Annotated in this window: 51 protein-coding genes (1 of these 51 cut by a window edge); 28 read left to right on the plus strand and 23 right to left on the minus strand. The window is 67.3% G+C overall.

Features of this window, described 5'->3' with window-relative positions; all coding sequences use genetic code 11:
* The first annotated feature begins 68 nt into the window (after window positions 1-68).
* The 8 genes from M3I56_RS30885 to M3I56_RS30920 all read left to right on the plus strand — a co-directional run bounded on the left by M3I56_RS30885 (window position 69) and on the right by M3I56_RS30920 (window position 9911).
* Entirely contained in the window at window positions 69-737 is a 669-nt protein-coding gene (locus M3I56_RS30885; RefSeq protein WP_254357180.1) for a TetR/AcrR family transcriptional regulator, read from the plus strand.
* A gap of 327 nt (window positions 738-1064) precedes the next feature.
* Entirely contained in the window at window positions 1065-2738 is a 1674-nt protein-coding gene (locus M3I56_RS30890) for a methyl-accepting chemotaxis protein (RefSeq protein ID WP_254357181.1), read from the plus strand.
* A gap of 13 nt (window positions 2739-2751) precedes the next feature.
* Window positions 2752-3246, plus strand: a complete 495-nt coding sequence (locus tag M3I56_RS30895) for a chemotaxis protein CheW (RefSeq protein ID WP_254357182.1) — start codon at window positions 2752-2754, stop codon at window positions 3244-3246.
* Window positions 3243-4721, plus strand: coding sequence for a protein-glutamate O-methyltransferase CheR (locus M3I56_RS30900; protein ID WP_254357183.1), 1479 nt, complete (start codon window positions 3243-3245; stop codon window positions 4719-4721). The genes M3I56_RS30895 and M3I56_RS30900 overlap by 4 nt, the downstream gene beginning before the upstream one ends.
* Entirely contained in the window at window positions 4714-5418 is a 705-nt protein-coding gene (locus tag M3I56_RS30905; protein ID WP_254357184.1) for a chemotaxis protein CheW, read from the plus strand. The genes M3I56_RS30900 and M3I56_RS30905 overlap by 8 nt, the downstream gene beginning before the upstream one ends.
* Window positions 5415-7718, plus strand: a complete 2304-nt coding sequence (locus M3I56_RS30910) for a hybrid sensor histidine kinase/response regulator (RefSeq protein ID WP_254357185.1) — start codon at window positions 5415-5417, stop codon at window positions 7716-7718. The genes M3I56_RS30905 and M3I56_RS30910 overlap by 4 nt, the downstream gene beginning before the upstream one ends.
* Window positions 7715-8740 (plus strand): chemotaxis response regulator protein-glutamate methylesterase, encoded by a 1026-nt coding sequence (locus M3I56_RS30915; protein ID WP_254357186.1) that lies wholly within the window; start codon window positions 7715-7717, stop codon window positions 8738-8740. The genes M3I56_RS30910 and M3I56_RS30915 overlap by 4 nt, the downstream gene beginning before the upstream one ends.
* Before the next feature lie 187 nt (window positions 8741-8927).
* Entirely contained in the window at window positions 8928-9911 is a 984-nt protein-coding gene (locus tag M3I56_RS30920; RefSeq protein WP_254357225.1) for a diguanylate cyclase, read from the plus strand.
* Between the two features lie 12 nt (window positions 9912-9923).
* On the opposite strand, the gene M3I56_RS30925 is transcribed toward M3I56_RS30920, so the two are convergent.
* The gene (locus M3I56_RS30925) at window positions 9924-12128 is read right to left on the minus strand and encodes a hypothetical protein (RefSeq protein ID WP_375541819.1); all 2205 of its coding nucleotides are present in this window, start codon (window positions 12126-12128) and stop codon (window positions 9924-9926) included.
* A 254-nt stretch (window positions 12129-12382) separates the two neighbouring features.
* Here M3I56_RS30925 and M3I56_RS30930 point away from each other — a divergent pair, with 254 nt between their 5' ends.
* Genes M3I56_RS30930 through M3I56_RS30940 form a run of 3 tightly spaced genes read left to right on the plus strand, consistent with a single transcriptional unit; the run spans window position 12383 to window position 14530 of the window.
* Window positions 12383-13114, plus strand: a complete 732-nt coding sequence (locus M3I56_RS30930; protein WP_254357187.1) for a transcriptional regulator — start codon at window positions 12383-12385, stop codon at window positions 13112-13114.
* A gap of 55 nt (window positions 13115-13169) precedes the next feature.
* The gene (locus M3I56_RS30935; protein WP_028205375.1) at window positions 13170-13688 is read left to right on the plus strand and encodes a sigma-70 family RNA polymerase sigma factor; all 519 of its coding nucleotides are present in this window, start codon (window positions 13170-13172) and stop codon (window positions 13686-13688) included.
* Entirely contained in the window at window positions 13685-14530 is an 846-nt protein-coding gene (locus M3I56_RS30940) for an anti-sigma factor (RefSeq protein ID WP_254357188.1), read from the plus strand. Before M3I56_RS30935 ends, M3I56_RS30940 begins: the two co-directional genes overlap by 4 nt.
* 109 nt (window positions 14531-14639) lie before the next feature.
* Here the strand turns inward: M3I56_RS30940 and M3I56_RS30945 are convergent, their stop codons facing one another.
* From M3I56_RS30945 to M3I56_RS30960, 4 genes are all read right to left on the minus strand, one after another.
* Complete coding sequence (locus M3I56_RS30945; protein ID WP_254357189.1) at window positions 14640-16469, minus strand: trypsin-like peptidase domain-containing protein; 1830 nt, start codon at window positions 16467-16469, stop codon at window positions 14640-14642.
* A gap of 313 nt (window positions 16470-16782) precedes the next feature.
* Window positions 16783-17112: a DUF4148 domain-containing protein gene (locus M3I56_RS30950; protein ID WP_254357190.1), complete on the minus strand. Its 330-nt coding sequence runs from the start codon at window positions 17110-17112 to the stop codon at window positions 16783-16785.
* Window positions 17113-17242: 130 nt separating this feature from the next.
* Window positions 17243-17812 carry a chromate transporter gene (locus tag M3I56_RS30955; protein ID WP_254357191.1) on the minus strand — a complete coding sequence of 190 codons (570 nt, stop codon included), beginning with the start codon at window positions 17810-17812 and terminating at the stop codon, window positions 17243-17245.
* Window positions 17809-18381, minus strand: a complete 573-nt coding sequence (locus M3I56_RS30960) for a chromate transporter (protein ID WP_254357192.1) — start codon at window positions 18379-18381, stop codon at window positions 17809-17811. Before M3I56_RS30960 ends, M3I56_RS30955 begins: the two co-directional genes overlap by 4 nt.
* A 311-nt stretch (window positions 18382-18692) precedes the next feature.
* On the opposite strand from M3I56_RS30960, the gene M3I56_RS30965 reads away from it, so the two are divergent.
* A complete protein-coding gene (locus tag M3I56_RS30965) occupies window positions 18693-19796 on the plus strand; it encodes a PHB depolymerase family esterase (RefSeq protein WP_254357193.1) in 1104 nt (367 codons plus the stop codon).
* A gap of 8 nt (window positions 19797-19804) precedes the next feature.
* Here the strand turns inward: M3I56_RS30965 and M3I56_RS30970 are convergent, their stop codons facing one another.
* Both M3I56_RS30970 and M3I56_RS30975 read right to left on the minus strand, forming a co-directional pair.
* Complete coding sequence (locus M3I56_RS30970; RefSeq protein WP_254357194.1) at window positions 19805-21208, minus strand: DHA2 family efflux MFS transporter permease subunit; 1404 nt, start codon at window positions 21206-21208, stop codon at window positions 19805-19807.
* Window positions 21205-21633 (minus strand): MarR family winged helix-turn-helix transcriptional regulator, encoded by a 429-nt coding sequence (locus tag M3I56_RS30975; protein ID WP_254357195.1) that lies wholly within the window; start codon window positions 21631-21633, stop codon window positions 21205-21207. The genes M3I56_RS30970 and M3I56_RS30975 overlap by 4 nt, the downstream gene beginning before the upstream one ends.
* Before the next feature lie 188 nt (window positions 21634-21821).
* On the opposite strand from M3I56_RS30975, the gene M3I56_RS30980 reads away from it, so the two are divergent.
* From M3I56_RS30980 to M3I56_RS31000, 5 genes are all read left to right on the plus strand, one after another.
* Complete coding sequence (locus M3I56_RS30980; RefSeq protein WP_254357196.1) at window positions 21822-23075, plus strand: DUF1479 domain-containing protein; 1254 nt, start codon at window positions 21822-21824, stop codon at window positions 23073-23075.
* A 102-nt stretch (window positions 23076-23177) separates the two neighbouring features.
* Window positions 23178-24221, plus strand: a complete 1044-nt coding sequence (locus tag M3I56_RS30985; RefSeq protein WP_254357227.1) for a transporter — start codon at window positions 23178-23180, stop codon at window positions 24219-24221.
* A gap of 438 nt (window positions 24222-24659) precedes the next feature.
* Window positions 24660-25190 carry a GGDEF domain-containing protein gene (locus tag M3I56_RS30990; protein WP_254357197.1) on the plus strand — a complete coding sequence of 177 codons (531 nt, stop codon included), beginning with the start codon at window positions 24660-24662 and terminating at the stop codon, window positions 25188-25190.
* A 125-nt stretch (window positions 25191-25315) separates the two neighbouring features.
* Window positions 25316-26926, plus strand: coding sequence for an EAL domain-containing protein (locus tag M3I56_RS30995; RefSeq protein WP_254357198.1), 1611 nt, complete (start codon window positions 25316-25318; stop codon window positions 26924-26926).
* 152 nt (window positions 26927-27078) lie between these two features.
* Window positions 27079-28050 (plus strand): sulfonate ABC transporter substrate-binding protein, encoded by a 972-nt coding sequence (locus tag M3I56_RS31000; protein ID WP_254357199.1) that lies wholly within the window; start codon window positions 27079-27081, stop codon window positions 28048-28050.
* Window positions 28051-28093: 43 nt separating this feature from the next.
* On the opposite strand, the gene M3I56_RS31005 is transcribed toward M3I56_RS31000, so the two are convergent.
* From M3I56_RS31005 to M3I56_RS31025, 5 genes are all read right to left on the minus strand, one after another.
* A complete protein-coding gene (locus M3I56_RS31005) occupies window positions 28094-29038 on the minus strand; it encodes an ABC transporter substrate-binding protein (protein WP_254357200.1) in 945 nt (314 codons plus the stop codon).
* Between the two features lie 103 nt (window positions 29039-29141).
* The gene (locus M3I56_RS31010) at window positions 29142-30185 is read right to left on the minus strand and encodes a ribose ABC transporter permease (RefSeq protein ID WP_254357201.1); all 1044 of its coding nucleotides are present in this window, start codon (window positions 30183-30185) and stop codon (window positions 29142-29144) included.
* A gap of 41 nt (window positions 30186-30226) precedes the next feature.
* Window positions 30227-31780, minus strand: coding sequence for a sugar ABC transporter ATP-binding protein (locus M3I56_RS31015; protein WP_254357202.1), 1554 nt, complete (start codon window positions 31778-31780; stop codon window positions 30227-30229).
* On the minus strand, window positions 31767-33026 hold the full coding sequence (locus tag M3I56_RS31020; RefSeq protein ID WP_133187242.1) for an ROK family transcriptional regulator: 1260 nt from the start codon (window positions 33024-33026) through the stop codon (window positions 31767-31769). Before M3I56_RS31020 ends, M3I56_RS31015 begins: the two co-directional genes overlap by 14 nt.
* A 298-nt stretch (window positions 33027-33324) precedes the next feature.
* The gene (locus tag M3I56_RS31025; RefSeq protein ID WP_254357203.1) at window positions 33325-34461 is read right to left on the minus strand and encodes an MBL fold metallo-hydrolase; all 1137 of its coding nucleotides are present in this window, start codon (window positions 34459-34461) and stop codon (window positions 33325-33327) included.
* A gap of 88 nt (window positions 34462-34549) precedes the next feature.
* Between M3I56_RS31025 and M3I56_RS31030 the strand changes: the two genes are divergently transcribed.
* From M3I56_RS31030 to M3I56_RS31055, 6 genes are all read left to right on the plus strand, one after another.
* Window positions 34550-35167, plus strand: coding sequence for a TetR/AcrR family transcriptional regulator (locus tag M3I56_RS31030; RefSeq protein WP_028205358.1), 618 nt, complete (start codon window positions 34550-34552; stop codon window positions 35165-35167).
* 94 nt (window positions 35168-35261) lie between these two features.
* The gene (locus M3I56_RS31035; protein WP_028205357.1) at window positions 35262-35615 is read left to right on the plus strand and encodes a YciI family protein; all 354 of its coding nucleotides are present in this window, start codon (window positions 35262-35264) and stop codon (window positions 35613-35615) included.
* Window positions 35616-35765: 150 nt separating this feature from the next.
* Window positions 35766-36188 (plus strand): YciI family protein, encoded by a 423-nt coding sequence (locus M3I56_RS31040; RefSeq protein WP_028205356.1) that lies wholly within the window; start codon window positions 35766-35768, stop codon window positions 36186-36188.
* Between the two features lie 31 nt (window positions 36189-36219).
* Window positions 36220-36642, plus strand: a complete 423-nt coding sequence (locus M3I56_RS31045) for a VOC family protein (protein WP_254357204.1) — start codon at window positions 36220-36222, stop codon at window positions 36640-36642.
* Window positions 36639-37943, plus strand: a complete 1305-nt coding sequence (locus tag M3I56_RS31050; RefSeq protein ID WP_254357205.1) for a sigma-70 family RNA polymerase sigma factor — start codon at window positions 36639-36641, stop codon at window positions 37941-37943. The genes M3I56_RS31045 and M3I56_RS31050 overlap by 4 nt, the downstream gene beginning before the upstream one ends.
* A 113-nt stretch (window positions 37944-38056) precedes the next feature.
* Window positions 38057-39127 carry a hypothetical protein gene (locus tag M3I56_RS31055; protein ID WP_254357206.1) on the plus strand — a complete coding sequence of 357 codons (1071 nt, stop codon included), beginning with the start codon at window positions 38057-38059 and terminating at the stop codon, window positions 39125-39127.
* A 15-nt stretch (window positions 39128-39142) separates the two neighbouring features.
* On the opposite strand, the gene solA is transcribed toward M3I56_RS31055, so the two are convergent.
* Both solA and M3I56_RS31065 read right to left on the minus strand, forming a co-directional pair.
* On the minus strand, window positions 39143-40300 hold the full coding sequence (solA, locus tag M3I56_RS31060) for an N-methyl-L-tryptophan oxidase (RefSeq protein WP_254357207.1): 1158 nt from the start codon (window positions 40298-40300) through the stop codon (window positions 39143-39145).
* A 135-nt stretch (window positions 40301-40435) separates the two neighbouring features.
* Window positions 40436-41461, minus strand: a complete 1026-nt coding sequence (locus M3I56_RS31065) for a LacI family DNA-binding transcriptional regulator (RefSeq protein ID WP_254357208.1) — start codon at window positions 41459-41461, stop codon at window positions 40436-40438.
* A 206-nt stretch (window positions 41462-41667) separates the two neighbouring features.
* Here M3I56_RS31065 and M3I56_RS31070 point away from each other — a divergent pair, with 206 nt between their 5' ends.
* The 5 genes from M3I56_RS31070 (at window position 41668) to M3I56_RS31090 (ending at window position 48084) form a co-directional block, all read left to right on the plus strand.
* Window positions 41668-42804 (plus strand): ABC transporter ATP-binding protein, encoded by a 1137-nt coding sequence (locus M3I56_RS31070; protein ID WP_254357209.1) that lies wholly within the window; start codon window positions 41668-41670, stop codon window positions 42802-42804.
* Between the two features lie 87 nt (window positions 42805-42891).
* Window positions 42892-44157, plus strand: coding sequence for an ABC transporter substrate-binding protein (locus tag M3I56_RS31075; RefSeq protein ID WP_254357210.1), 1266 nt, complete (start codon window positions 42892-42894; stop codon window positions 44155-44157).
* A 69-nt stretch (window positions 44158-44226) separates the two neighbouring features.
* Window positions 44227-45132 carry a carbohydrate ABC transporter permease gene (locus M3I56_RS31080; protein ID WP_254357211.1) on the plus strand — a complete coding sequence of 302 codons (906 nt, stop codon included), beginning with the start codon at window positions 44227-44229 and terminating at the stop codon, window positions 45130-45132.
* Window positions 45133-45175: 43 nt separating this feature from the next.
* Window positions 45176-46027 carry a carbohydrate ABC transporter permease gene (locus tag M3I56_RS31085; protein ID WP_254357212.1) on the plus strand — a complete coding sequence of 284 codons (852 nt, stop codon included), beginning with the start codon at window positions 45176-45178 and terminating at the stop codon, window positions 46025-46027.
* A 77-nt stretch (window positions 46028-46104) separates the two neighbouring features.
* On the plus strand, window positions 46105-48084 hold the full coding sequence (locus M3I56_RS31090) for a beta-galactosidase (protein ID WP_254357213.1): 1980 nt from the start codon (window positions 46105-46107) through the stop codon (window positions 48082-48084).
* Between the two features lie 55 nt (window positions 48085-48139).
* Here M3I56_RS31090 and M3I56_RS31095 read toward each other — a convergent pair whose 3' ends face one another.
* The 9 genes from M3I56_RS31095 to M3I56_RS31135 all read right to left on the minus strand — a co-directional run.
* Window positions 48140-49237 carry a porin gene (locus M3I56_RS31095; RefSeq protein ID WP_254357214.1) on the minus strand — a complete coding sequence of 366 codons (1098 nt, stop codon included), beginning with the start codon at window positions 49235-49237 and terminating at the stop codon, window positions 48140-48142.
* Window positions 49238-49708: 471 nt separating this feature from the next.
* On the minus strand, window positions 49709-51271 hold the full coding sequence (locus tag M3I56_RS31100; protein ID WP_254357215.1) for an SH3 domain-containing C40 family peptidase: 1563 nt from the start codon (window positions 51269-51271) through the stop codon (window positions 49709-49711).
* A gap of 113 nt (window positions 51272-51384) precedes the next feature.
* Complete coding sequence (locus M3I56_RS31105) at window positions 51385-52431, minus strand: ABC transporter substrate-binding protein (RefSeq protein ID WP_254357216.1); 1047 nt, start codon at window positions 52429-52431, stop codon at window positions 51385-51387.
* Between the two features lie 12 nt (window positions 52432-52443).
* Complete coding sequence (locus M3I56_RS31110; protein WP_254357217.1) at window positions 52444-53580, minus strand: FAD-binding oxidoreductase; 1137 nt, start codon at window positions 53578-53580, stop codon at window positions 52444-52446.
* A complete protein-coding gene (locus M3I56_RS31115) occupies window positions 53573-55009 on the minus strand; it encodes an NAD(P)/FAD-dependent oxidoreductase (RefSeq protein ID WP_254357218.1) in 1437 nt (478 codons plus the stop codon). The genes M3I56_RS31110 and M3I56_RS31115 overlap by 8 nt, the downstream gene beginning before the upstream one ends.
* On the minus strand, window positions 55006-55344 hold the full coding sequence (locus M3I56_RS31120; RefSeq protein ID WP_254357219.1) for a (2Fe-2S)-binding protein: 339 nt from the start codon (window positions 55342-55344) through the stop codon (window positions 55006-55008). Before M3I56_RS31120 ends, M3I56_RS31115 begins: the two co-directional genes overlap by 4 nt.
* Window positions 55345-55391: 47 nt before the next feature.
* Window positions 55392-56186, minus strand: coding sequence for an ABC transporter permease (locus M3I56_RS31125; protein WP_254357220.1), 795 nt, complete (start codon window positions 56184-56186; stop codon window positions 55392-55394).
* A gap of 19 nt (window positions 56187-56205) precedes the next feature.
* The gene (locus M3I56_RS31130) at window positions 56206-57111 is read right to left on the minus strand and encodes an ABC transporter permease (RefSeq protein WP_254357221.1); all 906 of its coding nucleotides are present in this window, start codon (window positions 57109-57111) and stop codon (window positions 56206-56208) included.
* Window positions 57104-57325, minus strand: the final stretch of a protein-coding gene (locus tag M3I56_RS31135) for an ABC transporter ATP-binding protein (protein WP_254357222.1). 870 nt of this gene lie beyond the right edge of the window; 222 of the gene's 1092 nt are visible here — the last part of the coding sequence; the start codon falls outside the window, past its right edge; it ends in the stop codon at window positions 57104-57106. Before M3I56_RS31135 ends, M3I56_RS31130 begins: the two co-directional genes overlap by 8 nt.

Consider the following 57325-nt stretch of genomic DNA (forward strand, 5'->3'; position numbering starts at 1 on the left):
GCGCTTTAGCGCCCCATCCCCCATGCTAAAATCACCCGCATTCCTTCCCTGCTGCGGGCCAAAAAAACATGGCAAGACCGGCGGCTTCGGCCGAACGCAACGAAGCTCAATCCGAAAGCCGGCGCAAGTACGATCCCGAGCAGACCAGGCGCAATATCCTCGAAGTGGCGACGGCCGAATTCTCGGCCATGGGTCTCGCAGGCGCGCGTGTAGACGCGATCGCCGAGCGCACGAACACCACCAAGCGCATGCTGTATTACTACTTCGGCAGCAAGGAAGGGCTGTACGAAGCGGTGCTCGACAAGGTCTACGGCGACATCCGCGCGCTCGAACTGGACCTGCACATCGACGAACTGGATCCCACCGAAGGCCTGCGGCGGCTCGTCGAATTCACCTTCGACTATCACGACCGCCACCGCGACTTCGTGCGCCTCGTGACGATCGAGAACATTCACGGCGCGAAGTACATCGAGCGCCTGAAAACCTTCCGCAGCCGCAACGCCAGCGCGATCCGCACGATCGAAGACCTGCTCGCGCGCGGCGTGGCAAGCGGCGCGTTCCGCGACGACATCGATCCCATCGATCTGCACCTGCTCATCAGCTCGATGTGCTTTCACCGCGTGGGCAACCGGCACACCTTCGGCGCCGCGTTCGGGCGCGACCCCTCGCATCCGCGCCTGCGCGCGCGCCATCGCGAGATGGTCGTCGACGCCACGCTGCGCTTCGTCAAGAAGTAAGGCGGCCCCGGCACCGCGGCCGCCCCGGGTTTTTCCAGGGCGCCCGCCGATGCGGGACGCATTGGCCGCGGCGGGCTCGTCTCCCCGCACGGCGCCGCGCAGGGCTGCCAAAAGGCCCCGGCGAACTCCGCAGATTTATCTCCAAAAGTCCGGTGAGCCCCGCCCTGCGTGGCTGTCAGCTAGCATCGCTTGTCCCATAAAAGTGCGCAAACGCATTACACTACGGCGGTCAAGGCCGCCGCGCGCGGCCTCGCCCTGCGCAGCCGCGCCCCGCCTCGCCGGCAGGGCGGGCGCGCCGGTCCACGCCACCGGAGAGTCTTTAGCGCAATGAGCACCGCCATGCCCCGTTCCGGCCAAGCCGGCCTGCCTCGACAGACTCAGGGTCGCTATACCCTCGGCACACGCATCGTCCTCAGCTTTGGCTTGCTTTTCGTACTGATGCTCGCGATGGCTGCGGTCTCGTGGGACCGCCTGCGCGCGATCGACAGCGAGGCGATGAGCCTCACGCGCGATTCGGTGCCGGGCCTGTTCTACGCGACGTCGCTGCGCGCGGCGGCCAACCAGACCTATAGCCTCGTCGAGCGCGCGGCCTTCGTCGATGCCGATGCGGACAGCGCGGCCCGCGACCTGTCGGGCCTGCCCGCGGCCGTGGCGCAGGTCGAGGAGACCACACGGCAGTACGAACGCACGCTTTTCCGCAGCGACGACCGCGAGCGCTTCCAGCGCTTTCGCGACGCCTACGCGCGCTATCTGCCGCTGGCCAAGGCGGTAGCGAGCCAGTTGCCCGCCTCGCGCCCAGCCGCGCAGGCCGCGTTCGCGCAGATCGGCCCGGCCTGGCAGGAGGTGCTCGCCACGGCCAACGCGCTCGTCGCCGAAAACCGTCAGCAGGCCGACGAGTCCGCGCAGACCATCCGCAACTCGGTCACGGGCACGGAGATCACGCTCGCCACGGCGCTGGGCGTCGTGCTGCTCGCCGCGCTCGCCACGGGTTACGCGCTCTATCGCGCGATCACGGTGCCGATGGCGCGCCTCGTGGAGGTGCACGACTCCATGCGCACCGGCAACCTGTCGCAGCGCCTCGCGCTGAATCGCAGCGACGAATTCGGCGTGCTCGAAGACGGCTTCAACCGCATGAGCGACGAACTGGCGAGCCTCGTCGCCCAGGCGCAGAAGTCGTCCCTGCAGGTCACGACCTCGGTGGCCGAAGTGGCCGCGACGTCGAAGGAGCAGCAGGCCACCGCGAGCGAGACGGCGGCCACCACGACCGAGATCGGCGCGACCTCGCGCGAGATTTTCGCCACGGCGCGCGACCTCGTGCGCACCATGAGCGAGGTGGCGACGGTGGCCGAGCAGTCGGCCGGGCTCGCCAGTACGAGCCAAAGCGGCCTCACGCACATGGAAGACACGATGCGCAGCGTGATGGAAGCGGCGGGTTCGGTGAACGCCAAGCTCGCCATCCTCAACGAGAAGGCCGTGAGCATCAATCAGGTCGTGGCGACGATCACGAAGGTGGCCGACCAGACCAATCTGCTTTCGCTGAACGCGGCGATCGAAGCGGAGAAGGCGGGCGAGTACGGGCGCGGCTTCTCCGTGGTCGCGACCGAAATCCGCCGCCTCGCCGACCAGACGGCCGTGGCGACCTACGACATCGAGCAGACCGTGAAAGAGATCCAGTCGGCGGTGTCGGCAGGCGTGATGGGCATGGACAAGTTCGCGGAAGAAGTGCGGCGCGGCATGCACGACGTGCAGGCCGTGGGCGCGCAGCTTTCGCAGATCATCGGCGCGGTGCAGACGCTCGCGCCGCGCTTCCAGGTCGTGAACGACGGCATGCAGGCGCAGGCCACCAGCGCCGAGCAGATCACCCAGGCGCTCACGCAGCTTTCCGAGGCCGCCCAGCAGACGGCGGAGTCGCTGCGCCAGTCGTCGCAGGCCATCGACAATCTCACGCTCGTCGCCAACGAACTGCGCACCGGCGTGTCGCGGTTCAGGATCGAGGCGTGACGCGGGAACGGCGATGCTCTTCCTGGTCTTCGAACTGGACGGCGAGCGTTACGCGCTCGATGCCCGCGAGATCGCGCACGTGCTGCCGCTCGCGCCCGTGCGCGCGTTTCCGGGCACGCCCGCGTATATCGCCGGCGTGATCGACTACGAGGGCGCGCCCGTGCCCGTGGTCGATCTGCCGATGCTCGCGCTCGGGCGGCCCGCACGCACACTCATGTCCACGCGGCTCGTGCTCGTGTATGACCATGACGCCGCGGCCGGCCCGACGGCCGCTCATGCGCCGTCGCGCCGCCTCGCGCTGCTGCTCGAAAGCGCGACGCGCACGCAGTCGATTGCCCCCGAGCGCTTTGCCGAAGGCGGCATCGCCACGCCCGAGGCACGCTGGCTCGGCCCCGTCGCGCGCGACGAGCGCGGTTTCGTGCAGTGGGTGAAAGTCGCCCAACTGCTCGACGCGCGCGTGCGCGCGCGGCTCTTTCCCGATCCGCCTTCGTGGCAAGGCGCGCCATGAGACAGGCCGACCCGCGCTTCGCCGCCTGGCTGCTCGACGAAACCGGCATCGACGCTGAATCGCTGGGCGCCAACGCGCTCGCTCGCGCGGTCGGCACACGGGCGGCGGTGACGCTCGAGGTCCACGCCGATCTGCATCCGGCTGTTACGCGCAAGGCGTGGATGAGCGGCGCCGCGCTGCCCGAATGGGCGCGCGAAGCCTACTGGCAACGTCTCACGACCACGCCTGCCGAGCGCCAGGCGCTGATCGACGCGCTCGTGGTGCCCGAGACCTGGTTTTTTCGCGAGCGCGAGGCCTTCGCCGCGCTGGCGCGCCTCGGCACGCAGCGGCTGGCCGCGCAGCCCGGCGACGTGCTGCGCGTGCTGAGCGCGCCGTGCTCGAGCGGCGAGGAGCCGTACTCGGCGGCCATGGCGTTGCTCGACGCGGGCCTCGCGCACGAGCAGTTCGCCATCGACGCGATCGACATCAGCGGCCAGTCGATTGCGGCGGCCGCGCGCGGCGTGTACGGCCGCAATGCGTTTCGCGGCGACGGCCTCGCGTTTCGCGAGCGCTATTTCGAGCCGGCGCCGGACGGATGGCGTATCGCCGCGACGGTGCGCCGCGCCGTGACCTTCGAGCGCGCGAACCTGTTCGAATGGCTCGCACCGCACCCGGTGCGCTACGACTTCATTTTCTGCCGCAACGTGCTGATCTATTTCGACCGCGCCTCGCAGGACCGCGCCATCGACTTGCTGCGTGCGCGCCTCACGGCGGGCGGCATGATCTTCGTCGGACCGGCGGAAACCGGGCTGATGATGCGCCATGAGATGGCGTCCGCCTATATTCCGCTCGCGTTCGGTTTTCGCGCGCCGGAACCGGGGGCGACGGCGGATCATCAACATCCGGCGAGCCCGGCGGCCGCCGTGCCGCCTGCGCTCACGCCGCTGCCGGTCATTGCCGCCACGGCGGCGGCGCCCGCATTCGGCAGCGCGCCGGTGTTCGCGCCGCTGGACGCGCCCGTGGCCGCGGCGGCACGCGGGCCCGCGCCGCCGCGGCTCTCGCTGCGGCCCTTGCACGGCGCGCCGGCTCCGCGCGCGGCCGCCGTGGTGAGCGTCCATGCGGCGGTCGGGCAGCCCACCGGTGCCACGCCCGAAGCCGCGCTCGCCGACGCGCGTCGTCTCGCCGACGCCGGCGCGCTCGACGAGGCCGAGCGCCTCGCCACGCAAGCGGCGCAGGCGCTGACCCAGAACGCGGGCACCTGGTACCTGCTAGGCCTGATCGCCGATGCGCAGGGCCGCGCCGCCCAGGCGCTCGCGCACTATCGCAAGGCCATCTATCTGGAGCCTTCGCACTACGAAGCGCTCACGCATCTGGCGGCGCTGCTCGAAGTGCAGGGCGATGCCGAAGGCGCGCGCCGGCTGATGCGCCGTGCGCAGCGCGCCGCGCAGCAAGTCGCTCAGCGCGGCGAACCGGACGCAGGAGGCCCGCATGTCTGAGCGCGAGCTGGAGCAAGACCGCGCGCAGGACCTCGCGCCGGCGGCGCAACTGCCCGAGCACTGCTGGAAAGTCATCGGCACGCTGGGCGACAACTCGTGCCCGCGCCTGGAAACATGCGTGCGCTGCCTGAATTGCCCGGTTTTCGAAGAAGCGGCGGCGCGCATGCTCGACCGTCCCGCGCCGCTTGCGCCAGCTGCGCTTGCGCTCGAACGCGCGCCTGAGTCCGTCGGCACGCAGACGCGCCACGAAGGCTCGCTCGTGTTTCGCGTGGGCGGCGAGTGGCTCGCGCTGCCCGCCACCGCGCTGCGCCAGGTGCACGAGGCGCGCGCCATCCACACGCTGCCGCACCGGCGCAGCGCCGCTGTGCTGGGCGTCGTGAACGTGCGCGGCGTGCTCACGCTCGCGGTATCGCTGGCCGCGCTGCTGCGTATCGATGCGGCAGCGCACGCCGCACCGTCGCGCGCCGCCACGCCGCGCCTGCTCGTGACCGAATGGGCGGGCGCGATGACGGCGTTTCCCGTCGATGCCGTGGAGGGCGTGGCGAGCTTCGGCGCCGCCGCGCTCCTGCCTGCGCCCGCCACGCTCGCGCAGTCGGCCGGGCGGCACGTGCGCGGCGTGACGCATTGGCGCGGGCGTTCGGTGGGCGTGCTCGACGCCGAGGTGCTATTCGATGCGCTTGCAAGGAGTTTGCGATGAGCGACGACGAACTGAGCCGCCGCTCGCTGCTCGACCTCTTCCATGAGGAGGCGGCGGCGCAGACGCGGACGCTTTCCGCGGGCCTGCTCGCGCTGGAGTCTGCGCCCGCGGATGCCGCCACGCTCGAAGCCTGCATGCGTGCGACGCACTCGCTCAAGGGCGCTGCGCGCATCGTCGGACTGCCGGAGGCGGTCGAGGTGGCGAGCGCGATGGAGGACTGCTTCGTGGCCGCGCAGCGCGGCGAGCTGCGCATCGACGCGGCGCGCATCGATGCACTGCTCGTCGGCATCGACTTGCTGAGCGCGGCAGGCGATGCCGCGGCGGCGCCGCTTGCGCACGAGGCGGTGGAGGCGTTCGTGGCGCGCCTGCAGGGCGGAGCGCAGCCCGGCGCGGCCAACACCGCCGCGAGCGCACCCGGGACCACACCCGAAACCGACAACCTCGCCGCGCTGGCGGCGTCATTGCGTCTGCCCGAGCCGGAGCGTGAGGCGGCGGCGTCCGGCGACGTCGAACCCGCGCCGCTGGCGCAACCCTCGCCATCCCGTTCAGCCGACGCCGGGCGCATGCTGCGCGTGCGCGCCGGCACGCTCGACCGCCTGCTCGGCTTCGCGGGCGAATCGCTGGTGGAGTCGCGCCGCATGCGGCCGTTCGCGGAGGGGCTCTTGCGCACGCGCCGTGCGCAGGGCGACGTGCTTGCGGCGCTGGGACAGTTCCAGGAACGCCACGGGGATGCGCTCGACGTCGACGCTCGCGCCGCGCTCGCAGCTATCCGCAATGCGATTGTGTCGCTGGATCGTCAGCTATCCGAACGATTCGACGACGTCGATCGCATCGATCGACGCGGCACGCAACTCGCGCAGCGCCTCTACGATGAGGCCCTGCAATGCCGCATGCGGCCGTTCGGCGATACGGCGCACACCTATCCGCGCGTGGTGCGCGACCTTGCGCGCTCGCTCGGCAAGCGCGTGCGCTTCGCGATTACCGGCGAGTCGACGCAAGTGGACCGCGACATCCTCGAAATGCTCGACGCGCCGCTCGGCCACCTGCTGCGCAATGCGCTAGACCACGGTATCGAGGACCCCGAAACAAGACGGCGGGCGGGCAAGCCCGAAGAGGCAAGCCTCACACTCGAAGCGCGCCATAGCGCCGGCAAACTGCTGATCGCCGTGGCCGATGACGGCGCGGGCATCGATCTGGACGCACTGCGCGGGAGTATCGTCGCCCGCTCGTTCGCGCAGCCCCAGGCCGTTGCCGCGATGTCCGACGCCGAGCTGTTCGACTTCCTGCTGCTGCCGGGCTTCTCGCTGCGCGATACCGTCACCGATGTGTCGGGCCGCGGCATTGGCCTCGACGCCGTGCAGAACTTCGCGAAGGCCGTGCGCGGCACGGTGCGCATCGAGAGCGCGGCGGGGCAGGGCACGCGCTTCGTGCTGCAGTTGCCGCTCACGCTCTCGGTGGTGCGCAGCCTGATCGTCGAGGTCGCGGGCGAAGCCTATGCGTTCCCGCTCGCGCACGTGCGCCGCGCGCTCAGCGTGCCGCGCAGCACGATCGAGATGCTCGAAGGCCAGCAGCACATTGCCTTCGAAGGGCGACCCGTGGGGCTCGTGACCGCGCGCCAGTTGCTCGGCGCGGGTGCCGAAGCCACGACCGCGGAAGACCTGAATGTCGTGCTGGTGGGCAGCGAGGCGGGCCTCTATGGCGTGGCCGTGGACCGCTTCGCGGGCGAGCGCACGCTCGCCGTACAGCCGCTCGACGCGCGTCTGGGCAAGGTGCGCAACGTCTCCGCGGCGGCGCTGCTCGACGACGGCGAGGTCGCGCTGATCGTCGACGTGGAGGACATCGTGGCGTCGGTTGCGCGTCTCGTGCGCGACGGGCAGCTCGCGGGCGTGGCGCGCGGCGGCGCGCACGATGGAGCGCGCGCACGCAAGCGCATTCTCGTTGTCGAGGACTCCTTGACGGTGCGGGAGCTGGAGCGCAAGCTGCTCGAAAAACGCGGCTACGATGTCACGGTGGCGGTGGACGGCATGGACGGCTGGAGCACCTTGCGCAACGCGCACTTCGACCTCGTCATCACCGACGTCGACATGCCGCGCATGGACGGCATCGAACTCGTCACGATGATCAAGGGCGACGCGATGCATCGCAACGTGCCGGTGATGATCGTCTCGTACAAGGATCGTGAAGACGACCGGCGGCGCGGCCTCGACGCGGGCGCCGACTACTATCTGACCAAGGGCAGCTTCCACGACGAAGCGCTGCTCGACGCGGTGAACGACCTGATCGGAGAGGCGGCGGGATGAAAATCGGTATCGCCAACGACATGCCGCTAGCGGTCGAGGCGCTGCGTCAGGCCATTGCGACACGGCCCGGCCATCGCGTGGTGTGGGTCGCCGAGAACGGCGAGGATGCGGTGCAGTTCTGCGCGGCGCAGGTGCCCGACGTGATCCTCATGGATCTCGTGATGCCGAAGCTCGACGGCGTGGAGGCCACGCGGCAGATCATGGCGCGCTCGCCGTGCCCGATCCTGATCGTCACGAGCAGCGTGGGCGCGAACGCCTGGCGCGTGTACGAGGCGATGGGCGCGGGCGCGCTCGATGCCGTCGATACGCCCACGCTCGCCGGGCCCGATACGCGCCGCACCATGGACCTGTTGCTCGCGAAGATCGAGCAGATCGGGCGCGTTTCGGGCGCGCTCGATCTCGCCGCGCGCGCGCCGGCGTTCATCGCTTCCGGCATGGCGAAAGCGCCGCTCATTGCGATCGGCGCCTCGGCGGGCGGACCCAGCGCGCTCGCTACCGTGCTCGGTGCGCTGCCCGCCGGTTTCGGCGCGAGCATCGTGATCGTGCAGCACGTGGACCAGTCGTTCGCCGCGGGCATGGCCGCCTGGCTCGACGGCCAGACGCCGCTCACGGTGCGCATCGCGCTCGAAGGCGAGCAGCCCGAGCCGGGCTGCGTGCTGCTCGCCGCGACCAACGATCATCTGCGCATGACAGCGGGCAGCAAGCTGGCTTACACTCGCGAGCCGGCCGACACACCCTACCGACCCTCCGTCGATACGTTCTTTCACAGCCTCGTCGAGCGCTGGACGGGCGAGGCGATCGGCGTGCTGCTCACGGGCATGGGGCGCGACGGCGCCATCGGCCTGAAGGCGATGCGCGCCAAGGGCTGGCACACCGTCGCCCAGGACGAGGCGACGAGCGCCGTATACGGCATGCCCAAGGCGGCGGCGGCGCTCTTCGCCGCGCGCGCGATCCTGCCGCTTGACGCCATCGCCCCCGAGCTTGCGAGCCGGGTGAAGCCACCGCATCAACCTGCCGGCTAGACGCCAGCCATCACGAGACGCGACCGACATCATGACCGAGAAGTCCACTCTTCCAACCAGCGTAAATGTTGCCGACAGCACCGGGCTCCCCGAGGGTCGCGACCTCAGCGGTGCCGACGACGCTTCGCTCGCCGTCGCGCTGGAGGCCGCGCGCAGCGCGCTAGAGCAACCGCTGCCCGCCGCCGACATGCCGATGATGGTGCTGCTGGTGGACGACCAGGCGATCGTGGCGGAGGCCGTGCGCCGGGCGCTCGCAAGCGAACGCGAAATCGACTTCCATTATTGCGCGCATCCCGACCAGGCCGTGCGCACCGCCGAGGAAGTGCGCCCGACCGTGATCCTGCAGGACCTCGTGATGCCGGGCACCGATGGCCTCACGCTCGTGCGCGCCTACCGCGCGAACGAAGCGACGCGCGACGTGCCGATCATCGTGCTCTCCACCAAGGAAGAACCCGCCATCAAGAGTGCGGCGTTCGCGTCGGGGGCCAACGATTACCTCGTCAAGCTGCCGGACAGCGAAGAGCTTATCGCGCGCGTGAAATATCATTCGCGATCCTACGTAAGCATGCTTCAGCGTGACGAGGCATATCGCGCGCTGCGCCGCTCGCAGCAGGAACTGCTCCGCGCGAACCTCGAACTGCGCCGCCTCACGCATTCGGATGGCCTGACCGGCCTCTCGAACCGGCGCTATCTGGACGAATTCCTGAGCGCCGAGTGGAAACGGGCGGAGCGCGAGCGCACGGAAGTGTCGCTGCTGATGATCGACGTGGACTACTTCAAGCCCTATAACGACACCTACGGCCACGTGGCAGGCGACAACGTGTTGCGCTCGGTGGCGACGACGATTCGCCGCGAGATACGCCAGCCGCGCGACCTGGTGGCGCGCTTCGGCGGCGAAGAGTTCGCCGTCGTGCTGCCGGGCACGGGCAGCGCGGGCGCGCGGCTGCTCGCCGAGAAAATGCGCCGCGACGTGGCGGGGCTCGCGTTGCCGCACATGGGCTCCGCCGTGAGCGAGCACCTCACGATCAGCATTGGCGTGGCGACGCTCACGCCCGCGCCGGGGCTCGCGGAAACGGCGCTGATCGAGGAAGCCGACGCCGCGCTTTACCGCGCGAAGCGCGACGGGCGTAATCGCGTGGCGTTTTCCACGCAGGTGTCGGGGCGGGCATAAAGGCGCAGCGCCTCAACCCGGCGTCCAGTCGTACATCAGGATTTTGGCGCGCGCGTCGTCCTCCACGAGCACCACGTAATCGCCGTTGTCGCGCTGCGCGGCGCTCATGCCCATATAGATGTCCACCCATCCGCTGGTGTTGCCCACATCCGCACCGGGCATCATCGAGCCGACGATCTGGCCGCTGCGCGCGTCGTACACGTCGATCTTCTGCGTGTATAGCTCCGCGATGAACACATAGTTGCCGGCCACGGCGATCCCCACCGTCGTCACCTGCGGGCTGCTGCTCGTGTTCCAGGGCAACGACGCCTGCCACGTGAGCGTGGGCGAAGCGCTCGACCAGTTGTCATAACGCGCGAGCACGGGCCCGGCTTCCTTCCAGTGCGACGCATCCCACGGAATGTTCGCGGTGAAGCCGGTGATGTACATCGTGTCGGTCTCGGCCACGTAGACGATCCGCGCGATGCGGTTGAACGGCGCCGGCATCGGGAACATCGTCGACGATGCATAGGTGTACTGGGGATTGCCCTGCGCGTCGAGCCCTTGCATCGGCATCTCGCGAATACCCGAAAGAGGCGTGGCGAGCCACACGTTGCCGGGCGTGTCCACCCACCAGTAGCCGTTGCCGACGGTCGCGCCCGTCGAGGGGTTCGAGGTGATCTCGCTGGCGTCCACGTGTCCGTCGCCGTTCGCGTCGCGCCACATCCACTCGCCGTAGGTCGGTTGGCCGCCGGGCCAATTGCCCGGCATCGGATTCTGGGCGAGCAAGCCCGAGGGAATCGCCACTTCGCCATCGGTCGCGGGCGAGAAGCGGTAGATGTTCAGGTAGTGCGCGTACTGGTCGAGCGTGTAGAGGAACGGCTGGCCATTGAAGCGGCGCACCATGGGCGAGCCGCGCACGCCGCGCGTGGCGTGCAGCGCGGGATCGTCGGGATACGCGAAGCCGTTGAGCGTGAAGCCCGCATAGGTCCATTGCTTGCCAGGCGCCTGGCTGTAGTCGAGCGTGAAGCGCTTCGAGCCGGTAAAGACGTTGGCGGTGTTGGCGGGGTCGAAGGCGGCGGCATCGACGAAGGTCAGGCCATAGAGGCGCCAGCCCAGCGTGCGCGTGCCCATCGCGTAGCTTTCGAGCACCGCCCCCTGGCCGACGAGCGCGGTGCCGTGCGGCCGCGGCCCCTGGCCGTTTTGCGCGACGTACAGGTTGCCCGCCTGGTCGTAGCCGATGCTGGTGATGCCATTGAAGCGCCAGTCGCCGGGCGTGCCCTCCACGACGTGGAAGATGCCCTGGCGCGTGCCCAGCGTGCCCGCTGCCGTCATCTGGCCGCTGGACGTCCGCGCGTAGAGCAGAATCTGCTGCGAGGGGCCGTTGTCGGCAATCGAGAGCTGGCCGGAAGGCGCGAAGGCGAGGTCGGTCGGCGCGCTGCCCGCGGGCAGCACAGGCGCATCGTTGAGCGCGGTGCCGTCCTTGCGGTAGTGACCGATGCTCGGGCCGTTCGCGTCCTGCATGCCCTGGATCACCCAGAGCGTACCGTCAGTGGCTAGCGCAATGCGGCCCGGCGTGCGCACGGTGAAAGAACGCAGTTGCCGCATGGTTTGTGCGTCGTAGACCACGATCCGGTTGTCCGCCGTGTCGGAAACGTACAACTCGGCGTCGGTGGCGGCGAGGCCGCGCACGGCGCCGTCGCTGCCGCTCGGTGCGGCGAGCACGCGCAGGAAGCTGTTTTTCGTCGCGTTCGCGCTGTTGCCAATGCCGCTCGCGAAGGGCGCGCCCTGCGCCACGTTCGAGCGCAGCCGGCGCGTCACGCCGAACCACGTCTGGTTGGCGGGCGGATAGTCCGCGCCCACGAGCCCATTGCTCTGGTTGCCGATCGACATCGCGGCATACACATAGGTGCTGTTCGCCGCGATGGCGTCGCCGCCCGCATTGCCCCAGCCGTGCGTGTTGCCAGCCACGGCGAGCTTGTCGCCGCCGCGGTAGACGCCGATTTCGCTGCCGCTTTCGTCCCAGGGCGCGTTCGCGTAGACGGTGCCGTCGGGCGCGACGGCGATGGCCTGTACGTCTTGCTGCATCCACTTGCCGTCGCCGAAACCGAAGCTGTTGCCGATCCAGGACGTGGTGTAGTTGAGCGTGCTTTGCGCGACGCAGGGTTGAATGGCGAGACCTTGCAGCGCTACCGACAAGGCAAGAAGGCGAGCAGCATTTTTCACTTGAATTCCCATCAATCACGAACCTGCCGCAGGGGGCGCGGCAGTTGGGCGTGATGCTCGCATGCGCTTTTAAGGAAATAATTCAAATATTATTCAGTGCGGGTAATGTGGCGTTTTTTATGCGGATGCGATGAATGGGCCGCCCGCATCGCGCAAAATTGTTCGAGCGCCGCGCAAAAAGGGGAATTTCGCCGCCCGGCGGAATAATCCGCGCCCGCCGCGTGTTAGCCCCCGCATCGCCACCCAATCAGCATCGATTCACGATCATGAAGTTTCGCGGGCCACTCGACGAGCCGCCGGTTTCCGAAGCCGATATCCAGGCCTACAGCGACGGCACGCTCGCCGGCGCGCGGGCGGCGCACGTGCGGCACTACCTCGCGGGCAAGCCCGGCGAATGGCATCGCATCCTGTTCTACCGGCGCCTGAACGCCCAGATCCGCGACGCTTACCCGGCGCCGGCCGCGCAGACGGCGCACTCGCGCACCGCTCCAGCTCGAAGCAGGCGGGTGTTGCGCTACGCTATCGCTCTCGCGGCCGCCCTGGCGATGACGGGCGCCGCAGTGGCGTGGGTCGGCGTGACCGAGCCGTCGCAGCAAGTGCTGAACAACGCCGCGGTGATGGCGCTGATGGAAGCCGAAAACGCGCAGCCGGAGGCGCTGGAAGCGGGCGCGGCGCGTGCGCCGTTCGATTTTGGCGCGGCGGGCCTGCATTTTCTCGGCGGCGGCGAAGTGCGGGTTGGCCCGTTCGCGAGCGCGCAGCGCTATGTCTACGAGAACAACCAGGGCGAGCGCGTGGTGCTGCTCGCGAGCCGCGCATGGCTGGCCGGCGCGGCGCCGCAGTGGAGCGCACACCGCGCGGGTCCGCTGCGGCTCCTGATGTGGCGCGAGCGCGGCACGCGCTGGGTGCTCGCGGGCAACGCCCAAACGCGCGGCTTGATGCGCGCGGCGGACCTCGCGACGCTCGCCGCGCAGCCGGCGCGCGAAGGCGAAGGATCGTGAAGCCGCCCGACGATGCAAACCGCGCAATGACCCTTGCGGCAATTCAGGATGAAACATGGACATCCGTGACGAGCTGATAGAACACGTGCCGCGCCTGCGACGCTACGCGCGCGCGCTGATCAACAACCGCGAGCTCGCCGACGACCTCGTGCAGGACACGCTCGAGCGCGCCATCGCCCGCACGGAGTTGTTTCGTTCGGGCACCGACCTGCGCGCCTGGCTTTTCACGATCATGCACAACCTGTTCGTGAACCAGGTGCGCAAGTCGGCGGCACGTGGCGCGCACGTTTCCGTCGACGACGACAGCGTGCCCGAGACCGACTATGCCGTGCCCGCCACGCAGACGGGCGCGCTCGAAGTACGCGATCTGGACTTTGCGCTGCAGCGCCTGCCCGTGGAGCAGCGCGAGGTGGTGCTTCTGGTAGGACTGGAGGAGATGAGTTACGCCGATGTCGCATTGGCGCTCGACATACCGATCGGCACGGTCATGTCGCGTCTGTCGAGGGGGCGTGAGCGCTTGCGGGCGCTCATGGCCGGTTCCGTCCCGCGTGCGAATCTGAAGGTGGTGCGATGAGCGAACAACAAAATCCAGTCACGCAAGACGAGATCCACGCCTACGTGGACGGCACGCTTTCCGAGGCGCGCCGCGCCGATGTGGAGCGCGAACTCGAGCGCAACCCCGAGCTTGCCGCGCGCGCGAGCGACTTCTTCTCGCTCAACAACCTGCTGCACGAGCGTTACGACCGCGTGCTCAACGAGCCGCTGCCTGCGCGCCTGCGCGTGGCCGCCCGTGAACCCGAGCCGCAAACGGTGCGAAACGCTCGCCCAGCCGCGAACTGGCCGCGCTTCGCGGGCCTCGCGGCGGCGCTGGTGCTGGGCGTGGGAATCGGGTGGGGCATGCACTACGGCATGAGCGGCACGGGCGGCCCCGCAGGCGCGGCTGGCGGCGGCGAGCTGCATACGGTGAGCGTGGACAGCACCATGCGCTTCGCGCAGCAAGCGGCGCTCGCGCATGTGGTCTACATGCCGACGGTGGGGCGGCCCGACACGATGGACGACAGCCAGGAGCAGGACTTCGTGAAGTGGCTCGCCAACCGGCTCGGCACCAACGTGCGCGCGCCGATGCTCTCGAAGAGCGGCTTCGAGCTTTCGGGCGGGCGGTTGTTGCCGGCCGACGACGGCGGCGAAGTCGCGCAGTTCATGTATCACAACGCGCGCGGCGAGCGCGTGACGCTGTGTATCTCGCACCGCAAGACGAGCGCCAACACTACCGCGTTCAAGCTTTATCAGGATGGGCCTGTGAATGTGTTTTACTGGGTGGATGGCGACTTTGGGTATGCGCTTTCGGGTGGGATCGATCGCAAGGCGCTGCTGCAGCTTGCGCATGATGTTTATGCGCAGCTGACGCCGCGGTGAGGGGTTGGGTTTTTTCGTTGTTCCTGGCCGGGTTGGCCTTTCCTTGTGTTCGCGTACCGACGCGAAAACAAGAAAAAGCCAAAGCTCCAGGAACCGCGCGCAGCGCCCATCACCTGATCTTCACAGCCACAAAGCTCCGCGCATTATTCCGCTGAATCAGCAGCGACATGCTCTTTGTCGCCTTCGCTTCCAGCGCGACAGCTTGCTCCTGCGATTCGACCAGCGTGTCGTCGAGCGACAGCACGACATCGCCGGCCCGCACGCCCGCGCTCGCAGCGGGTCCAGTCGAGGCTTCCACCATCAAACCAAGCGGCAACCCGGTCGTGCGCTTTTCCTCGGCGCTCAGCGCATGCGCGATCAGACCGAGGCGGTCGGCGGCATGGCGCGCGGCCGGTGCCGTCGCAGCGGCGGGCTGCACGTTCGGGTCCGTCATCACCGCTTTGACGGCGTGCACGTCAGACGGCGGCGCCTTGCTCACCGGATCCGCTACGGCGGGCGCGACCGGCGCGTCGGTCTTCTCCGCCGCCTGCGCGGCTTCGGTTGCCTGTGCCGCAGTCGCCCCTGCGGCCCCAGCGGCCCCCGCTGCGCCTGTCGCCGCCGCAGGCGCATCCGCATCCGCCGCCTTCGCCTCGAACGCCGTGTTCGAGAAGCCGGCCACTGCGGGCTGGCGATTGCGGATCACCTTCAGCGACGCCGGCGTGGCCGGCGGCACGGCCGCGAGCGCGGCGGCGAGCGTCGCGGCCCGGTCGACGGGTTTGGTGCCGACCTGCACGATCACGTCGCCGGTCCGGATGCCCGCTTTGCCGATGGGCGAGCCAGGATCGACGGCGTCCACGAGCGCGCCGCCCGCATGCGGCAAGCCGAGCGCCGCCGCAAGCCCGGGGCTCACGTCCTCGACCTGCATGCCGAACGTGCGGATCGTGCCGCCACTGCCCGCGCTTGCTGCATTCGCCGCATTGGCGCTGCCGGCGGGCGCCGCCTTGCGCGCCTGCAACTGGGCGCGGAACTGGTTGGCGGCGTCGATCGGAATCGCGAAGGTCAAGCCCTGGTAGCGGCCTCCGTCCGCGTATATCTGCACGCCGATGCCGATCACCTCGCCCGCGCGATTGAAGATCGGGCCACCGGAGTTGTCGGGGTTGACCGCGACGTCGGTCTGCAGGAACGGGAACGCCTTGCCGTCGGGGAGCGTGCGCGACGTCGCGCTGAGGATGCCCGTCGTCACGGTGTTCTGGTAGCTGTCCGGCGACCCGATCGACAGCACGGGTTCGCCGGCGTGCACCTTCGCCGTTTCGGCGAGCTTCACGAACGGCAGATCGTGGCCGTCGATCTGCAGCACGGCAACGTCGCTTTGCGGATCGACGGCGACGACCTCCGCCTTGAACTCTCGCTTGTCCGTGAGCCGCACGGTCACCTGCTCGGCGTTGTCGACGATATGCGCCGTGGTGAGCACGACGCCATCGGGGCTGACGATGAAGCCGGAGCCCGCGCCCGTCATCACGCGCGGCCCGCTGGCTTCGGCGTCGGACGCCGGCTTCGGCGCGCGCCGGAAGAATACGAAGAAAGGATCGTCGGCGTCGATGGCCTCCTGCTCGGGCGGCGCGGACGGGTCGTCGGCGCTGCGCGCGATCACGTGCACGACGGCTGGGCCGTAGCGCTCGGCGAGCGAGAAGAAGTCGGGTGCGGCCACGGCCGCCGGCGCGGTTGCTTCGGCGGTGGCCTTCGGCGCGGCGGCTTTGTCGCCAGCCGCCTTGTCGCCAGTGGCCTTGTCGCTAGCGGCCTTGTCGGCGGCGGCTTTGTTCGCGGCGGCTTTGTTGGCGGGCGGCTTGGTGGAGGCCGGAGGCGGCGTTGCGGCGTTCGCCTCGTAACAGAAAGCGCTGGCAAGCGCGAGGGCGAGCGCGGCCGCAGGGCGCGAAGTGCGGGCGAAGATCAGGCGGAGCACAGCACACCTCCCAGTGGTCATCGTGCTGGCGGGCGGCATACGAACGCGGATAGCAAACGAGTGCCGACGACCATAGTGTAGTCACGCCACAAGACAATTGGGGGGCAGGGTTTGTCCTGTAGCGCACGCAAATCCGCACGCAGCCGTCATGGTGAATGCGCGGCGCATCGAAGATGACGCCTGGCTGACTTTGCGGCTGGCCAGGACGCTCAGGGAAGGAAGGGGCGGCGCCGACAAGGCGCGCGAGATGCCCCGCTCGTCGCGAGCGGGGCGTTCGGCGGTGGCGGGGGCTAGCGGGATCCGGCGATCGCTTTCAGCTACCCGAATACAGGTTGCAGAAGCTCACCGGCCCGACACACGTCGTGTGCGGTGCGCCGGCGTCGCTCGTGCCCTGCATGGGCGCGCCCATGCCGCTGGGTTCCTGCTGTTGATGCTGTGCCTTCGCACGCGCGACTTGCTGCGCGGAGATGGGGCTCACGTCGGGATACGAACTATCGGTCACGAATTGCGAACCGTTGGCCTGCGCTTCGATCAACTGTTCGCGCACCTGGGCACGCGTGAGTCCCTGCGCGGACGCGGTGGATGCGGCGCCGATGCAAGCCGTCACGACGAGCAAGGCGAAAAGCGGGCGGCGGATGATCATTTCGAACTCCTGATTAAATAGCATGGTTCGGCGACCGGCTGGAGCACGGTCGAATCAACGGAGACTGCAATGGGTATACCGCCGCGGGTCGGCAGTTATTCCCGTGGAGTTGTCGCCGCGGGGAGTTTTTCTACGTAAGCTGCACCTGGAGCCAATGCGGCAGGCCCGTGCCGATCAGGCTGACACCAAAGAGCGCGAGCGCGCCGGCCAGCAGAAGAGCGAGCGGACTGACCCGCGTTTTGAGCAGCACGCAAAGCGACACGACGGCAATGGCCTTCGCGGGCAGGCCGCCATTGAGCGACTTGAGCAGCACCCAGCCCGCCGCGAGCATCATGCCGGCCGCGATGGGGCGCAGGCCGCGCTCGAGCGCCAACTGCCACGCCGCGCCCTGATAGCGGCTCCAGATATGCGTCACGCCATAGATGAGGATAGCGGTTGGCAGCAAGAGCGCGGCCGTCGCCACGAGTGCGCCCCAGAACCCGGCAACCTGCCAGCCGATCAACGTGACGAGCAGTGAGCCCGGGCCCGGCGCCATGCGCGAAATCGCGAAGTCGGCGGCGAATTGCGAATGCGTCATCCACGGATGCACTTCCACGACCTGGCGCTGAATCTCGGCGACGATCGCCTGGCCGCCGCCGATCGTCACGAGTGAAAGTGGCGCGAAAATGGCGGCTAGCTGACCGAGCAGGCGTGCATTCATCGTGCACCCCGGCGGATCGCCACGTATTCGTAGAGCACGCTCACGGCGCCGCCTGTCACGACGACCCACACCAGCGAAAAACGCAGAATGCCGATCGCAAGAAAGGTCGCCGCCATGAGCAGCAGCGGCAGCACTTGCCGCCGCACGCGCCGTGCGGTGACGACTCCCATCGACAGCGACAGTCCCGTGGCCGCCGCGGCGGCGCCGGCGATCAGAATCTGCGTGAGCGGATGGAAGATGAGCGCGCCAACGACGCTGCCAATCACGATGATCAGGCACGCGGGCGGCACGACGATGCCCGTTACGGCCACGGCGGCGCCACGCCAGCCCCGCAGCCGGTGCCCGATCCAGATCGCCATGTTCTTCACGTTGATGCCGGGCAGCGCCTGCGAGATGGCGAGTCCGTTGAGAAAGTCCTCTTCGCTGATCCAGTTGCGATCCTGGACGAATTCGCGCAACAGCCAGCCGCTCAAACCGCCGCCGAAGCTCGTCATGCCGATGCGGCTGAAGATCAGAAAGAGTCCGAACAGCGTGGGGCGCGGCGAGGCGTTTGGCGTGGAAGCGGTCACGGGGATGACGGAAAGCGGGTAATGCCGAACAGTTCGGCTGTCGTCTCGTGCGGCCTTTCTTTCCGGTTTCAGCGCGATCGAGTCGATCTTTTACCGGTGTTCGAATGGTCACCGCGGCAACGGTCGCCGAAATTATAGCGCCGCAACACGTGTGACGCGGAGGGCGCGCGGTCACGCAAAATTCAGCGCGAGGCCAGGACCGTTATGATGGTCGAACTCGCAGCGGCTCGATCGCTGTGATCGCTGTATTCGCGCTGTCCGCCGTGTGCCGCCTGGCGTGACGTGAACAAAACGCCTTGTTGCCATTGCTCATGCCCAGGAAAAAGACCAGCGTCTGGCTCAAAGGTCTCGAACTGCTCACCCGCATGAGCGCACCGCGACCGAAGAAAAAGGCCGCCGCACGCAAGACGGCGCCCGCCAAGGCCACGCAGGTCGCGAGGCTGGCAGCCAAACCGGCGAGGCGCGCCGCGAAGGCGCACGTGGGGCGTGCGCAGCCGGCGGGCACGGCCGGCAGGTGGATCCGCTCCTATCATTCCGCGCCTCCCAGGGCCGGGCATCTCGTCAACCATCTCGCGTATGCGCTCTATTTGCCCACCGGCGCGGCCATGGCCACGGGCCTGCCGCTCGTGGTCATGCTGCACGGCTGCAAGCAGACGGCGGAGTCGTTCGCCGCGGGCACGCGGGTTTGCCGGCTGGCGGATCGCGCAGGCTTCGCCGTGCTGCTTCCCGAGCAGGCAAAAACGGCGCACGCACAGCGATGCTGGCACTGGCACGGCGATCATGCGCAGTCGGAGGCGCCAGCGGTCACCTCGCTCGTCGATGCCATCGTGCGCGAGCACGGATTCGATCGCGAGCGCGTGTACCTTGCGGGCATCTCGGCGGGAGCGGGTCTCGCGTCCGTGCTCGCCATGCGCCATCCGTGGCGCTTCGCGGCCGTGGGCCTGCACTCGGGGCCGGTTTTCGGTGCGGCCAGTTCCACGATGAGCGCGATGAGCGTCATGCGCCACGGCAGCCGCGAAGACCCGGTGCATCTGGTCGATGCCGCTCTCGACGTCGCCGCCCATCCCGGTGTGCCGGCCTTCATCGTGCAAGGCGAAATCGACGCGGTCGTGGCGCAGCGCAACGGCGTGCAGCTCGGCATGCAGTTCGCGCGCGTCAACCGGCTGCTCGACGCGCAGGGCGAATTGCGCGTCGGCGAGATCCGGACCTATAGCCGCGACGCGGTGGCGTACACCGACTATGTCAAGTCGGGCAGGCTCGTCGCGCGGGTGTGTGTCGTTCGCGGGCTCGGGCATGCATGGAGCGGCGGCGATCCGCGCGAAGCGTTTCATTCGGATCGGGGCCCCGACGCGATGGCGATGATGTGGCAGTTCTTCCGGCGGCAGCGCCGAAGCGCGGCAGATGACATGGTGTGAGCGGGGCGTCAGCGCTCGTTTGCGCGGCGCACTCTCGCCGGGAGCAGCGTGGCCGCCGCGAAGCACAGGAGATGCAGCCCGCAGAGCGCCGCGAACGCCAGCAGGAATTGCCGCGGTTCGGAAGCGGAAGAACTCGGCACTGCCACGGAAATGGCGATGGAGATGAGCGTCGTTGCGACCGGTCCGCCAATTCGCTGCGCGATATTCAACGCGGTGTTCGCCACCGGAAGCCGTGCCTTCGGCATGCGGGCATACGCGGCGGAAATCGAAGGAATGCTAATGGTTCCCTGACCCACGCCCGCGATAAAGAGGCTGGCCAACGCGAGGCCCGTGGAGAAAGCATGGCCGGTCATCCACAGGAACGGCAGCGTGGCGACGAGCGCCAGCAACGCGCCGCCTGCCGCGAGCGCGCGGCAGCCCAGCCGCTCGGTGAGAAAGCCCATGCAGGCGAACGAAGCCATCATGCCCGCGCCCGTCGCCGCGAGCAGCCAGCCCGCGTGCGCGGCGCTCAGGCCGCAGCCCGCTATGAGGTAGAGCGGAACGGCCAGCTGCCGTCCATACATGATGCCGTTGGCGAAGAATTGCGTGACGGCGGGAACCGCGAACATCCGGTCCGCAAAGAGGCGCACGTCGATCAGCGCTGTCGTGGGCCGGCGCACCGAGTGCCACACGAATCCCGCGAGCAGCGCGACGCCGGCGAGCAGAAACTCCGCGCCTCCGGCATGCATGGCGCTCTGGAATCCAAAGACGAGCGCGGCGAGCCCGGGTGAGATCAAGGCGAAGCCCGCGAAATCGAAGCTGCGCTTTTGCGGTTGGGCGGCGTCGGGCGCGAGCAGGAGCGCGGCGAGTGTGACGCCGAGAATGCCGACCGGCACGTTGATCAAGAAGAGCCAGGGCCACGCCGCCCGCGCCAGCACGGCGCCGGCAAGCACCGGGCCGAGGATCGGCCCGAGCAGGATGGGCAGCGTGGCGTAGCCCATCACGCGCTCCATGTTCTTGCCGGCGACGCGCCCGATCATCATCTGCGCCATGGGCGCGAGCAGCCCGGCCACCAGGCCCTGAACAATGCGCGCGCCGATCAGTTCCTCCATGGTTTGCGCCGCGCCGCACAGCACGGAGGCGAGCGTGAAGGTCGAGAAGGCGAAGAGATAGAGCCGCTTCGCACCGACGCGATCCACCAGCCAGCCGTTGAGCGGAAGCATGAGCGCCATGGCCAGCAGGTAGCCGCTCATGATCCACTGCGTCGTGGCAACGGGCGAGTGGAGCGCATGGCCGATGGCGGAGAGGGAAACGTTCACGAGCGTCGAGTCCATCTGCGCCATGAACGAGCCGATGGAGACGACCACGGCGACCTTCCAGACGCACCGGGGAATCCGGTTGTCGGGAGCGCTGCTATCACGCGTGCCGCTCATCGTTCAGCCAGCCTTCTCATGATGTCGCCCGCCTTGAAAAGCGTGGCGCGTTCGTCTTCGTCGAGCTCCGCGATGGACTGCGAGAGCCACAGCTGTTTCGCGTCGCGGGTCTGCTTGCGCAGTTGCCTGCCCTTTTGCGTCAGTTCGATGAGCAACTGGCGGCCGTCGGTCGCATGCGGCGTACGCTTGACGAGGGCCATTTGCTCGAGCGCCGCGATGGTGGCGCCCATCGACTGGGGCCGCATGCCTTCGGCGCGCGCGAGCGCGGCAATCGTGGCGGGGCCGTCGTTGGCGAGCCGCGACATGACGACGGACTCGGTCATCGAGAGGGCGCCCGCATCAGACTCGTTGCGCGTGCGCCGCACGAGCATGCCGATCGCCTGCATGAGGTCGATGACGGCGGGTTCAGGGGTTTTGGCAGACATGGCGATCCACGCGGATTCGGCTGGGCTATGTCAGCGCATCATGAAGATAAACAGCTAAACTTGCAAGTTTGACTGTTGAAAATTTGGGACGCGAGGAGAGGGGGCGCCGGCCTGTCAGTGCGGACCACAGGCCATTGAGGCGTATGCTTGCCATCAAACGACGGCATTCAACCCCGATGGAGACACGCATGGCGGCACTTCAAATCGACGATGTCCCGGCCGCGATCCGGCAGGCCAAGCGCATGTTGCGCGCGCAACTGCCGAATTATCGCGAAGTGTTCGAGGACGTCGCGCAGGCCATTGGCGAAGAAGCGCGGCACATCGCCCGGCTGCGCGAGGCAGGCGAGGCCGTGATTCCGGAGATCGCGTTCGCCGACATTCAGGCGCAGCGCGTGAGCGCCGAGGCGATCGCACTCGTGAAAGCGCGCGGCGCCTGTGTGATCCGCCGCGTGTTCGAGCCGGAGCAGGCCGCGCGCTGGGACGCCGAAATTGCCGATTACGTGGCGCGCAACGATCTCGACGCGCGTGCCGCCCAACGCGCGGCGCAGCGCAATGCCCTCCCGCCGCAGGCGAGCCGCCCGTTGATCTATGGCCTCTACTGGTCCCGCCCGCAGGTGCAGGCGCGCGAGTCCGCCGAACTGACGGCCGCGCGCGTCTTCCTCAATCGCCTGTGGCGCCACGAGAGCGAAGGGCGCGTGCATTTCGATCCTGATGTCGTGCCCGTCTACGCCGACCGTCTGCGGCGCCGGCCGCCCGGAACGGCTGCGCCCGGCCTCGCCGCGCATTGCGACGGCGGTGCAGTCGAGCGCTGGGTCGACGAGAATTTCCGCCAGGTCTATCGCCACGTGTTCTCGGGCGACTGGCGGCGCTACGACCCGTTCGACGGCGCGTACCGCACGCACGCGAGCGAGATTCCCTCGCGCGTGGCCTCTTCGATGTTCCGCACCTTCCAGGGCTGGACCGCGCTTACGCCGCAGGGCCCCGGCGACGGCACGCTGCAGATCGTGCCCATCGCCAACGCCATGGCGTACGTCCTCTTGCGCGCGCTGCAGGACGACGTGGCCGAGGACGACCTGTGCGGCGCCCAGCCGGGCCGTGGGCTGCCGATTAGTGCCGAGTGGCATGCGCCGCTGATCGATGCGTTGATATCGATTCCTCAGATGCAAGCCGGCGACGCCGTATTCTGGCACTGCGACGTGATTCACTCCGTGGAAGACGAGCACCGCGGCAGCGGCTACAGCAACGTGATGTACATCCCGGCCACGCCGGGTTGCGCGAAGAACGACGCCTATTTGCAGCGCCAGCTGCCGAGCTTTCTCGAAGGCCGCAGTCCGCCAGACTTTCCCGCCGAGCATATCGAAGCCGATCTGGCGGACCGGGCCGGTGTGGCTGATCTCACGCCGCTCGGCCGCACCCAGCTCGGCTTGCCCGGCGTTGCCTAACATGGGCGCATGACCCGCGCGTGTCGGCGCATCGATTCGCGTGCTTGCCTGTAAAAGCACGCGTATGGCATGCTGTGCGCCGATCAACCGGCCATGACGACCATGGATTTCGCTTCGTCCGTCGCAACGTATGGCGCCGACCTGTCGGGCCTCATTTGCGGTTTTCGCTTCACGCCCGGCCAGCCTGGGCAGCCCGTCACGTGCGACGATGTCCTCGAGGCGCTGCGGCGTACGCACGAGAGCGGCGAGCCGCAGGCTGTGCGCGACGACACGTTTTACTGGCTGCACTTCAATCTCGCCCACGCCGCGGCGCAACCGTGGATGCGCGCGCATCTCGACGTGCCCGACGCCTTCTTCGAGATGCTCGTGGAAGGCTCGCACTCCACGCGTATCGAACACGTGGACAACGGCCTGTTCGCCGTGGTCAACGACGTGATGTTCGATTTCGAACTCACGCCTTCGCAGATCGCGACGCTCTGGTCGTACACGCACGAGCGCATTCTCGTCACGGCGCGCCTGAAGCCGCTGCGCTCGATCGACCGTCTGCGCGGCTACGTGCGCAACGGCGAGACGTTCCGCTCGCCGGCCGAGCTGCTGATCCACTTGATGCGCGACCAGGCCGACCTGATGGTGGAGATCGTGCGCCGCACGAGCGTCGACGTCGATCGCGCCGAGGACCAGTTTCTCGCCTCGCGCCGCAATGCGAGCCGCCATGAACTCGCGGCCATGCGGCGCATCCTGGTGCGCCTGCAACGCATGCTCGCGCCGGAGCCGGGCTCGATTTTCCGTCTGCTCGCGCGCCCGCCGCGCTGGCTGCAGACACCCGACATGCAGGACCTGCGCGAGGCGACCGAAGAGTTCTCGCTCGTGCTGGGCGACATGGCCGGACTCGTCGAGCGCATCAAGCTCCTGCAGGAAGAAATTGCTGCGCGGCTCGAAGAGCAGAACAACCGCACGCTCTTCACGCTCACGCTCGTCACCGTGCTCGCGCTGCCGATCAACATCGTCGCGGGCTTCTTCGGCATGAACGTGGGCGGCATTCCGCTCGCGGAAAACCGCCACGGCTTCTGGCTCATGGTAGTGCTGGTCGCGACCTTCACGGCGCTGCTGGGCTGGTGGGTGTTCCGCCGGCGCGGCGACACCTGAGGCTTGCGGGGCAGCCGCCGGACTGCCCGGCGCGCGCTATATACCAGGCGCTTGAAATTCCTGTTTGAGCGCATGCCATGACCGTCCCCTCGTCGATGCCCGAGGCCGTGCCGCCCGCCACCGAAGCCGGGTGCGCCGGCGTGAGGCAGCCGGGCGGACCGTTGCGCTCGCACGATCATGCGTTTTCGCTCGCCGCCGGGCGTGCCACGGCGGCGCCGTTGCTCGACGGCCTGTTGCGGCTCGTCGCGGCGCATTTCGGCGTGGCGGCGGCCTGCGTGGTGCCCGGCGAGGCGCCCGCCGAGCGCGGGCTGGGTGCCGGCGTGGACGAAACGCTCTACGAGGCGCTGCGCGCGCTGGCGCATGGTTGCAGCGCCGGCGCGGCGCGTGAGCCGCCCATCGTGCCCGATATCTCTGCGGATCCCGCCTGGCGTAACGTGCTTGCACACGCAAGCACGCCGCTTCGTTTCGTGGCTGCGTGGCCCTTGTACGTCCGAGCAGGCCGCGCACGACACGGCGTGCATCGACGCGCTGATTCATCCCGACGATCTCGACGCGTGGCGCGCCTCGTTCGAGCACTCCACCGCGAATCTCACGCCGTGGCACCCCTTCAAGTCGATCAACGACCGCTGGGGCCACGCGATCGGCGACGACGTGCTGCGCCATTTCGTCGACATCCTGCGCACGCAGCTGCGCGCGGGCGACATGGCCGGGCGCATCGGCGGCGAGGAGTTTGCGATCCTGCTGGCAGCCGCCGATCTCGAGGGCGCGCAAAGCGTCGCGCGGCGCATTCAGGAGCGCTTCGCGGCGCATCCGCTCGGCGTGGAGGGCGATGTGGTGGCGCTGACCGTGAGTATCGGCATCACGCTCATGAGTGCCGCCGACGTGAGCGCCGAAGCCGCGCTCACGCGCAGCGACTTCGCGCTCTACCGCGCGAAAAAGGGCGGCCGCAACCGCATCGAATGCGCATGATCGGCGCGTACGTTAGCTGACGTTTGCGTGTGCGGGGTACCGCGCGCGCCCGCTGCTGGCGCGTTGGTGTATGTTGGCGTCATACCGTAGCCGCCCTCCCTGACGGCCCTGGTGCGGAGGACGCCTTGCCCGAAGTCTCGCCCAACCCCGGCGCGGTCCGCTCGCGAGTCTCGCGTTTGCTCGTGCTGCTGGTCGTGGCGCTGATTCCGATCCTGCTGTGTGTGGTGCTCGGGCGTTACGAGGCCGAGCGCATCGCGCAGCGTGAGGCGAGCCTCGCTTCCGCGTTTATCGTCGGGCAGGTGGTCTCGATCGTCGAGACGGCGCAGAGCGCGGCGCGCTCGTTCGCGCCGCGTGCGAACGAAGCATGCGACACGCTCTCGCCGTCTCTCACGCGCAAGGCCGCCACCGTGCCCTATGTGCGTACGCTCAACATCCTTTACGACGGCCGCATCGACTGCTCGTCCGCGTTTCTGCAACAGGCGGTTCCCAATGGCGGCTGGCTCAATGGCAGCGTGCCGGCCTCGGAGAACGAATGGCTCCTGATCGTCAACGACACGCCGATGGTGCGCAACCGCCCCTCGCTGCTGGTTGGCGTCGCGGGTGAAGCGGGGCGCGCGGTCGTGGCGGTGGTAGACGTGCAGTATCTGCTGGACTTGCTGCATGGCGCTGCGCCGCTCACGGTGTTTCGCCAGGCCGAGCTGAGGGTGGGCGAGGGCACCGTGTTGCGCGAAGCCATGGCGCTCGTGAACGTGCGCGGCGCGCCGTTGCTGGTCGATGTGCAAAAGCGCATGTCGGGCGCCACGATCGATTTGAAGATCTACGGGCGGCCCGAGCGCATTCTGGAAGCCTGGCGTGGCCTGCTGCTGCGCTATATGCCGTGGGCGGTTGCCTTCTCCGCGTGGCTCGTCTGGCTCGTGCGCCGCTTGCAGCAAAGCGGGCAGTCGCGCCGCGAACAACTGCTGCGGGCCATCCGCGCAAACGAATTTCATGTCGAATACCAGCCGCTCTACGGCGTCGAGACGGGGCGCTGCGAGGGCGTGGAGGCGTTGCTGCGCTGGGTGCGGCCAGGCACAGGCGCGATCCGTCCGGACGAGTTCATTCAGGTGGCCGAAGAAGAGCACGTGATCGTGCCGCTCACGCAGCATCTGCTGAAGCTCATCGAGCGCGACGTCGCCACGTGGGACGTCGCACCGGGCTTTCACCTCGGCGTCAACTTCGCGCCCGAGCATCTGTCGGGCGTACAGCTCGTGAGCGACGTGCAGGCGCTGCGCGCGGCCGTGGCGCCGCACGGCGCGACGATCGCGCTGGAGATCACCGAGCGCACGCTGGTGCGCAATACCGAGCAGGCGCGCAGCAATCTGGTGACCTTGCGGCGCGAGGGCGTGAAGGTCGCCATCGACGACTTTGGCATGGGATATTGCTCGCTCTCGTATCTCGAGAAATTTCCGTTCGATATCCTGAAGATCGATCGCGGCTTCGTGCTGACCATCGACGCGCAAGGCAGCAAGGCGGCCGTGCTCGACGCCATTATCGACCTCGCGCATAGCCTTGGTGCGCGGCTCGTGGCGGAGGGGGTGGAAACGCAGGTGCAGCGCGACTATCTGTGCGCGCGCGGCGTCACCTATATCCAGGGCTTTTTCTACGCGAGGCCCATGCCGTCGGAGGCATTCGTGCGCTGGTATCGCCTGAACGGGGCGCATATGTCGCCCAATCCGCACATGACGGCAGGCACATAGGGCACACGCGAAGCCGGCCCGCGTATTCCTGCCGGCGTGATTTGCTTAGCGCGAAACATCGGTTCTGTGAACGCGTGCGGCCGGATAGCATTATCGCTTCGATGGCTGCGCCGTGTGGGCGCCTGCCCCATGCCAACACGGAAGCGCCGAAGATGACTCGCCCCACGCCGCCCAGGCCCTATACCCGCCGCCACTTCCTCGCCACGCTGGGAGCGACGCTCGCCGGCGCGGCGCTGCCCGCCACCGCGTTCGCGAAGTATCAGCCCGACCAGTTCCGCATCGGCTATCAGAAGGCCGCGAGCACGCTCGTGCTGCTCAAGGCCAACGGCACGCTCGAAACACGCCTCGCGCCGCTCGGTATAAAGGTGTCGTGGACCGAGTTCCCGGCCGGCCCGCAATTGCTCGAAGGCCTGAACGTGGGCGCGATCGACTTTGGCTACGTGGGCGAGGCGCCGCCCGTGTTTGCCCAGGCTGCCGGCGCGGATTTCGTCTATACGGCCTATGAATTGCCCACGCCGCACGCGGAAGGCGTGGTGGTGGCGAAAAACTCGCCGATCCATGACGTGGCAGGACTGAAGGGCAAGAAGATCGGCCTGAATCGCGGCTCGGACGTGCACTGGTTTCTGGTCGCGCTGCTGCAAAAACACGGCCTTTCGATTGGCGACGTGCAGCCGGTGTATCTGGCGCCCGCCGACGCGCGCGCGGCGCTGCAAAGCGGCGCCATCGACGCGTGGGCGATCTGGGACCCGTTCCTGGCGGCCGTCGAATCGCAGGACGGCGCACGCCTGCTTGCCGACGCCAGCGGCGTGGCTAGCCATCATCAGTTCTTCCTGAGCCAGCGCGAATTCGCGCAACACCGCAAGGACGCGTTGGCGATCGCGGTGGACGAACTCGGCAAGACGGGGCAATGGGTGCGCACCAACACGGCGGCCGCGGCCGCGAAACTCTCACCGATCCAGGGCCTCGACGCGGCGACGATCCAGACCGGCCTCACGCACTACGCGCATGAATACCGGCCTATCGATGCCGCCGTGATCGCGCAGCAGCAGAAGATCGCGGACACGTTCTACGACCTGAAAATCATTCCGCGCCGCGTGGTGACGAAGGACGCCGTGCTCGCATGATTGCGCGAGCAGGGACGCCCCATGCTCATGCAACGCCAGACGCTCAGTGCTGCGACGACCAGCCCTTGTAGCTGGCCACGTTGTCGCGCGTGACGAGTTGCGGCGTCATTTCGATCATCGGGTTGGCGGGCTTCTTGCCGTTCATGATCTCGTAGCCCACCTGCACGGCCGTTTGCGCCATCTTCCACGGGTCCTGGCTTGCCGAGGCCTGCACCAGCGTATCGCTCTTGAGCGCCGTTTCGATATCGGGCGCGCCATCCACCGACGTAATCACGATGTTGCTGCGATGCAGCTGCTTCGCGGCAAGGTCGCTGCCAATGGCCTGCGGATCGTTGATGGCGAACACGCCGGCAATCTTCGGGAAGCGCGTGAGGTAGCCCTGCATCACGTTCATGCCGCCTTCGCGCGAGCCCTTGCCGTCCTGATCGTCGGAGAGGATCTTGATGCCGGGCGTCTTGGCGAGCACCTGCTTGCAGCCGTTCACGCGGTCGATCACGGCCGAGACCTGCGGCCCGTTCTGGATGATCACGTTGCCGGTGTTGTTGATCTTCTTCGCGAGGTATTCGCACGAAATCGCGCCGGCCTTCACGTTGTCGGTCTGCACGGTGGCGTCGGCGCCCGCGGCGGCCACGTCCACGGCCATCACCACGATGCCGGCCGCCTGCGCCTTCTTCACCGCCGGCAAGATCGCCTTCGGATCGGTCGCGTTCAGGAGGATCATGTCGACGTGCGCCGAAATGAAGTTGTCGATCTGCGTGAACTGCTTGTTGAGGTCGTAGTCGGCGGAAACGGCCGTGACCTTCGCGTTCGGGTTGATTTGTTTGGCCTTCGCTTCCGCACCCTGCACGATCGTCACGAAGTACGGATTGCCGAGCGAACCCACGGTGATGCCGATCGACTTGAGCTGCTTGTCGGCGGCATGCGCGCCTTGCAGTGCGAAGCCGAACGTGAGGGCGGCAGCGGCGAGAACGGCTTTCTTCTTGAACATGAGGTTGTCTCCTGAGGGGTCCTGTTTGGGTGCTTTCCGGGCGAGCGCAGCAGGACCGCCTGCGCTCGCGCCTGTTTCTGGCTGATGCTGTATCCGGTGCCGCTTACGTGCGGGCCGAGCCGCGCTGGCGGTAGCGGTCGAGCGCCACGGCGCCGACGATCACGAGGCCCTTGATGATGTACTGCCAGATGTCCGAGACGCCGAGCAGCACGAGGCCATTGGTCAGGACGGCAATGATGAGCGCACCGATTAGCGTGCCGATGATCGAGCCCACGCCGCCCACGAAGCTCGTACCGCCCAGAATCACCGCGGCGATCGCGTCGAGTTCGTAGGACTGGCCCAGTTGCAGGCCGTTGGCTGCGTAGAGACGGGCCGCCGACATCACCGCGCCGAGACCCGCGAGCAGGCCCGACACGGCATAGACGAACATCTCGATGCCCCACACCTTGATGCCCGAGAGGCGCGCCGCTTCCGGGTTGCCGCCCACCGAGTAGATGCGCAGGCCGAGCACGGTACGGCGCAGCACGAACCACGAGCCGGCCACCACCACGAGCGCGATGATCACGAGCCAGGGCACGCCGAGCACCGTGCCGTTGCCGATGAACGCGAACGACAGCTGCGGGTTGAAGATCGTCGTGTCGTGGCCCATGAGGCGCGCAATGCCGCGCACCGCCGTGAGCGAGCCGAGCGTGACGATGAACGGCGGCAGGCGCAGGAGCGCGATGAGCGCGCCGTTGATGAGGCCGAAGCCGAGGCCCACCGCGAGCGCCATGGGCACGCCGAGCCAGCCCCAGCCTACGATGTTCGAGCCGATCATGGCGGCCATGGCGGCGGCGGCCAGCACCGAGCCCACCGAGAGGTCGATGCCGCCCGTGAGAATCACGAAGGTCATACCGGCGGCGAGCACGATGTTGATCGACGCCTGCTGCGTGACGATCGAAAGATTCTCCAGCGTGAAGAAGCCATCGTTGAGCAGACCGAAGCCGATGCACAGCAGAACCAGCACCGGCAGCATGCCAGCGGTGCGCACGAGCGACTTCATGCGTTGGCGATGACCGTCGACCGCGACGCTGCGTGCGGGTTGAGCGCCTTGCGCGGGCTGTGTGGACGAGGCCGCGACACCGTGCCGGGGAAGAATGCTTTTCATGTCGTACTCCTGAGGGACGTTTCTTGCGTATGCGGTGATGGTCAAGCGGCTTCGTCGAGCGGGTGCTGCGAGCCGGTGGCGAGTTCGATGATCGCCTCCTGGCTGATGGGTTTGGCCGTATAGCCGCCAAGCTCGCCGGCGAACATGCCTTCGCGCATGACGAGCACGCGGTCGGCCACGCCGATGATCTCGGGCAACTCGCTCGAAATCACGATGATGCCCACGCCGGTTTTGGCGAGGTCGTTGATGATGCGGTAGATCTCCGACTTCGCGCCGATATCGACGCCGCGCGTGGGCTCGTCGAGAATCAGCACGCGCGGCTTCGTTTCCAGCAGACGCGAAAGCAGCACCTTCTGCTGATTGCCGCCCGAGAGCGCGCCCACGTTCACGCGCGCATTCGGCACGCGAATGGAGAGCGAGCGGATGGCTTCCTTCGCACGCTCGCCGCCGCGCGCGAGGTCGAGCACGCCCATGCGCGCGTCGCGCCCGGCCACGGCGACGTTGATGTTGTCGCGCACGCTCATGTCGAGAAAGAGGCCCTGATGCTTGCGGTCTTCGGTCAGGTAGACGAGGCCCGCGTTGATCGCGTCGCGCGGCGTGTGCACGTTAAGCGTCTTGCCGTCGATGGCGATCTCGCCGCGCACACGCGGCTCCGCGCCGAAGATGAGGCGCGCAAGCTCGGTGCGGCCCGCGCCCACGAGGCCGGCAATGCCGAGCACTTCGCCCGCGTGCAGGTCGAGGCTGCAGCCGCGTACGCGCTTGTCGTCGGCCACATCGCGCACGGTGAGCACGACCTTGCCCGGATCGTAAGGCGCGTGCGCCTTTTTGTAGAAGCCCGAAATATCGCGGCCCACCATCATGCTCACGAGGCTTTCCGCGTTGAGCGCGTCGCGCATGAGCGTGCCCACGTAGCTGCCGTCGCGCAGCACGGACACGCGGTCCGAAAGCTCGTACACCTCGGCCATGCGGTGGCTGATGTAGATGATCGCAAGCCCTTCGTCGCGCAGCTGGTTGATGAGCTTGAAAAGGCGCTCCGTTTCGCGCGAGGAGAGCGGCGTGGTCGGTTCGTCCATCACGATGATGCGCGCGTCGCTATGCACGGCGCGTGCGATTTCCACGAGCTGGCGCTCGGCGATGGAAAGCGAGCCGACCAGCGTGGTGGGCCCGAAGCTCGCGCCGAGGCGCTTGAGCACGTCTTCGCAGCCGCGCTCCATGGCGCGGCGGTCGACCGTGCCGAAGCGGCGACCGCCCTTGCGCAGTTCGCGGCCCGCATGAATGTTCTCGGCAACGGAGAGATTGGGCGCGAGGCTCAGTTCCTGATAGATCACGGCCACGCCCAGCGCGCGCGACGCATGTGGCCCGTCGATCACGACCGGCTTGCCCTCGATGAGAATCTCGCCGCCGGGGTCGGCCTGATAGGCGCCCGAGAGAATCTTCATCAGCGTGGACTTGCCCGCGCCGTTCTCGCCCATGAGCGAGTGGACCTCGCCTGGGTAGACGGTCAGGCGCACGTTGTCGAGTGCGCGCACGCCGGGGAAGGTCTTGGTGATGCCCCGCATTTCCAGCAGCGGCGGTGTGGACTCAGAGGGCGACATGGCTCTCCTCCTGCGCTTGTGCGTAAGTTTGTGCGCCGGCACCCATGAGGATGCCCGCGCGCGGCGAAAAGTTGAAGAACATGGGCAGCGTGGCCGCGCCGAGCGCCCCCGCATCGGGACCGAAGGTGCCGCGCACCAGGGCGGGCGTGCCGCGCGCCTCGGGCGCGGTGGCCGCGACCGCGAGGCGCAGGCGCTGCATGAGCGTGTCGATGAGGCCCGCGTCCACGTCGGCGTCGAGCACCACGGCCGGCACGTCGAGCACGCAGAACGCCGAGCGCAGCGCGGGCGCGAGCGCATCGATGCAGTCGTCGAGCCATTCCTGCACGCCGGGGTGGCCGCGCGCGATGCACGCTTCCAGGTCGGCGCGGCTGTCGATCGTCTCGCCGCAATACTGCAGATGGCGGCGCAGCGCGATGAGCGACGCGCGCGACAGCAGGATGTCCCACTGACCGGGCGGTTTGTGCGCCGAGGGCAGGCGGCTCGGCGGCACGGGCATCACCGCGAAATCGCCCGCGTTGCCGGTGAGGCCGCGCACGCAGTCGCCGTCGATGGCGATGCCGCCGCCGATCGCCGGGCCGAGAAAGAGGTAGAGGAAGTCGTCGCGCTGGCGCCCGCAGCCGTAGAAGATCTCGGCGATGGCGGCGGCATTGCCGTCGTTCTCGCTGAACACGGGCAGCGCCGTGGCGCGCGCGAGTTCGCCCGCGAAATCCACGTCGTTCCACACGCGGAAGGTGTCGGCCGGCAGGCCCAGTTCGCGCAGCCAACTGCCGAGGTTGTACGGCTGCGCCACGCCGATGCCGGCGAGGCGGCTGCGTTCTTCGGTCGTGAGGAGGCCTAATAGCTCGGCGATGTCGCGCTGCACGATCTCCTGCGCGACCGAGGGTTGCGGCAGCAGCATGTCGCGCGAGCGGCGCTCGATCATCTGGCCTGCGAAATCCACGAGCACGGTTTCGATGTTGGTCCGGTCGAGCCGCACGCCGATGGCGAACGCGCCGCGCGGCGAGAGGCGCAGGAGCGAGGCGGGCTGGCCGCGCTGGCCGTCGCGCCGCCCGCTCACCTCGATCAGGCCATTGGCCGTGAGCGAGGTGATGATGGTGCCCACCGCGGTGCTCGTGAGATTCGCGAGACGCGCGAGATCGGCCTTCGACGCCTCGCCCGCGCGACGCAGCGCCTGCAGCAGCAGGCGTTCGTTGAAGCGGCGGACGTTGGCGGAATTGCTGCCCTGACCGACATGCGGACTTCTCACGTGTCTCCTCCGGTCTCATGCAAAGCTGAAGAGGGGATCGGCGCTGGATGAATTGCGTGGCCGACTAAATAAATCAAGTTGATTTATTTAATGCCAAAAATCGAAGGCTGTCAGCCTGGGGAAATCCCGTTAAGGATAATGGGGCGCGGTAAGCCGGGCGGGCGCGATGCGCGCCTTGATGCAAAAGCTTAGGAGACTTTTGCAGCGAAGGGGAAGAAGCGGGGAGCGAGCAGCTAGCGTGCCCGCGCGCGTTTGTGTGCCGCGCGGGCTGCAGGGGGACACAGTGTGGGACGAGGTCTTACGGCCGCGCTTCGCTCGCATCGCGGCAAGCGAACCATCGGCGCGCCGCGCGTGGCCGCCTGGTGCTTTCCGCGCTTTCCACCACCTCGCGCCACCAGCGCTCCCCACGATGCGGCTCGACCAGATCGAGCCGCTCGCCCATACGCGGCGTGGAGAGCGTCACGCCGCGTGCGAGCGCGAGGCCGGTCACGCGTTCGAACGGGTCCTGCCAGCGATGCATCGCGAGATCGAACGTGCCGTTGTGAATTGGCACGAGCCATTCGCCGCGCAAATCCACGTGCGCCTGCACCGTTTCCTCGGGCTGCATGTGGACGTAGGGCCATTGCGGGTCGTACGCGCCGGTCTCAATGAAAGTCGCGTCGAACGGGCCAAGCCGCTCGCCTATCGTGCGAAAGCCGTCGAAGTAGCCGGTGTCGCCGCTGAAGAACACGCGCAGGTCGGCGTCGGCGATCACCCACGAGGCCCACAGCGTGCTGTTGCCGTCGAACAGGCTGCGCCCCGAGAAATGCTGCGCGGGGGTGGCGGTGAACTCGACGCCCTCGACATTCGCGCCTTGCCACCAGTCGAACTGGCGCACCTTCGCACCGTCGATGCCCCATTCGATCAAGCGGTCGCCCACGCCAAGCGGTGTCAGAAACACCCCCGTCGTGGCGGCGAGCGCGAGCACGGTTTCGCGGTCGAGGTGGTCGTAATGGTCGTGCGAGAGGATCACGCCGCGCAACGGCGGCAGATCGGCAAGCGCGATGGGCGGCGCGTGAAAGCGCTTCGGCCCGAGGTTCTGGAACGGCGAGGCGCGCTCGGCGAACACCGGGTCGGTGAGCCAGAACTGGCCGCGCAGCTTGAAGAGCAGCGTGGAATGGCCGAGCCGGTAGACGCTGCGGTCGGGCGCGGCCTCGAGCTGTTCGCGCGTGAGCGCCTGAACGGGCAGCGCGCCAGCGGGTATGGTGCCGCCCGGCTTGTGGAAGATCATGTTCCACATGATCTTCAGCGTCTTGCCGAGGCCCTCGGCCGGGCGCGAACGCACGTTGCGAAAGCGCTCGCCGTCGTGTTGCGGCGAGGTATGCGAGAGCTCGCGGCCGCGTTGTGCGGCGCTCAGGCCCAAGGTACGGCTCAGCGATGCGAAGGGCGAGGTCATGTCGGCGGCTGCCTTTGGAAACAGGAAGTAGACTGCACAGTGTAGTTTATTCTGGCGAAAAGTAAACTGTCTGGTGTAAGATTCTGAAATGGATTGCACCCCAGCCACCCCTCAGCGCCTGACCGACCGCAAGCGCGCCGCCATCGTCGCGGCGGCTATCGACGAATTTCTGGCTTCCGGCTTCGACGCCACGAGCATGGACCGTATTGCGGCGCGCGCGAGCGTCTCGAAGCGCACGGTCTACAACCATTTCCCGAGCAAGGAGGCGCTGTTCGCGTCGATCCTGTGCCAGCTCTGGGACGCGAGCGCGACCGCCGACGCGCCGTCCTACCGCGCCGGCGAGCCGCTGCGCGCGCAACTCGTCGAGCTGCTGATGCGCAAGTTGCGGCTCCTGAGCGACGAAGCGTTCTTCAAGCTCGCGCGCGTGGCGATCTCGGCGGGCATCCACTCGCCGGAACGCGCGCGCGACATGGTGGCTCGCATCGGCGAGCGCGAAGAGGACGTCACAGTCTGGGTGCGCGCCGCCGCCGCCGATGGCCGTCTGAAAACGACCGACCCGGCATTTGCCTCGCAGCAACTGCACGGCATCGTGAAGGCGTTCGCCTTCTGGCCGCAGGTCGCGATGGGCCAGTCCCCGCTCGACGACGCGCAGCAGCGCCAGGTCGCCGAGTCATCCGCCGATCTCTTCCTCGCGCGCTACGCGTGAGCGCCCGCAAGCGCGCGCGGCCCCGACGCGCCACGGTTTTTCTGGAATAGACTCTTGCCTTTCAGGATCGCAGGCTGACTGAGAGGACACGCTCATGCCATTCATGCTGCTCATCGCCGAGCCGCGCGGCCAGCGCGACACGCGCGCGCCATCCGAAGGCGAGGCGCTCTACGCGCGCATGGTCGAGTTCGCCGACGAACTCGCCGCCGAGGGCAAGCTGATCGACGCGCACGCGCTCACCGCCGACACCAGCGGCGCACGCGTGCAGGTGCGCGAAGGGCGCACGAGCATCGTCGACGGCCCGTTCGCCGAGGCGAAGGAGATGATCGGCGGCTTTTTCCTCGTCGATTGCGCAACGCGCGACGAGGCGCTCGCCATCGCGCAGCGCTGTCCCGCGGCGCAATGGGCGAGCGTCGAAGTGCGCGAAACCGGTCCGTGTTTCCGCTGAGGCGGCGCCTCTCCAGGTAGTTTCCCCAGGCTCGTAAAAAATATCGCTGGCCGTTGTCGATTTCCGTGCGCCCCGCGCGTCGTGTTCATGAGCGCACCCAAGGGTGCCGCTTGCTTCGAACACCCCGAACGTCACATTCAGGAGAAGACAATGCGATTCATGATCATGGTGCGCGCCAACGCGTTGACCGAAGCGGGCGAGCCGCCCGACGACGTGGAAATATTCGCCGAGATGGCCCGCTATCACGAGGAACTGGCGAAGGCCGGCGTGCTGCTCGACGCCTCGGGCCTGCAGCCCAGCTCGCGTGGCTTTCGCGTGCACTACACCAACGGCAAGCCCACCATCGTCGACGGCCCGTTCGCCGAAACGAAGGAGCTGATTGCCGGCTATACGCTGATCCAGGTCCGCTCGCGCGACGAAGCGCTCGAATGGGCGCGCCGGTTCCCATCGCCGTTCGGCAAGCACGCCGAAGGCGAGGTCGAAGTGAGGCAGCTCTATGAACTCGACGAACTTCCGCAGTGCGAGGGCGTCGAGAGTTTTCGACAGCTCCAGGAAGAGCGTAAGGCATCCTGAACATTTACTCGATCACAGTGAGGCTCCAATCATGCATAAGCACATCTTCGTCAATCTGGGCGTGCGCGATCTCAAGGGCTCGATGGACTTCTTCGGCCAGCTCGGCTTCAAGTTCGACCCGAAATTCACCAATGACAAGGCCGCCTGCATGGTGCTGGGCGAGAACATGTACGCCATGCTGCTCACCACGGATTTCATGCGCGGCTTCACCGACAAGGCGCTCGTGGACGCCCGCGAAAGCACCGAGGTGCTGACCTGCCTCTCGTGCGTGTCGCGCGAGGAAGTGGACGGGCTCGTCGAAAAGGCGCTCGCGGCGGGCGGCAGCTCGAAGCGCCCGCCGATGGAGTGCGGCACCGAGATGTACGGCCGCAGCTTCGAAGACCCCGACGGCCACATCTGGGAACTGATGTACATGTCGCCGGCGGCGGTCGAAAAGGGCGCGCACGGTTCGTGACACCAGCGCGCGACCCTCACGACCCATTCACGGCGACGCGCCGCGCGGTCGAGGCCGTGTGGCGCCTCGAGTCGGCGAAGGTGATCGCCCACGCCGCGCGCATCGTGCGCGACGTGGGCGTGGCCGAGGAAATCGCGCAGGACGCGTTCGTCGCCGCGCTGGAGAGTTGGCCCGCGAGCGGCATTCCCGAGAACCCCGGAGCGTGGCTCATGACCGCCGCGAAACATCGCGCGCTCGACCGGCTGCGTCGCGCGGCCTCGCATGCCCGCGCGCACGAGGCGATGGGCGCGGACCTCGAAGCGCTCGAGGCGCACTTCGCGCCCGACTTCGTGGAGGCGCTCGACGCCGCGCGCGAGGACGAGATCGGCGACGATTTGCTGCGGCTCGTGTTCGTGGCGTGCCATCCCGTGCTGCCGAAGGAAGGACGCGCCGCGCTCACGCTGCGTCTGCTCGGCGGCCTCACCACGGCGGAGATCGCGCGCGCGTTCCTCGTGCCCGAGGCAACCGTCGCGCAGCGCATCGTGCGGGCCAAGCGCACGCTCGCGGCCGCGAAGGTCCCGTTCGAAGTGCCGCGCCTGGCTGACCTCGAGCCGCGACTTGCTTCGGTGTTCGAAGTGATTTATCTGATCTTCAACGAGGGCTATGCGGCCACGGCGGGTCCGGACTGGACACGGCCCGCACTGTGCGAAGAAGCGCTGCGGCTTGGCCGCATGCTGGCGGAACTCGTTCCGCTCGAGGGCGAGGCGCACGGCCTCGTTGCGTTGATGGAACTGCAGGCTTCGCGCTTGCCCGCGCGCGCGGACCGGGCCGGGCGCGCCGTGCTGCTCGCCGACCAGGACCGTAGCCGCTGGGACGCGCTCCTGATTCGGCGCGGGCTTGCCGCGATCGCGCGCGGCGCGGCCTGCGCGGGTGCGCCAGGGCCCTACGCGTTGCAGGCGGCGCTGGCGGCTTGCCATGCGCGCGCACCGAGCGCGGCGGCGACCGACTGGGCGCAGATCGTCCCGATCTATGACGCGCTGCTCAAACTCGACGCCTCGCCCGTCGTGCGCCTGAATCGCGCCGTGGCGGTGGGCATGGCGCAGGGGCCGCAAGCGGCGCTCGATCTCGTCGATGCGCTGTGCGCGGAACCCTCGCTGCGCCACTATCCGTGGCTGCCGGCCGCGCGCGGCGATCTGCTGGAAAAGCTGGCGCGCCATGCCGAAGCGCGCGCGGAATTCGCGCGTGCGGCCGCGCTCACGCAAAACGCGCGCGACCGCGAAGTGCTGCTGGCGCGGGCGCAATCGTGCGCGCCGCCCACTTGAGGGTGTCATCGCCGGAAGGGTCACGCTTGCGCTTCTGAAATATCGGGGCACAACGCTTGCTACCTGTGCGCGCGGACCCACTCTCTTTGCGCGGCCCGGCGCGCAGGCTTCCGATGATTTCAAAAGCAACGTTTCTGGCGGTTTCATGCTCGGCCTTGCTGGGCACGGCGTGTGTGCATCTCGGCCCGACGCGCTTGCGCGCCGATCAAGTCGATTACGCAAGAGCGCTCGGCGATGCAAAAAAGCGCGGAATACTCGCGGCGGTGATCGGGTTGCGTTACGGCGACGCGCCCGCCTTTCTCTCGGTGAGTTCGATCATCGCCGCGTATCAATTCGATTCGACGGCGGGCGCGACCGGCAATGTCGGTTCGGGCTCGCAGCCGAACTATGCGCTCGCGACCGGCAGCGTATCCTGGTCGAATCGCCCGACCTTCACGTTCTCGCCGACCACGGGCGAAGCCTTCGCCTCCGCGTATATCCGGCCGCTCGCGCCGGAACTCATGATGCCGCTCGCCGAAGGCGGCATGCCGGTCGATCTGCTGCTGCGTATCGGCGCGCAATCGATCGGCGGGCTGCAGAACGGCAGCGCGCTGGGCGGAGAGGGCAGCGCGGGCTCGGCGGGTTTCTTCCAGTTGTTGCAGGCGCTGCGGCGCCTGCAACTGGCCGGCGAGCTGGACGTGGAGTCGCGCAGCGAGAACGGCAAGAACACGGTGTATCTCGCGCTCGGCGCGACGAACAGCGCGCAGTCGCCGCAAGTTTCGGCGGACCTGGCGCGCGTGCGCGAACTGCTCCATCTCGCGGCGGACACGCGTACTTACGAGATCGTCTACGGGCCCTCGGCGCAGGGCGGCAATCGCATTCCCATGGTGACGCGCTCGGTGCTCGGCATCCTCACGAATATCGGCGCGCAAGTGCAGGTGCCGGACGCCCAGGTGCAGAGCGGTGCGACGAAACCGACCGTCGGGCTGATTGGGGGCGAAACGCGGCCGATCATCATCGTGCACCAGGGGCCGAAAGCGCCGGCGGACGCCTATGTCGCGATCGACTACGAAGGCACGGCGTATTGGGTCGAACGCGCCGACTTCGACTCGAAATACGCGTTCACGGTCCTGCAAAACCTCATGGCGCTCGCGGAGGCCGATACGAGCAGCAAGGCGCCGGTCGTGACGATTCCCGCGAACTAGGCTTAAGCCGTCGCGTCATGCAAAACGCTTGCGCGCGAACATCGCGAGGTCGATACGGCTTTCGCCCTGGGTGATCCGCTCGGCCAGCGCCTCGCCGATCGCGCTGGCGAACTTGAAACCATGCCCGGAAAAGCCGGTCGCGATGTGCACATTCGGGCAGGTGGGCACGCGGTCGATGATGAAATGCTCATCTGGCGTCATGTCGTATTCGCAGGCGCGGCCCACGCGCAGCTTGCCCGCGCCCGGTAAGTAGCGTTCCAGGAAGGCTTGCAGATCGCCGAGATCGCTCGGCTCGGCGCCGAATGGCGCCAGTGGTGCGTCCGCTGCGAGGGGCTCGCCGGTGTCGTGGCGGCCAAGCTTCAGGCCGCTGCCGTCGAGATCGGGAAACCCGTAATAGCCGCCCACTTCCGAAGCGACGAAAAAGCCCGGGAAGCGTTCCGGCGCAAAGAGGCCTGGCTCGCCCTCGAACCACGCGAAACTCTTGCGCACGCGTGTGACCGGAACCTCGAGGCCGAGCGGCGCGAGCAGATCGCGAGTCGATTTGCCGGCGCACACGATCAGGTCGCGCGCGGTGAACTTTTCGTTCCTGTCGGTCCAGACGTTGACGCTCTCCCGCCCATGGCACTCGATGCGCGCGACGCGCGTATTCGTGCCCAGCGTTGCGCCGAGCGCGGTCGCGAACTGGCGGTAGGCGCTGATCGCTCGCTCGCAATAGAGCACGCCCGCGCCGGGTTCGAAGTTTGCGACCTGCTCCGGCCGCAGCCGCCACGCGGGCCAGCGCGTGCCGGCAGTGGCGGCGTCGAGCGTTTCCAGCGGGATGCCGTGGCTGGCGGCGCTCGCCTGCACCTCACGCATGAAGGCGTCGTCGGGTGAGCCGATATTGACGACGCCCGTGCGCACGAAAAGGGCAGTCTGCGTTTGCTGCTCGAGGTCTTCCCAAAGCTGCTGGGCGCGCAAGGCGAGCGGCACGTAGGCGGCGCCTTCGCCATAGGCGTGGCGAATGAGGCGCGTCGCGCCATGATGCGCACCCTGATCGTGCGGCGGATCGCCGGCGTCGAGCAGCAGCACCTTGTTGCCGAGGCGGCTCAGATAGTAGCCGGCCGCCATGCCCATCGAACCGGCACCGACGATGAGCGTGTCGAAATGTCGATTGCTTGCGTTTGTGTCCTGCATGTAGTGCCCCGTGCGCGCCGCGGCGCGCGAACGTGTGCGCGCCCGGTCCCGCCGATCGGGACGGGGGCGCCGTAAAGGGCATTCATTGTCGGCGCTTCGCCCGCACCTGTCGAGCGAGGCCCGGCGCGCGCAGGGTCAGGCCCGAGCGCGCCGCTTGCGCGGCCCCGTGGACATGCGTGTGACGAGCTCGGGCGGCGGCCCGAGCACCATGGGCGGCTGCTGGTCCGGCTCGTCGATCAGCCGGATCAGGCTGCGGATCGATAGCTCGGCCACGGCCTCGGTCTGGATCGCGACCGTGGTGAGGGCGGGGCGCATCTGATGGGCGAGCTGAATGTCGGTGATGCCGATCACGGATACATCGTCGGGCACGGCGCGGCCCATGCTGACCAGCGCCTGGATCGCGCCGATCGCGAGCAGGTCGTTGGTCGCGAAGATCGCGCTCACGCGCGGGTGTTGCGCGAGCAATTGCTGGCAGGCCGCGTAGCCGGAGTCGATCGAGTCGCGCACCTGCATCTGCGCCACGTTCGCCGGGTCCACGCCGCCTTCGCGCAAGGCCGTTCGGAATCCTTCCGAACGGGCATCCTGCAAGCCGCCGCAACCGTCGCCGATCAGCATGGCGATATTTCGGTGTCCCAATTCAAGCAGATGCTGCGCCGCGAGCGCGCCCGCACGCGCGAAGTCCACGGCCACGCACGGCAGCACGGGCGGATTCTCGGGGTGCTCCCACATCGCCAGCAGAATCGGGCCGTTGTGCATGGCCGAGATGCACAGTTCGTTCATGGCGATGTCGGTGTTCATCACGAGCACGCCGTCCGCGAAGGTGCCCGCGATCTGGTTCAGGTAGGCGCGGCCGATTTGCGCGTCGTCGTCGGTGTTGCAGACCATGAGGAAGTGGCCCGCCTTGCGCGCGGCGCGCTCGGCCGCGAGCACGAACTCGGGATAGAACGGGTTGGAGATGTTCGAGAGCATGAGCGCGAGCGTGGACGAGCGCCCCTGCGCGAGCGCGCGCGCATTGAGGTTGGGCCGGTAGCCCAGCTCGGCGATGGCCTGCAGCACGCGGTCGGCCGTCTCGGGGCGCACCTTCTCGCGGTTGCGCAGCACGTTCGAAACGGTAGCCGCCGTGACGCGTGCACGCCGCGCGACTTCTGACAAGGTGACCATGTCGGACCTTTCCCACATTCAGGGAAGATGATTCAAATGTTGCAATGCTGCGGCCGGGTTTGCTACTTTTCTCCCACAACATCGACGGAGACAACGAATGCGCGATTATGCCGGATTCGAATTTAAGCGGTTAAATGCCCGCTGCGCAAGGGCCACGCGAAGTTTTCTGCATAAAAATTTAAGCGCTTAAATTTCGAGGCGAGAACATGGCGACGATACAGCTCTCGGGCGTCGGCAAACGCTACGGCGATCATCCGCCGGTGGTGCGGCGCGTCGATCTCGACATCGGGCATCACGAGTTTTGCGTGTTCCTCGGGCCTTCCGGCTGCGGCAAGTCCACGCTGCTGCGCATGATCGCGGGCCTCGAGGAGTTAAGCGAAGGCGAACTGCGCATCGGTTCGCGCGTGGTGACGGACGTGCCCGCCGCCGAGCGCGGCGTGGCGATGGTGTTCCAGAGCTACGCGCTCTTTCCGCACATGACGGTGTTCGACAACATCGCATTCGGCCTGAAGATCGCCAAGGTGCCGAAAGCCGAGATCGATCGGCGCGTGCGCGACGCGGCGGGCAGCCTGCAACTGGAGGCGCTGCTCGACCGGCATCCCAAGGCGTTGTCGGGCGGGCAGCGGCAGCGCGTTGCCATCGGCCGCGCCATCGTGCGCGAGCCCGGCGTGTTTCTGTTCGACGAGCCGCTTTCCAATCTCGACGCCGCGTTGCGCAGCCATACGCGCATCGAGATCGCGCGCCTGCACCAGCGTTTCACGGATGCGAGCGTCGTCTATGTCACGCACGACCAGGTCGAGGCGATGACGCTCGCCGACCGCATCGTGCTGCTGCACGCAGGCGCCGACATGGAACGTTACGGCAGCGTGGCGCAAAGCGGTGCGCCGCTCGATCTTTATCACCACCCGAAGTCGCGCTTCGTGGCCGGGTTCATCGGCTCGCCGCGCATGAACTTCATCGACGCGACTGTCAACTCGGTGGCTGAAGAGGGCGTGCGCGTCACACTCGAAGGCGGGCAGACGCTGCTTGCCTGCGTAAACGGCAGTGGCTTGCAACGGGATCAACCGGTTACGCTGGGCGTGCGGCCCGAGCATCTGCGTCTCGACGGCGACGATCAATCGATTGCGTGCGCAACGGTCCTCGCCGAGCGCCTGGGCGAACATAGCTATCTGCATGCGGATCACGCAGCGGGCACGCTCGTCGCGAAAGCGCCCGCCGATTCGCCCATTGGCGTGGGCGAGCGCATACGCTTGCATGTACCGCCGCAGGCCTGTCACCTGTTCGACGCCGAAGGTGTCGCGTTGCAGCGGCTTACGGTGGCGCGTGCGCCGGCTTTGGCCTGATTTCGTTATACCCCGCCGGTAGAGCGGGTCACCGGGCCTGGCGGCGGGAGCGCCGTCAGCTTACAAAGGCAAAGTAGGAGACAACAGATGTTCGCTTATCGTTCAACGGTATTCGGTACGCTGGCTCGCGCATCGGCGGTCATCGCAGTCGTTGCGGCTACAACGTTTGCAAGCGCGACCGCCGACGCCGGCACACTCAACGTCAACGTTTCGGCGCGCGCCAACCAGCGCTCGACCTGGCAGGACGCCTTCGACAAGTTCAAGAAGGCGAATCCCGACGTGGACCTGAAGGTCTCCTATATCGACGAGGAAGCCTATAAGGTGCAGATCGGCGGCTGGCTCGCGACGGATCCGCCCGATGTGGTTTCGTGGCACGACGGCGAGCGCATGGCCTACTACGCGCAGCGCGGCCTGCTCGAAGACCTCTCGGCGGACTGGGCGAAGAACGGCTGGAACGACCAGTACGCTTCGGTCAAGGGCGCGTCGACGTGGAACGGCAAGCAGTATGCCGCGCCGCTCGGCTATGACGCCTATGGTTTCTTCTACCGCAAGGACCTGTTCGAGAAGGCGGGCATCAAGTCCGAACCGAAGACGCTGGACGACCTGGTCGCCGCCTGCAAGAAGCTCAATGCCATCGGCGTGCAGCCCATTGCGGTTGCCGCACGCGACAGCTGGACGCTGGCCGCCTGGTTCGACTATCTGGACCTGCGCATCAACGGCAACGAGTTCCACCAGCAGTTGATGGCCGGCAAGGTGTCCTATACGGACCCGCGCGTGAAGAAGGTGTTCACGACGTGGAAGTCGTTGATGGACGACCACTGCTTCATGGAAAACGCGCTGTCCTACGACGTGGATTCGATCGCGCCGGTGCTCGTGAGCGGCAAGGCGGCGATGATGCTGATGGGCACGTTCTTCTCGGCCAGCTTCCCGGCGAACATGAAGCAAAACGTGGGATTTTTCCGCTTCCCGGTGATCGACGCGAACGTGCCTGTGGCGGAAGATGGCCCCGTCAACGTGCTGCTGATTCCGGCGAAGGCGAAGAACAAGGCCGACGCACGCCGCCTGCTGGCCTTCATGGAAACGCCGGAGATCAACGCCCAACTGGCGCGCGGCTGGGGCCAGCTGCCGTCGAACAACAAGGCGGCCGAGCCTGACGATCCCATCTCCAAGGTGGGCTTTCAGACGCTCGCGAACACGAGTGGCGGCATCGCACAGTTCTACGACCGCGACATGCAGAAGGAAATGGCCGACGAAGGCATGAAGGCCATGCAGCAGTTCTACAGCGATCCGTCGCAGATCGACGCGCTGCTCGCGCGCCTCGAAACGACGCGTCAACGCATCTACAAGAAGTAACGCCGCCGCGTGGCCGGCGCGCTTCGCGCCGCCGGCCGCGCATTCCTCGAACACCGACGAGGCTTCACCATGTCAGATACCCTGGCGCGCCCCATTGGGGCCGCACGGCAGCGTCGCGTCTCTACCGTGCGGCGGCAGCAGAATCGCGCCGCGTTGTATTTCCTGCTGCCGGGCTGCGTGCTCTTCTCGCTCTGCGTGATCTACCCGATTATCAGCAGTATCACGCTCAGTTTTTACGACTGGGACGGCATGAGCGCGAAGACGTTCGTCGGTCTCGCCAACTATGTCGAGCTGTTCCATTCCGGCACGTTCTATACCGCGCTCAAGAACAATCTGCTGTGGCTCGTGTTGTTCCTGCTGGCGCCGCCGGTTGGCCTCCTGTTCGCGCTGTATCTGAACCAGCACGTGCGCGGCATACGCGCCGTAAAGTCGCTGTTCTTCGCGCCGTTCGTGCTCTCTGGCGTGGTGGTCGGTCTCGTGTTCTCGTGGTTCTACGATCCGACCTTCGGGTTGCTCAAGATGATCGTCGGGCACGGCATACCTGTGCTGGGCGAGCCGAAGCTCGTGACGTTGGGCATTATCTTCGCCGCGCTCTGGCCGCAGACCCCGTTCTGCATGATCCTGTATCTCACCGGCCTCACGGGCATCAACCCGGAGATCGTGGAAGCCGCGCGCATGGAAGGCGCGAAAGGCTGGCGGCTCTTCTGGCACGTGGTGCTCCCGCAGCTTCGCCCGGCCACGTTCATGGCCATCGTGCTCACGGTGATCGGCGCGCTGCGCAGCTTCGACCTGATCGCCGTGATGAGCGGCGGCGGCCCGTTCGACAGCTCCACCGTGCTCGCCTACCTCATGTACGACCAGGCGATCAAGTATTACCGCGAAGGCTATTCGGCGGCGATCGCCGTCGTACTGTTCGCCATCATGCTCGTTTATATCGTGTTCCATTTGCGCCGCATGCTGCGCGAAGAACACTGAATTACCCATCGATTTTTCGTCGATGCCCTCGGAGTCGCTGCCCATGTATCCGCTTCCCGTCGATCGCTGGAAACCCGCGAATCGCACGCTCTACAAGATCTCGTTGCCCATTGCGCTCGTCATCTGGCTGCTGCCCATGCTCGCCGTGCTCGTCACGTCGATCCGGTCTACCGAGGAATTGCAGCAGGGCGACTACTGGGGCTGGCCGAAGCACTTCGCCTTGCTGGAAAACTACGGCGCGGCGCTCACGCAAACGCCCATGCTCCATTACTTCGCGAACAGCGTGCTGATTACGGTGCCTTCGGTGATCGGCGTCATCGCGCTGGCTTCGATGGCGGGCTTCGCGCTCTCCACGTATCGGTTTCGCGGCAACACGGCGGTGTTGTTCGCCTTCGTCGCAGGGAACTTCGTGCCGATCCAGATCCTCATGATCCCGGTGCGCGACATGGCGCTGCACGTGGGGCTCTACAACACCGTGTGGGCACTCATCATCTTTCACGTGTCGTTCCAGACCGGATTCTGCACGCTGTTCCTGCGCAATTTCATCAAGCAACTGCCGTTCGAGCTGATCGAGGCCGCGCGCGTGGAAGGGGCGAGCGAATGGGCCATTTACTGGCGCATCGTCATGCCGCTCGTGCGGCCGGCGCTCGCCGCGCTCGGCATTCTCGTGTTTACGTTCGTGTGGAACGACTACTTCTGGGCGCTGTGTCTCACCCAGGGCGACGACGCCGCGCCGATCACGGTGGGCGTGGCAGCGCTCAAGGGGCAGTGGACCACGGCGTGGAACCTCGTGGCGGCGGGCTCGGTGCTTGCGGCGCTGCCTTCGGTGCTGATGTTCTTCGCCATGCAGAAACACTTTGTCGCGGGGCTTACCTTCGGCGCGAGCAAGGGCTGATCGAGCCCGGCCGCAGCCGAAGGCCCTTTTTTGTCTCATTCGTATTACTGATGTTATTCCGAGGCGGATTGTCACTCATGCAAATCGGTGTCTGCTACTACCCCGAACAATGGCCGCACGCGATGTGGGCCGACGACGCGCGCCGCATGGCCGAACTCGGCATTACGCACGTGCGCATTGGCGAATTCGCCTGGAGCCGCATGGAGCCGCGCGCGGGCGCGTATGACTGGGCATGGCTCGACGACGCAATCGAAACGCTCGCGGCCCGCGGCCTGAAGATCGTGCTCGGCACGCCCACGGCCTCGCCGCCGAAGTGGCTCGTCGACGCGACGCCCGACATGCTGCCCGTGCGCGCCGACGGCACGCCCTGGAACTACGGCTCGCGCCGCCACTACGACATTGCGAGCGAGGCCTATCGCGCGCATTGCGTACGCATCACGGAGGCGATGGCGCAGCGCTACGGCGCGCATCCGGCCGTGGTCGCCTGGCAGACCGACAACGAGCTGGGCTGCCACGACACCGTGCCGAGCTGGTCGAGCGCCGCACAGCGCCGCTTCCAGGCGTGGCTCGCGAAGCGCTACGATGCGATCGAAGCGCTCAACGAGGCCTGGGGCAACGTGTTCTGGAGCATGGAGTACCCGTCGTTCGAAGCGGTGGGGCTGCCCGTGCGCACGCCGACCGACGCCAACCCGGCGCATCATCTGGACTTTCGCCGCTACATGTCGGACGAAGTCGCGAGCTTTCACCGCGAGCAGGCGGACGTGCTGCGCCGCCATGCGCCGGGCGCCGACGTGTTGCACAACTTCATGGGCTTTTTCACGACCTTCGACCATTACCGGTTCGCAGCGGACAAGGCCATCGACGTAGCGACGTGGGACAGCTATCCAATCGCGCGCACCGAAGTGATCGGGTTGCCGGAAGCGCAAAAGGCTCGCTACGCACGCACCGCACACCCCGACGTCTCGTCGTTCGACCACGATCGTTACCGCACGATCGGCGGCGGACGCTTCTGGGTGATGGAGCAGCAGGCGGGGCCGGTGAACTGGGCGCCGTGGAACCCGGTGCCCGCGCCGGGCATGGTGCGCCTGTGGGCCTACGAAGCGTTCGCGCACGGCGCCGAACTCGTTTCGTACTTCCGCTGGCGGCAGTGCCCGTACGCGCAGGAGCAGATGCATTCGGGCCTCAATCTGCCGAATAACGAGCTGTCTCCGGGCGGCCGCGAGGTGGAGCAGGCCGCGCGCGAGATCGCGGCGAGCGACGTGTTGCGCACGCTCGCGCCGGCGGGGCGTGGCCAGGTGGCGCTCGTATTCGATTACGAAACGCAGTGGATGTTTGAGATCCAGCGCCACGGGGCGAGCTTCGACTATCAAACGCTCGCGTTCGACTACTACAGCGCGCTGCGCGAACTCGGCCTCGATGTCGAAATCGTTTCGCGACATGCGGATCTTTCTGCATACCGGCTCGTAGTGGTGCCGTCGCTGGCCGTGATCGACGACGCCTTCGTCGATCAGATCGAGCGCAGCGACGGGCAATGGGTGTTCGGACCGCGCAGTGGCTCGAAGACCGCGCACTTCGCCATTCCCGGCGACCTGCCGCCCGGCGCCTTGCAGCGCGTGCTGCCCTTGCAGGTGCTCGAGGCCGAATCGCTGCGGCCCACGCTCTCGCCAGCCGTCACGATAGGCGGCGTGCAGGGCGAGGCATTGCATTGGCGCGATCATGTGCGCGCCAACGGCGCCACGCGCATTCAGGCGCAATTCGAAGACGGTTGGCCAGCGTTGCTCTCGCGTGGCCGCGTGCGCTACGCCGCTGCGTGGTTCACTCGCGAACTGCATCTCGCCATGCTCGATGAAGCCGCGCGCGGCGCGGGCCTCGACACGCAGCGCTTGCCGGAAGGCTTGCGCGTGAGCCGACGCGGGGGATTGTGCTTTGCCTTCAACTTTGGCGAGCAACGTGCGCAGGCGCCGGCCCCCGAAGGGGCGCAGTTCGTGCTGGGAGAGCGCGAGCTTGCGCGAGGCGACGTGTGCGCATGGCGTGAAGGCTCGCTGAGCCGCAGCTAACCCGAGAGCGTGTTCCGCGCCGCTCAACGCGCGCGCCGCGGAACACTTGCGCGTATCAGAACAGATGCCGTATGCCGATGCTCGCGCCCACCGTCGAGCCGGAGACCTCAAAGAGCGCGTTGTTGATCGACAAGCCCGTGTCCATGCGTCCATGGTTGTACACGTAGCCCACCTGGCCATAGAGCGTCGTGCGCTTGGAGAGGTAGAACTGCACGCCGCTCGACGCCAGGAGCGAGTGGTTGCTGCCGTCGTTGCCGTCGCGCGTGTACCAGACTCCGGCGTCGACGTCGAGGTAGGGCGTGATCATATAGCTGAGTCCGCCGGAGTAGACGCTGTTGTCGAATGACTGCGCAACCTTGTAAAGCGCATACGAGGCGGAGATCGTGAGCGAGTTCGGGAAGCGATAGCTCGCGCCGATCGTGCGGCCCACGAACTCGACGGTACTCGGCACCGGCGTGGAGGCCGCGGTGCCACCGGCGTTGCCGCTATAGAGCGCGCCTGTGATCGTAAAGCCGGCGATGTGGTAGCGCAGGCTCGCCGAATACTGGCGTCCCGCCTGGAAGTTGCCCGCCGCGCCGCCCATGGCGAACATGCCCATCGCCTGAATGCCGGCGATTTCCGGCGACGTATAGGTGAGCGCATTGCTGTTGAAGAGGCCGGTCACATACACGTTGTTCACGTAGCTCACGAGACCGCTGCCGAAATACGACATGCCGCGCGGGTCCGTCTGGTAGAGCGAGAGGAAGAACGGTGAGTACTGCAGACCGGCCTTGACCGTGCCGTAGGGGCTTTCCATGCCGACCCACGCCTGACGCCCGAAGAAGTTGCCGTTGGAATTGCCGAACTGGCCGTTCGCGATGCTAATGCCGCTTTCGAGTGCGAATACGGCGCGCATCCCACCGCCCAGGTCCTCGGCGCCGCGCATGCCGAAGTTCGAGCCGGACATGCCGCTGTCCGTGAAGGAGAACTGGTGACCGGCGTTCTGGCCCGTCTGCGTATTCATCGTATGGCTCGTGTAGAGGATCGATCCGTCGACGATGCCATACAGGGTGACGCTGCTCTGTGCGCTCGCGACACCCGCTGTGCCCATCAAACCGGCCGCCGCGAGGCAGCGGACCAGCCATTTCACGCCGAGTTTGTCGCGTTGTAACATTTCGTCATCCTTAGTGTTATTGATGGATTGAGATCGATGTGACACGGTGCTGCGCACGCTTCAGGCAATGCTCCAGGCAAAGCCGCAGATAAAGCTTCGGGAAAAAGGGCGCCAGGGTTCCTCGCGGAACCGCACGAAACGCAATGCTGGGAGTGCTGCTCGGAGTCCTACGCGGAGTACTGTGCGTAGTCCTGCGGTCTGGCGCGGCGGCCGGGGTCCTCTCGCGTGCGCAGGAGCAGCGTGGACGAGCGCGTGGTCATCGTGGGCCTGCGGCAAGGCATGAGCCGGATTGAATGCGCGTTCACCGATCGCTTCTCCCCTGACGAGAGGTGTGCAACGTTGACGGAATGCTACGTTCGATGGAGGCTATTTTTGTACGACCGTGCGGAATCTGTCACCCTGGGAGAAACGATCACATTTGCGCATCAGTTTGTTGCAGCCGGCGCATGATTCGACGCGCGAGCGCATGACTCACCCCGCCGGATTCTCCTCATCCTGCGCCGGCGGCGCGCTCCCCGCGGGCGCGCCCAGAATGCTGACCTGGAACACCGGCGTGCCTGCGAGCGATTCGAGGCTCGGGTCTTCGGGGTAGGCGAGCAGCAGCGGGAAGACGACCGATCCGCCGATCACGGCGCGGCGGCTGTTCTCGGGGGGGCGCAGGCCCCACACGTCCTGATAGACGAGCGGCACCGTCTTGCCGTCGCGCTCGGTGTTGCCCAGGTAGAGCATGACATGGCCGCCTATATAGATGAGCGTGCGCATGGGCGCGCCGTGCTGCACGAGCCAGTCGAGGCGTTGCGCGGGCGTGGACGCCGAAAGATCGGTCATCGCCCCGGCGTTCATTTGCGTGGACGAATGGCGCGGCAGCCACACGCCGAACGCCGCGAAAATGCTCTGAAGTTCGGCCGAGCAGTCGTTGTCGAGGTTCGTGTTGCCCCAGCCGTAGGGACGCCCGATCAGCGCCTTCATCAACTGCGCGAGATGGCGCGGCGTGGCCGCGAGCGGCGCGGGCACGATGGCGTTCGCATCGAGCGCCGCCGTGCGGATCGCCGCGCGGCCGTCTACGTCGCGGGCGGGCACGAGCACTACGCCCGGCTTCGCACCCGAAGCGGGCCGCAGCGGCAGCAGCGTGCCGGCGGGCGCGTCGAAGCGGAACACGCCGCCGCCGTCGCGCAGCGCGGCCCAGGCCACGACCACGACGCCGAGCGACTGGTGCGCCGCCGCGCGCCACGTCGAAACGAAGGTGTCATCGACGCTCGCCACGCCGTCGCTGCGCACCCAGCCCTGCACGTCCGGCGTCTGCACGTAGCGCCAGGCGCCGTCGGCGCTCGTGCCGAGCACGTAAAGCGGCGTGCCCGGCCGCACGGCGCTCACCTGCAGGTTGTCGAAGGGATAGCCTTCGCCCGCGATGCGATGTGAATAGAAAGACGGGTCGATGGTGGGCAGTTCGCGCACGTACAGCGCCGTCGTGGCGATGGCGCGACGCGTGGTGTCGAAGCCGCTGGCCTGTTCGAACTGGTTGACGTTGGCGTTGCGCTCGATGGCGTCGATCCACGCCTTCGTGTGAGGCCGGAAATTCATGCCGTAGCCAATGCGGCGCGGCGCCTTGCCGGTGTTGTCGAAGTCGGCGAGGCGGCGCGTTTGCAGCGCGGCAATGTCGCTGCCGCCGTCGCGATACACGCGCTGCTCGACAAACGCGCGATTCCACGGCGAGGGATCGTTTGGACCCGCACCGAAATAGCGCGCGACGAGCGCATCGAATTGCGCGCGCTGGACGTCGGGCGAGAGGAAGGGCTTGTCGTAATCGGCGCTGGCCGGATCGATCCAGTGGTCGACGTTCTGGTCGTAATGCTCGATCGGGAAGAGCGTGACCGCATCGGGCGGGAGCGCTTGCGCGGCCTGACTCTGCGAGGCCGGCCCGGTTGCGCATCCCGGCAGCACGCACGCGGCGGCTAGCGCCAGGGCGACGAAGCGGGCGCGCGGCGCCCGGGCGAAAACGGCAAGGCGAAAGGAAGAATCGAGGGTGGTGCGCATGGGCGAGCGGGCGGTTCGACAACCCGTGGATGATACAGGACGCGCCGCGCCCGCCGCCCTCGCTGTTGCCCGCCGGGGCCTGTTTTCGGCGTGAACAGGCCCGCGTCAAACCATCACTGCTCGATCTGCCGGTTCCAGCGCGAATCCCACTGCGCGCGGTGCTCGTTGATCACGTCCCAGTCCACCACCGTCACCTTTTTCACGAGCTGGTCGAGATTGCCCAGGCTCTTTTGCATGTCGGGCGGCATGGTGGCGTTCTGGTTGGTCGGAATCTGCTTGCCGGCGGCGGCCGCCTTGCTTTGCGCAGGCGCCGAAAGCAGGAACTGCGCGAGCTTTTGCGCGAGTTGCGGGTCGGGATTGTTCTTCACAACGCACAGGTCCACGAGCAGCAGCACCGCGCCTTCCTTCGGGTTGGCGTACGCCACGGGCAAGCCCTTGTCCTTCAGGTCGCCCACTGCGGTGGGCGTGAGCGGGAAGATGCCGGCCTCGCCGGTCTGGATCATCTCCGAGAGCTTGGCCGAATTCGGAATATATTCGACCACGTTCGGCCCCACCGTGCTCGCCCACTTCGTGAAGCCCGGCTCGACATTGTTCTCACTGCCGCCCATCAGGCGGTTGATGGCGAGAAAGCCATGCAGCCCGAAGGTGCTGCTCGAAGCCGACTGGAACACCACCTTGCCCTTGTATTTCGGATTGGCGAAATCGAGCCACGAAGTGGGCGGCGCCCAGCCTTTATCCGCGAACACCTTCGTGTTGTAGCCAATGCCCGTCATGCCGAGCTGCACGCCCGCGCCGACGTCGCCTCTCATGCGCGCGAACGGATACAGTTCCTTGAGCACCGGCGCATCGTCGAGCTTCTCGCACACGCCCATGCTCACGGCGCGCGCCATCACGCCGTCGTCGAGAAAGGCGACATGCATTTGCGGGCTGTTGCGGTTGGCGAGGAGCTTCGCGAGCACGTCGGAGGACGTGCCCGGCACGACCACCACCTTCACGTTGTTGGCCTTCTCGAAGTCGGGCAGGACCTGGCTCGTGTAGGCCTTCTCCATCGGGCCGCCGTTCATGCCGATGTAGATCGTCTTCGTTTGCGACCAGGCGCCAGGCGAGATGCCGAAGGCGACGAGTGCGGCTAGCGAGGCCAGGGTGCGTGTGAGTTTCATCGTGGGGACTCCTTATTTGATTGGGAGAGCGGCATGAACGGAAGACTGCGTGAAGCGGCCGATAGCGAACGCTTCGATGGGCGTGCTCGTCGCACCTTCTGTGACGAGTTCGGCGAGGACTTCGCCCACGCCGGGCGCCAGCAAGAAGCCGCCGCCCGAAAAGCCGAACGCATGCAGGAGGCGCGGCGTGGTGTTGCTGAAACCGATGATCGGGTTGCTGTCCGGCGTCTCGCCTTCCACGCCGCTCCACGTGCGGATCAGCAGCGCGTCGCGCAGGCCGGGCACCAGCGCGCACGCGTCGCGCATGACGGCGCGCGTGGTGGCGGTGGAAGGCTGCGCGTATTCGCCGTCGCCGTGCCCGCGTCCGCCGCCGATCACGCAGTTGCCGCGCTCGACCTGGCGCGCGTATACGCCGCCGCCGTACACGCCCAGGTTGTGCTGGATAAAGCGCGGCAGCGGTTCGGTCACCCACATGTTCGGATAGATCGGTTTCATCGGCACAGTTTCGCCGAACGCACCCGCCACCGTATTGGCCCAGGCGCCCGACGAGTTGATGAGCCAGTCGGCGCTGATGCGCTCGTTGCCCGCGCGCATCTGGAAACGCCGGCCGTCGAAGCTCAGGTCGCCGAGCGCGGCCTGCTCCTGCACGTGCGCGCCCGCGTGCCGCGCCGCCGCCGCGAAACCGGGCGAGACAAGACGCGGATTCGCCTGCCCGTCGCTCGCGCAGAGCGCCCCGCCAATCGCGGCGTTGCCGAGCCACGGGTAGCGGCGGCGAAACGCTTCGCCGCTCATGACCAGTGACTCCACGCCGAAATCGCGCGCCATGGCGGACCATGCGTGGAGCGCCTCGAGATCGCTGTCGCGGCGCGCGAGGCGCAAGTGCCCCGACACGACAAATTCGCCGTCGCTGCCGATCAGTTCGGGCAAGCGGCTCCACACACGCCGGGCGCGCACCGCAAGCGGCAGTTGCTCGGCGCTGCGGCCGTGGGTGCGCACGCCGCCGTAGTTCACGCCGCTTGCCTGCGCGCCGCAAAAGCGCCGCTCGAACAAGCCGACGCTCACGCCCTTGCGCGCGAGCGCGAGCGCCGCCGATGCGCCGACGAGCCCGCCGCCCGCAATCACAACCTGGAAATGGCGCGTGTCACTCATCGTGGGGTTCCTCTTCGATGACCTGCACGCCGTCGTCGAACAGCATGGGTGAAATGGGTATCGGCTTGATGGGCGCCTGGCTGCGCAAGCGGCCCACCTCGTGCAGCGGCTTGCCGGTCTCCGTGCTCAGCAGCGCCATCGCGGATTCGCCGCACATGCGCCCCTGGCAGCGCCCCATGCCGATACGCGTGAGCGCCTTCAGGCGGTTGACCTCGGTGGCGAAACCGTTGCGTATGCAACTACGCAGCGTGCCCGCATCGACTTCCTCGCAGCGGCAGATGGTCAGATCGTCGGGCCAGTTAGCGGCGCAGTTGGCCGGCGGGGCGAACGCCTGCTCGATGCCCACGCGAAAGCGCGTAATGCGCGCGAGGCGCTTCTCGATTGTTGCCGCATCAGGCAACGCGGCATCGTGCTGTGGCGCTTCGATGCCCATGTCTTCGAGCACCGCGAGTGCGGCGCGGCGGCCCGCGAGTTCGGCGGCATCGGCGCCTGCAATACCCGCGCCGTCGCCGGCGAGATAGACGCCGGGCACGGAGCTGCGGCCCGCTGCATCGCGTTCGGGCAGCCAGCAGCGGTTGAGGGTGTCGAAGGCGAAGCGGCAGCCCGCGAGATCGGCGAGCTGGGTTTCGGGCCGCAAGCCGTAGCCGAGGCCGACCGCATCGCAGGCGAGCGCGTGCTCCTTCCCGTCGATTGCGTGCCAGCGGACGTATTGCACCGCCTCGTCGCCTTCGAGGGCCGCGAGCGAAACGCCATGCTCGATGCGCACGCCATGCGCCTTGAGCCACGCGACGTAATAAACGCCTTTGGCGAAGGTGCCCGGTTGGTTGAGCAGCTTCGGCGCGGCGGCGGCCTGGCGCGCGAACGGGCTCGTGTCGAGCACGGCGGCCACTTGCGCGCCCGCTATCGCATATTGATAGGCGACGAGGTAGAGCAGCGGCCCGGTGCCGGCGAATACGGTGCGCCGGCCAATTGCGCAGCCCTGCGCCTTCAGCGCGACCTGCGCGCCGCCGAGTGTATAAGCGCCTGGCAGCGTCCAGCCGGGCAGCGGCACGATGCGGTCGGTCGCGCCGCTCGCGATGATCAGATGCGACCACGGCACGCTCGCTTCGCGGCCCTCGCGCAACGTGTCGAGCCGGCCCGGCTCGCACGACCAGGCCAGCGTGTCGGGCCGATAGTCGATCTTTGGGAGCAGTTCGGCCATGGCGCGATGGATCGCATCGGCCTTCTTCGCCTCGAAGCCGTAGAGCGCGGTTTTCGTGCGCGAGAAGCCCGCGCCGTCGGCTGGCTGGCGATAGATCTGGCCGCCCCAGCGCGCGTTTTCGTCGATCACGGTGGGCCGCAGTCGGGCGGCCACGAGTGTTTGCGCGGCGCGCACGCCGGCCGGTCCCGCGCCGACAATGACGATGCGATCAGGCCTGGCCGTGCTCATCGCGCACCCCCATCGTAAGATTCGGTATCCGAAACGATTCGCGTCAGCACACGCATGCCTTCGCGCAGCGGCGTGGAGCAGGCGCGCAGGCGCGTGCCGTTTTCGCTGCGCACCCAGCAGTCCTGGCAAGCGCCGATCAGGCAGAAGCCCGCGCGCGGTTCCGTGCTGAACTCGCTGCGGCGCACATGCCGCTGGTGTGTGAGGATCGCGGTGAGCAGCGTATCGCCCGCGAGCGCCTTGACTTCGACGCCGTCTAAAACGAAGGAAACGCTCGCGCGCGCGGTCTCGGCAACGCGGACGAACTGGGCAAGGGGAAGCGGCGTGACGGTGCTCATGGAAGGTCGGTGGCGCGGCAGCAGGAATCGAAAGAGGCGGGCGGCGTTCAGTGCTGCCCGATCAGAATGCGGTTGAGCCCGTACACGCGGTCGAGCAGGAACATCGCGCCCGCCGTGATGAAAATGACGAGCGCGGAAACGGAAGCCATCATCGGGTCGATCGACTCGGTCGCGTACATGTACATGCGCACGGGCAGCGTGACGGTTTGCGGCGAGGTCACGAAGATCGACATCGTCAGTTCATCGAAGCTGTTGATGAACGCGAGCAGCCAGCCGCCCGTGATGCCGGGCACGATCATCGGCAGCGTGATGCGGCGAAAGGTGGTCCACGCGTTCGCGCCGAGCGACGCGGCCGCATGCTCGATGCTGCGGTCGAGGCCGCTCACTGAGGCGAGCACGAGCCGCACGACGAACGGCGTGATGATGATCATGTGTGCGAGGATCAGCCACGCGAACGAGCCGGTCGCGCCGATCAGCGCGAAGAAGCGCAGCAGCGCGATGCCAAGCACGAGCCCCGGGATCACGAGCGGCGAAAGCAGCAGCGCGTTGAGAAATCCACGGCCCGGAAAGCGCGCGCGGCCAATAGCGAGTCCCGCGGGCAACGCGATGACGAGCGAGAGCGTGGCCGAGGCGAACGCGAGCTTGAGGCTGTTGAAGAACGCGGTGATGAAGTCGGGGTAGTCGAGAATGGCGCGGAACCAGCGCAGCGAGAGGCCGTGCGTGGGAAGCGTCAAGGTTTCGTCGGGCGTGAAGGCCACGAGGATGACGATGACGAGCGGCGCCAGCACGAACAGAATGACGAAGCTATGGAACGTGAGGGCGAGCGGTCCGTTTTTGCGCATGATGTTGTGTCCTGGGGCCCTAGCCCATGCTGCGCGCGTAGCGCCGTTCGAGCACGCGGTAGTAGGTGAGCATCACCACGAGATTGGCGACGAGCAGCAGCACGGCGATGGTCGCGCCGAGCGGCCAGTTCATCGAGCTGAGGAACTGGTCGTACACGGCGGTGGCCGCCACCTTCAGACGCCGGCCGCCCAGCAGGCCCGGAATCGCGAAGGCGCTCGCCGACAGGCCGAACACCATCAGGCTGCCCGAGAGAATGCCCGGCATGAGCTGCGGCAGCACGATACGGCGCAGGGTGGTGAACGGCGACGCCATGAGCGACAGCGCCGCGTTCTCGGTTTGCGGATCGAGCCTTTGCAGCGCGGTCCACACCGGAATCACCATGAACGGCAGCATCACATGCACGAGCGCGATGACGATCGCGAAGGTCGTGTATTCGAGCTTGAAGGGCCCTGCGCCGAACAGGCCGAAGAACTGATTCACGAGACCGTTCATGTTGAGCAGCATGCTCCAGCCGAACGCGCGCACTACCACGGAAACCAGCAGCGGCGCGAGGATCGCGAGCAGGAAGAGCGAGCGCCACGGGTCGCGCATGCGCGAGAGGATGTAAGCCTCGGGCGTGCCGATCACGACGCACAGCAGCGTGGTGAGCGCGGCAATGCCGAAGGTGCGCAGGAAGATCGTGTGAAAGTACGACGAGCCCAGCACTTCTACGTAGTTATGCAGATCGAATGCGGCGATGGGGCCGCTCATCGGATCGAAGCGGTAGAACGTGAGCGCGAAGGTCATCGCGAGCGGCACGAGCACGAGCGCGGCGAACAGCAGCAGCGCGGGCGCGCTCATGAGCCAGAGCGGCACGTAAGCCTGCCAGCCGGCGCGCACCGTGGCGCGTGGGGCAGGCTGCGAAGCGCGGAGCGTGCTAGACACGGGCGCCCTCCTGGTGGATGAAGCGGATCGCGTCGCTATGCCAGTCGATGCCCACCTGGTCGCCTTCGGCAAGCGGCTCATTGCCCTCGTTCTGGCAGCACACGAGCATTTCGCCCGCGCGGCTGTCGAGCCGGTAGAGCCACTGGCTGCCGAGGAAGAAGCGGCTCGTCACGCGCCCGGCGAGCCGGCCCGAGCCGCTCGCGCACAGCTTGAG

It is taken from the genome of Paraburkholderia sp. CNPSo 3281 (assembly GCF_024206515.1).
Lineage (GTDB): Bacteria > Pseudomonadota > Gammaproteobacteria > Burkholderiales > Burkholderiaceae > Paraburkholderia > Paraburkholderia nodosa.

Bases quoted from the DNA above. Each gene is read 5' to 3' on its own strand.
- M3I56_RS30930 (WP_254357187.1), top strand. From the start codon at position 12,383: ATGAAGTTTCGCGGGCCACTCGACGAGCCGCCGGTTTCCGAAGCCGAT.
- M3I56_RS31030 (WP_028205358.1), top strand. From the start codon at position 34,550: ATGGATTGCACCCCAGCCACCCCTCAGCGCCTGACCGACCGCAAGCGC.
- M3I56_RS31110 (WP_254357217.1), bottom strand. From the start codon at position 53,580: ATGAGTGACACGCGCCATTTCCAGGTTGTGATTGCGGGCGGCGGGCTC.
- M3I56_RS31120 (WP_254357219.1), bottom strand. From the start codon at position 55,344: ATGAGCACCGTCACGCCGCTTCCCCTTGCCCAGTTCGTCCGCGTTGCC.
- M3I56_RS30890 (WP_254357181.1), top strand. From the start codon at position 1,065: ATGAGCACCGCCATGCCCCGTTCCGGCCAAGCCGGCCTGCCTCGACAG.
- M3I56_RS30975 (WP_254357195.1), bottom strand. From the start codon at position 21,633: ATGTCTGCCAAAACCCCTGAACCCGCCGTCATCGACCTCATGCAGGCG.
- M3I56_RS31015 (WP_254357202.1), bottom strand. From the start codon at position 31,780: ATGTCGCCCTCTGAGTCCACACCGCCGCTGCTGGAAATGCGGGGCATC.
- M3I56_RS31010 (WP_254357201.1), bottom strand. From the start codon at position 30,185: ATGAAAAGCATTCTTCCCCGGCACGGTGTCGCGGCCTCGTCCACACAG.
- M3I56_RS31075 (WP_254357210.1), top strand. From the start codon at position 42,892: ATGTTCGCTTATCGTTCAACGGTATTCGGTACGCTGGCTCGCGCATCG.
- M3I56_RS30950 (WP_254357190.1), bottom strand. From the start codon at position 17,112: ATGATCATCCGCCGCCCGCTTTTCGCCTTGCTCGTCGTGACGGCTTGC.
- M3I56_RS31070 (WP_254357209.1), top strand. From the start codon at position 41,668: ATGGCGACGATACAGCTCTCGGGCGTCGGCAAACGCTACGGCGATCAT.
- M3I56_RS30885 (WP_254357180.1), top strand. From the start codon at position 69: ATGGCAAGACCGGCGGCTTCGGCCGAACGCAACGAAGCTCAATCCGAA.
- M3I56_RS30965 (WP_254357193.1), top strand. From the start codon at position 18,693: ATGCCCAGGAAAAAGACCAGCGTCTGGCTCAAAGGTCTCGAACTGCTC.
- M3I56_RS30970 (WP_254357194.1), bottom strand. From the start codon at position 21,208: ATGAGCGGCACGCGTGATAGCAGCGCTCCCGACAACCGGATTCCCCGG.
- M3I56_RS31065 (WP_254357208.1), bottom strand. From the start codon at position 41,461: ATGGTCACCTTGTCAGAAGTCGCGCGGCGTGCACGCGTCACGGCGGCT.
- M3I56_RS31105 (WP_254357216.1), bottom strand. From the start codon at position 52,431: ATGAAACTCACACGCACCCTGGCCTCGCTAGCCGCACTCGTCGCCTTC.
- M3I56_RS31040 (WP_028205356.1), top strand. From the start codon at position 35,766: ATGCGATTCATGATCATGGTGCGCGCCAACGCGTTGACCGAAGCGGGC.
- M3I56_RS31095 (WP_254357214.1), bottom strand. From the start codon at position 49,237: ATGTTACAACGCGACAAACTCGGCGTGAAATGGCTGGTCCGCTGCCTC.
- M3I56_RS31090 (WP_254357213.1), top strand. From the start codon at position 46,105: ATGCAAATCGGTGTCTGCTACTACCCCGAACAATGGCCGCACGCGATG.
- M3I56_RS30980 (WP_254357196.1), top strand. From the start codon at position 21,822: ATGGCGGCACTTCAAATCGACGATGTCCCGGCCGCGATCCGGCAGGCC.
- M3I56_RS31025 (WP_254357203.1), bottom strand. From the start codon at position 34,461: ATGACCTCGCCCTTCGCATCGCTGAGCCGTACCTTGGGCCTGAGCGCC.
- M3I56_RS31125 (WP_254357220.1), bottom strand. From the start codon at position 56,186: ATGCGCAAAAACGGACCGCTCGCCCTCACGTTCCATAGCTTCGTCATT.
- M3I56_RS30910 (WP_254357185.1), top strand. From the start codon at position 5,415: ATGAGCGACGACGAACTGAGCCGCCGCTCGCTGCTCGACCTCTTCCAT.
- M3I56_RS30920 (WP_254357225.1), top strand. From the start codon at position 8,928: ATGCCGATGATGGTGCTGCTGGTGGACGACCAGGCGATCGTGGCGGAG.
- M3I56_RS30915 (WP_254357186.1), top strand. From the start codon at position 7,715: ATGAAAATCGGTATCGCCAACGACATGCCGCTAGCGGTCGAGGCGCTG.
- M3I56_RS31100 (WP_254357215.1), bottom strand. From the start codon at position 51,271: ATGCGCACCACCCTCGATTCTTCCTTTCGCCTTGCCGTTTTCGCCCGG.
- M3I56_RS31085 (WP_254357212.1), top strand. From the start codon at position 45,176: ATGTATCCGCTTCCCGTCGATCGCTGGAAACCCGCGAATCGCACGCTC.
- M3I56_RS30955 (WP_254357191.1), bottom strand. From the start codon at position 17,812: ATGAATGCACGCCTGCTCGGTCAGCTAGCCGCCATTTTCGCGCCACTT.
- M3I56_RS30895 (WP_254357182.1), top strand. From the start codon at position 2,752: ATGCTCTTCCTGGTCTTCGAACTGGACGGCGAGCGTTACGCGCTCGAT.
- M3I56_RS31055 (WP_254357206.1), top strand. From the start codon at position 38,057: ATGATTTCAAAAGCAACGTTTCTGGCGGTTTCATGCTCGGCCTTGCTG.
- solA (WP_254357207.1), bottom strand. From the start codon at position 40,300: ATGCAGGACACAAACGCAAGCAATCGACATTTCGACACGCTCATCGTC.
- M3I56_RS30985 (WP_254357227.1), top strand. From the start codon at position 23,178: ATGGATTTCGCTTCGTCCGTCGCAACGTATGGCGCCGACCTGTCGGGC.
- M3I56_RS30900 (WP_254357183.1), top strand. From the start codon at position 3,243: ATGAGACAGGCCGACCCGCGCTTCGCCGCCTGGCTGCTCGACGAAACC.
- M3I56_RS30925 (WP_375541819.1), bottom strand. From the start codon at position 12,128: ATGGGAATTCAAGTGAAAAATGCTGCTCGCCTTCTTGCCTTGTCGGTA.
- M3I56_RS30935 (WP_028205375.1), top strand. From the start codon at position 13,170: ATGGACATCCGTGACGAGCTGATAGAACACGTGCCGCGCCTGCGACGC.
- M3I56_RS31115 (WP_254357218.1), bottom strand. From the start codon at position 55,009: ATGAGCACGGCCAGGCCTGATCGCATCGTCATTGTCGGCGCGGGACCG.
- M3I56_RS30940 (WP_254357188.1), top strand. From the start codon at position 13,685: ATGAGCGAACAACAAAATCCAGTCACGCAAGACGAGATCCACGCCTAC.
- M3I56_RS30905 (WP_254357184.1), top strand. From the start codon at position 4,714: ATGTCTGAGCGCGAGCTGGAGCAAGACCGCGCGCAGGACCTCGCGCCG.
- M3I56_RS31000 (WP_254357199.1), top strand. From the start codon at position 27,079: ATGACTCGCCCCACGCCGCCCAGGCCCTATACCCGCCGCCACTTCCTC.
- M3I56_RS31035 (WP_028205357.1), top strand. From the start codon at position 35,262: ATGCCATTCATGCTGCTCATCGCCGAGCCGCGCGGCCAGCGCGACACG.
- M3I56_RS31045 (WP_254357204.1), top strand. From the start codon at position 36,220: ATGCATAAGCACATCTTCGTCAATCTGGGCGTGCGCGATCTCAAGGGC.
- M3I56_RS31080 (WP_254357211.1), top strand. From the start codon at position 44,227: ATGTCAGATACCCTGGCGCGCCCCATTGGGGCCGCACGGCAGCGTCGC.
- M3I56_RS31005 (WP_254357200.1), bottom strand. From the start codon at position 29,038: ATGTTCAAGAAGAAAGCCGTTCTCGCCGCTGCCGCCCTCACGTTCGGC.